Source organism: Rhodoferax sp. LS1R11 (assembly GCF_056521395.1).
The window spans coordinates 55,643-112,954 of record NZ_JBWMAW010000003.1 but is presented as its reverse complement, the minus strand read 5'-3'; the positions used below and the strand labels follow the sequence as shown (position 1 = coordinate 112,954).

Annotated in this window: 53 protein-coding genes and 4 tRNA genes (2 of these 57 only partly in view); 34 read left to right on the top strand and 23 right to left on the bottom strand. The window is 60.2% G+C overall.

Annotation, left to right across the window (positions count from 1 at the left end; all coding sequences use genetic code 11):
• Positions 1-1,903, bottom strand: the 5' portion of a protein-coding gene (locus AC097N_RS05235) for an HDOD domain-containing protein (RefSeq protein ID WP_479579689.1). The gene continues 233 nt to the left of window position 1, outside the view; the window shows 1,903 of its 2,136 coding nt (coding positions 1-1,903); it begins with the start codon at positions 1,901-1,903; its stop codon lies off the left edge, out of view.
• Between the two features lie 248 nt (positions 1,904-2,151).
• Here AC097N_RS05235 and AC097N_RS05230 point away from each other — a divergent pair, with 248 nt between their 5' ends.
• Positions 2,152-2,412: an HNH endonuclease signature motif containing protein gene (locus tag AC097N_RS05230; RefSeq protein ID WP_479579688.1), complete on the top strand. Its 261-nt coding sequence runs from the start codon at positions 2,152-2,154 to the stop codon at positions 2,410-2,412.
• Between the two features lie 72 nt (positions 2,413-2,484).
• Here the strand turns inward: AC097N_RS05230 and AC097N_RS05225 are convergent, their stop codons facing one another.
• Complete coding sequence (locus tag AC097N_RS05225) at positions 2,485-3,486, bottom strand: response regulator (RefSeq protein ID WP_479579687.1); 1,002 nt, start codon at positions 3,484-3,486, stop codon at positions 2,485-2,487.
• On the bottom strand, positions 3,476-6,991 hold the full coding sequence (locus AC097N_RS05220; protein ID WP_479579686.1) for a hybrid sensor histidine kinase/response regulator: 3,516 nt from the start codon (positions 6,989-6,991) through the stop codon (positions 3,476-3,478). The genes AC097N_RS05225 and AC097N_RS05220 overlap by 11 nt, the downstream gene beginning before the upstream one ends.
• A gap of 83 nt (positions 6,992-7,074) precedes the next feature.
• Between AC097N_RS05220 and ureA the strand changes: the two genes are divergently transcribed.
• From ureA to AC097N_RS05175, 9 genes are all read left to right on the top strand, one after another.
• Positions 7,075-7,377, top strand: coding sequence for an urease subunit gamma (gene ureA, locus AC097N_RS05215; protein ID WP_296501420.1), 303 nt, complete (start codon positions 7,075-7,077; stop codon positions 7,375-7,377).
• A gap of 35 nt (positions 7,378-7,412) precedes the next feature.
• A complete protein-coding gene (locus AC097N_RS05210; protein WP_479579685.1) occupies positions 7,413-7,598 on the top strand; it encodes a hypothetical protein in 186 nt (61 codons plus the stop codon).
• Positions 7,599-7,605: 7 nt separating this feature from the next.
• Positions 7,606-7,911, top strand: coding sequence for an urease subunit beta (locus AC097N_RS05205; RefSeq protein WP_479579684.1), 306 nt, complete (start codon positions 7,606-7,608; stop codon positions 7,909-7,911).
• Positions 7,911-9,629, top strand: a complete 1,719-nt coding sequence (gene ureC, locus AC097N_RS05200) for an urease subunit alpha (protein WP_479579683.1) — start codon at positions 7,911-7,913, stop codon at positions 9,627-9,629. The genes AC097N_RS05205 and ureC overlap by 1 nt, the downstream gene beginning before the upstream one ends.
• On the top strand, positions 9,629-10,249 hold the full coding sequence (gene ureE / locus AC097N_RS05195; protein ID WP_479579682.1) for an urease accessory protein UreE: 621 nt from the start codon (positions 9,629-9,631) through the stop codon (positions 10,247-10,249). Before ureC ends, ureE begins: the two co-directional genes overlap by 1 nt.
• The gene (locus AC097N_RS05190; protein ID WP_479579681.1) at positions 10,249-10,926 is read left to right on the top strand and encodes an urease accessory protein UreF; all 678 of its coding nucleotides are present in this window, start codon (positions 10,249-10,251) and stop codon (positions 10,924-10,926) included. Before ureE ends, AC097N_RS05190 begins: the two co-directional genes overlap by 1 nt.
• Entirely contained in the window at positions 10,923-11,579 is a 657-nt protein-coding gene (gene ureG, locus AC097N_RS05185; RefSeq protein WP_479579680.1) for an urease accessory protein UreG, read from the top strand. The genes AC097N_RS05190 and ureG overlap by 4 nt, the downstream gene beginning before the upstream one ends.
• A 12-nt stretch (positions 11,580-11,591) precedes the next feature.
• Positions 11,592-11,679 (top strand) — tRNA-Ser (locus AC097N_RS05180).
• 172 nt (positions 11,680-11,851) lie between these two features.
• Positions 11,852-15,271: a DUF748 domain-containing protein gene (locus tag AC097N_RS05175; RefSeq protein ID WP_479579679.1), complete on the top strand. Its 3,420-nt coding sequence runs from the start codon at positions 11,852-11,854 to the stop codon at positions 15,269-15,271.
• Between the two features lie 21 nt (positions 15,272-15,292).
• Here AC097N_RS05175 and hemW read toward each other — a convergent pair whose 3' ends face one another.
• Genes hemW through AC097N_RS05150 form a run of 5 tightly spaced genes read right to left on the bottom strand, consistent with a single transcriptional unit; the run spans position 15,293 to position 19,865 of the window.
• Positions 15,293-16,531: a radical SAM family heme chaperone HemW gene (gene hemW, locus AC097N_RS05170; protein WP_479579678.1), complete on the bottom strand. Its 1,239-nt coding sequence runs from the start codon at positions 16,529-16,531 to the stop codon at positions 15,293-15,295.
• Positions 16,528-17,136: an RdgB/HAM1 family non-canonical purine NTP pyrophosphatase gene (gene rdgB, locus AC097N_RS05165; protein ID WP_479579677.1), complete on the bottom strand. Its 609-nt coding sequence runs from the start codon at positions 17,134-17,136 to the stop codon at positions 16,528-16,530. The genes hemW and rdgB overlap by 4 nt, the downstream gene beginning before the upstream one ends.
• 42 nt (positions 17,137-17,178) lie before the next feature.
• Entirely contained in the window at positions 17,179-17,907 is a 729-nt protein-coding gene (rph, locus tag AC097N_RS05160; protein ID WP_479579676.1) for a ribonuclease PH, read from the bottom strand.
• A gap of 39 nt (positions 17,908-17,946) precedes the next feature.
• Positions 17,947-18,861 (bottom strand): PP2C family protein-serine/threonine phosphatase, encoded by a 915-nt coding sequence (locus tag AC097N_RS05155; protein ID WP_479579675.1) that lies wholly within the window; start codon positions 18,859-18,861, stop codon positions 17,947-17,949.
• On the bottom strand, positions 18,858-19,865 hold the full coding sequence (locus AC097N_RS05150; RefSeq protein WP_479579674.1) for a serine/threonine protein kinase: 1,008 nt from the start codon (positions 19,863-19,865) through the stop codon (positions 18,858-18,860). Before AC097N_RS05150 ends, AC097N_RS05155 begins: the two co-directional genes overlap by 4 nt.
• A gap of 77 nt (positions 19,866-19,942) precedes the next feature.
• Between AC097N_RS05150 and AC097N_RS05145 the strand changes: the two genes are divergently transcribed.
• The 4 genes from AC097N_RS05145 (at position 19,943) to AC097N_RS05130 (ending at position 24,120) form a co-directional block, all read left to right on the top strand.
• Entirely contained in the window at positions 19,943-20,860 is a 918-nt protein-coding gene (locus tag AC097N_RS05145) for a YicC/YloC family endoribonuclease (RefSeq protein WP_479579673.1), read from the top strand.
• A 36-nt stretch (positions 20,861-20,896) separates the two neighbouring features.
• Positions 20,897-21,517, top strand: coding sequence for a guanylate kinase (gene gmk, locus AC097N_RS05140; RefSeq protein WP_479579672.1), 621 nt, complete (start codon positions 20,897-20,899; stop codon positions 21,515-21,517).
• A 28-nt stretch (positions 21,518-21,545) separates the two neighbouring features.
• Complete coding sequence (gene rpoZ / locus AC097N_RS05135) at positions 21,546-21,749, top strand: DNA-directed RNA polymerase subunit omega (RefSeq protein ID WP_479579671.1); 204 nt, start codon at positions 21,546-21,548, stop codon at positions 21,747-21,749.
• 130 nt (positions 21,750-21,879) lie between these two features.
• A complete protein-coding gene (locus AC097N_RS05130) occupies positions 21,880-24,120 on the top strand; it encodes a RelA/SpoT family protein (RefSeq protein WP_479579670.1) in 2,241 nt (746 codons plus the stop codon).
• A gap of 1 nt (position 24,121) precedes the next feature.
• Here AC097N_RS05130 and greB read toward each other — a convergent pair whose 3' ends face one another.
• The 4 genes from greB to hrcA all read right to left on the bottom strand — a co-directional run bounded on the left by greB (position 24,122) and on the right by hrcA (position 25,989).
• On the bottom strand, positions 24,122-24,682 hold the full coding sequence (greB, locus tag AC097N_RS05125; RefSeq protein WP_479579669.1) for a transcription elongation factor GreB: 561 nt from the start codon (positions 24,680-24,682) through the stop codon (positions 24,122-24,124).
• A gap of 96 nt (positions 24,683-24,778) precedes the next feature.
• Positions 24,779-24,855 (bottom strand) — tRNA-Arg (locus tag AC097N_RS05120).
• A 28-nt stretch (positions 24,856-24,883) separates the two neighbouring features.
• Positions 24,884-24,960 (bottom strand) — tRNA-Ile (locus AC097N_RS05115).
• 24 nt (positions 24,961-24,984) lie between these two features.
• Positions 24,985-25,989 carry a heat-inducible transcriptional repressor HrcA gene (gene hrcA / locus AC097N_RS05110; protein WP_479579668.1) on the bottom strand — a complete coding sequence of 335 codons (1,005 nt, stop codon included), beginning with the start codon at positions 25,987-25,989 and terminating at the stop codon, positions 24,985-24,987.
• 28 nt (positions 25,990-26,017) lie between these two features.
• On the opposite strand from hrcA, the gene AC097N_RS05105 reads away from it, so the two are divergent.
• Genes AC097N_RS05105 through rapZ form a run of 3 tightly spaced genes read left to right on the top strand, consistent with a single transcriptional unit; the run spans position 26,018 to position 29,461 of the window.
• The gene (locus tag AC097N_RS05105; RefSeq protein ID WP_479579667.1) at positions 26,018-26,914 is read left to right on the top strand and encodes an NAD kinase; all 897 of its coding nucleotides are present in this window, start codon (positions 26,018-26,020) and stop codon (positions 26,912-26,914) included.
• Between the two features lie 2 nt (positions 26,915-26,916).
• Complete coding sequence (gene recN, locus AC097N_RS05100; RefSeq protein ID WP_479579666.1) at positions 26,917-28,566, top strand: DNA repair protein RecN; 1,650 nt, start codon at positions 26,917-26,919, stop codon at positions 28,564-28,566.
• Positions 28,567-28,585: 19 nt separating this feature from the next.
• Positions 28,586-29,461 (top strand): RNase adapter RapZ, encoded by an 876-nt coding sequence (gene rapZ, locus AC097N_RS05095; RefSeq protein ID WP_479580092.1) that lies wholly within the window; start codon positions 28,586-28,588, stop codon positions 29,459-29,461.
• A gap of 10 nt (positions 29,462-29,471) precedes the next feature.
• On the opposite strand, the gene mutY is transcribed toward rapZ, so the two are convergent.
• Genes mutY through mutM form a run of 3 tightly spaced genes read right to left on the bottom strand, consistent with a single transcriptional unit; the run spans position 29,472 to position 33,350 of the window.
• Positions 29,472-30,506 carry an A/G-specific adenine glycosylase gene (mutY, locus tag AC097N_RS05090; protein ID WP_479579665.1) on the bottom strand — a complete coding sequence of 345 codons (1,035 nt, stop codon included), beginning with the start codon at positions 30,504-30,506 and terminating at the stop codon, positions 29,472-29,474.
• A gap of 20 nt (positions 30,507-30,526) precedes the next feature.
• Positions 30,527-32,485 (bottom strand): dynamin family protein, encoded by a 1,959-nt coding sequence (locus AC097N_RS05085; protein ID WP_479579664.1) that lies wholly within the window; start codon positions 32,483-32,485, stop codon positions 30,527-30,529.
• Between the two features lie 49 nt (positions 32,486-32,534).
• Complete coding sequence (gene mutM / locus AC097N_RS05080; RefSeq protein ID WP_479579663.1) at positions 32,535-33,350, bottom strand: bifunctional DNA-formamidopyrimidine glycosylase/DNA-(apurinic or apyrimidinic site) lyase; 816 nt, start codon at positions 33,348-33,350, stop codon at positions 32,535-32,537.
• A gap of 20 nt (positions 33,351-33,370) precedes the next feature.
• Here mutM and AC097N_RS05075 point away from each other — a divergent pair, with 20 nt between their 5' ends.
• The 7 genes from AC097N_RS05075 (at position 33,371) to pth (ending at position 39,136) form a co-directional block, all read left to right on the top strand.
• A complete protein-coding gene (locus tag AC097N_RS05075) occupies positions 33,371-35,125 on the top strand; it encodes a tetratricopeptide repeat protein (RefSeq protein WP_479579662.1) in 1,755 nt (584 codons plus the stop codon).
• Entirely contained in the window at positions 35,011-35,634 is a 624-nt protein-coding gene (locus AC097N_RS05070) for a lipoprotein insertase outer membrane protein LolB (RefSeq protein ID WP_479579661.1), read from the top strand. The genes AC097N_RS05075 and AC097N_RS05070 overlap by 115 nt, the downstream gene beginning before the upstream one ends.
• Before the next feature lie 26 nt (positions 35,635-35,660).
• Positions 35,661-36,524 carry a 4-(cytidine 5'-diphospho)-2-C-methyl-D-erythritol kinase gene (ispE, locus tag AC097N_RS05065; protein ID WP_479579660.1) on the top strand — a complete coding sequence of 288 codons (864 nt, stop codon included), beginning with the start codon at positions 35,661-35,663 and terminating at the stop codon, positions 36,522-36,524.
• Positions 36,525-36,538: 14 nt separating this feature from the next.
• Positions 36,539-36,615 (top strand) — tRNA-Gln (locus AC097N_RS05060).
• A 68-nt stretch (positions 36,616-36,683) separates the two neighbouring features.
• Entirely contained in the window at positions 36,684-37,661 is a 978-nt protein-coding gene (locus AC097N_RS05055) for a ribose-phosphate pyrophosphokinase (RefSeq protein ID WP_479579659.1), read from the top strand.
• A gap of 99 nt (positions 37,662-37,760) precedes the next feature.
• The gene (locus AC097N_RS05050) at positions 37,761-38,438 is read left to right on the top strand and encodes a 50S ribosomal protein L25/general stress protein Ctc (protein ID WP_479579658.1); all 678 of its coding nucleotides are present in this window, start codon (positions 37,761-37,763) and stop codon (positions 38,436-38,438) included.
• An 83-nt stretch (positions 38,439-38,521) separates the two neighbouring features.
• Positions 38,522-39,136, top strand: coding sequence for an aminoacyl-tRNA hydrolase (gene pth, locus AC097N_RS05045; RefSeq protein ID WP_479579657.1), 615 nt, complete (start codon positions 38,522-38,524; stop codon positions 39,134-39,136).
• Between the two features lie 153 nt (positions 39,137-39,289).
• On the opposite strand, the gene AC097N_RS05040 is transcribed toward pth, so the two are convergent.
• Positions 39,290-39,559: a YfhL family 4Fe-4S dicluster ferredoxin gene (locus tag AC097N_RS05040; RefSeq protein ID WP_479579656.1), complete on the bottom strand. Its 270-nt coding sequence runs from the start codon at positions 39,557-39,559 to the stop codon at positions 39,290-39,292.
• Between the two features lie 101 nt (positions 39,560-39,660).
• Between AC097N_RS05040 and AC097N_RS05035 the strand changes: the two genes are divergently transcribed.
• Positions 39,661-41,076, top strand: a complete 1,416-nt coding sequence (locus tag AC097N_RS05035; protein ID WP_479579655.1) for an amidase — start codon at positions 39,661-39,663, stop codon at positions 41,074-41,076.
• Positions 41,077-41,100: 24 nt separating this feature from the next.
• Here the strand turns inward: AC097N_RS05035 and AC097N_RS05030 are convergent, their stop codons facing one another.
• The 6 genes from AC097N_RS05030 to AC097N_RS05005 form a co-directional block, all read right to left on the bottom strand.
• Entirely contained in the window at positions 41,101-41,799 is a 699-nt protein-coding gene (locus AC097N_RS05030; RefSeq protein WP_479579654.1) for a histidine phosphatase family protein, read from the bottom strand.
• Positions 41,800-41,811: 12 nt separating this feature from the next.
• On the bottom strand, positions 41,812-42,270 hold the full coding sequence (locus tag AC097N_RS05025; RefSeq protein WP_479579653.1) for a universal stress protein: 459 nt from the start codon (positions 42,268-42,270) through the stop codon (positions 41,812-41,814).
• A 128-nt stretch (positions 42,271-42,398) separates the two neighbouring features.
• Positions 42,399-42,899, bottom strand: a complete 501-nt coding sequence (gene coaD, locus AC097N_RS05020) for a pantetheine-phosphate adenylyltransferase (RefSeq protein WP_479579652.1) — start codon at positions 42,897-42,899, stop codon at positions 42,399-42,401.
• Positions 42,900-42,933: 34 nt separating this feature from the next.
• Positions 42,934-43,548 carry a 16S rRNA (guanine(966)-N(2))-methyltransferase RsmD gene (rsmD, locus tag AC097N_RS05015; protein ID WP_479579651.1) on the bottom strand — a complete coding sequence of 205 codons (615 nt, stop codon included), beginning with the start codon at positions 43,546-43,548 and terminating at the stop codon, positions 42,934-42,936.
• Positions 43,549-43,587: 39 nt separating this feature from the next.
• On the bottom strand, positions 43,588-44,967 hold the full coding sequence (locus tag AC097N_RS05010; RefSeq protein WP_479579650.1) for a M16 family metallopeptidase: 1,380 nt from the start codon (positions 44,965-44,967) through the stop codon (positions 43,588-43,590).
• A gap of 21 nt (positions 44,968-44,988) precedes the next feature.
• A complete protein-coding gene (locus AC097N_RS05005; protein ID WP_479579649.1) occupies positions 44,989-46,425 on the bottom strand; it encodes a M16 family metallopeptidase in 1,437 nt (478 codons plus the stop codon).
• A gap of 41 nt (positions 46,426-46,466) precedes the next feature.
• Here AC097N_RS05005 and ftsY point away from each other — a divergent pair, with 41 nt between their 5' ends.
• The 7 genes from ftsY (at position 46,467) to AC097N_RS04970 (ending at position 55,864) form a co-directional block, all read left to right on the top strand.
• A complete protein-coding gene (gene ftsY / locus AC097N_RS05000; RefSeq protein WP_479579648.1) occupies positions 46,467-47,579 on the top strand; it encodes a signal recognition particle-docking protein FtsY in 1,113 nt (370 codons plus the stop codon).
• Positions 47,576-48,781 carry an ABC transporter substrate-binding protein gene (locus tag AC097N_RS04995; protein WP_479579647.1) on the top strand — a complete coding sequence of 402 codons (1,206 nt, stop codon included), beginning with the start codon at positions 47,576-47,578 and terminating at the stop codon, positions 48,779-48,781. The genes ftsY and AC097N_RS04995 overlap by 4 nt, the downstream gene beginning before the upstream one ends.
• 41 nt (positions 48,782-48,822) lie before the next feature.
• A complete protein-coding gene (locus AC097N_RS04990) occupies positions 48,823-49,854 on the top strand; it encodes a GGDEF domain-containing protein (RefSeq protein ID WP_479579646.1) in 1,032 nt (343 codons plus the stop codon).
• A 42-nt stretch (positions 49,855-49,896) separates the two neighbouring features.
• Complete coding sequence (locus AC097N_RS04985; RefSeq protein ID WP_479579645.1) at positions 49,897-50,583, top strand: alpha/beta hydrolase; 687 nt, start codon at positions 49,897-49,899, stop codon at positions 50,581-50,583.
• The gene (locus tag AC097N_RS04980) at positions 50,573-51,880 is read left to right on the top strand and encodes an Hsp70 family protein (protein ID WP_479579644.1); all 1,308 of its coding nucleotides are present in this window, start codon (positions 50,573-50,575) and stop codon (positions 51,878-51,880) included. The genes AC097N_RS04985 and AC097N_RS04980 overlap by 11 nt, the downstream gene beginning before the upstream one ends.
• A 62-nt stretch (positions 51,881-51,942) precedes the next feature.
• Positions 51,943-53,586: an ABC transporter permease gene (locus tag AC097N_RS04975; RefSeq protein ID WP_479579643.1), complete on the top strand. Its 1,644-nt coding sequence runs from the start codon at positions 51,943-51,945 to the stop codon at positions 53,584-53,586.
• A gap of 40 nt (positions 53,587-53,626) precedes the next feature.
• A complete protein-coding gene (locus tag AC097N_RS04970; RefSeq protein WP_479579642.1) occupies positions 53,627-55,864 on the top strand; it encodes a sensor domain-containing protein in 2,238 nt (745 codons plus the stop codon).
• Between the two features lie 18 nt (positions 55,865-55,882).
• Here AC097N_RS04970 and AC097N_RS04965 read toward each other — a convergent pair whose 3' ends face one another.
• Entirely contained in the window at positions 55,883-56,476 is a 594-nt protein-coding gene (locus AC097N_RS04965; protein WP_479579641.1) for a DUF2059 domain-containing protein, read from the bottom strand.
• 110 nt (positions 56,477-56,586) lie between these two features.
• On the opposite strand from AC097N_RS04965, the gene AC097N_RS04960 reads away from it, so the two are divergent.
• Entirely contained in the window at positions 56,587-57,216 is a 630-nt protein-coding gene (locus tag AC097N_RS04960; RefSeq protein WP_479579640.1) for an ATP-binding cassette domain-containing protein, read from the top strand.
• Positions 57,217-57,239: 23 nt separating this feature from the next.
• Positions 57,240-57,312: the start of a CDP-alcohol phosphatidyltransferase family protein gene (locus AC097N_RS04955; RefSeq protein ID WP_479579639.1), read on the top strand. Its footprint extends 533 nt past the window's final position; 73 of the gene's 606 nt are visible here — the first part of the coding sequence; the start codon lies at positions 57,240-57,242; its stop codon lies off the right edge, out of view.

Below are 57,312 nucleotides of genomic sequence, written 5' to 3'. Positions count from 1 at the left end.
ACGCGGGCATGCCTGAACCGTTGTCCTTGATACGCAACTCAAAGTAGTCACTCCCGTTGCGACGCACACGCCCCCCATTGGTGATCTCGATCAGACCACCTTTGGGCATCGCTTCTATGGCGTTTTTCAGCAAATTCACCAGAATTTGTTTGAGCGTGTCGACAGACCCGTCGATCTCGCAGACTTGCTCGGTCAGGCGGGTAGCAATCTGCACGGTCGGCGGCAGGAATCGGCTTTCCCGGAACAGCCGAACCAAGTCATTGACCACCTGATTGACCTCGGTCTTGTGCTCTTGAACTCTGGGTGCCGCCCCGGCAAACTCCCGCATGATGTTGCCGACCCGGTCAATCTCTTCGTTCAGGATGGACAATTCCCCAAAGACCGGCTCTTGCCGGTTCAACTTGTCATCCAGCACGCTGAGGTAGTTCTTGATGATCGACAATGGATTGTTCACTTCGTGCACAACACGGCGTGAACTGTCCAGAAAGTCTTGTTTAACACCGGCAATGCGCCGGTCGATTTCGCCCCGTTCGCGGGAGGCTGCATCCAGCGCCAATGCAGCCTGCGCACCGAACAACTGCAAGAATTTCTCGCGCCGTTTCAGATCCTCCACTTGCCATGTGGGCACCGCACCCACCATCACACCCAAGCGGCGGGGCCCGCTGGCCAGAGGTACGCAGACCAGGCAGTCCACGCCAAAAATACGCAACAACTGCTCTTCCGGAAGACTGAGCCTGGCCGAGTCACGGCTGAGAAAAATCAGGTTTCCTTGCTGCGCACAGTCAACAAGACCACCGCCGCTTGCCAGGCGGACGGAGAACTCGGACAGCCGTTGCCATTGCTCACCCACCGAAACACCTACCAAAGCGTCCCCGCTTCCGTTGAGCAATAAAACGATCGTGTTTTCCAGGTTGCAAAGAATGCGCACGTTTTGCCGGATCACCTCGAGCAGCTGTGTGTCACTTTTCTGCCGCGTAAAGGATTGCGCCAACTCGGCCATCAGGGCCATGTTACGGACTTCGTCAGTCAAGCGCTGTTGAAGTGGGTCAACCGCTGGTGCAGGCACCCGAGCTATCGCGGCCTTCACGGGAACCGCATCGACACCCGAGAGGTCAATGCCCAAATAAGCGGCCGACTTCTTGACCTGAGCTGCTGCACCCTGGCTGATAAACAGCAAATCTTCGTCCGAGATTTGACACAGAGAACCGGCATCCTGAATCATCGGCATCTCAGAATCCTGATTGGCCAGCCAATTGGCCAGATGCACGATACGGATCAAGGGATGAGCAGCTTCGACCCGAGCAGTCACCTCGTGGTGATAGAGAATGCTGTCTGCCATGAAAGAGTCGAGATTCCAGCGCTCAATCAACCAGGCGCCCGCTTCGGTGTGCGATATCTGCAGGGTTTGCTGCTCCACTTCGCATAGGTCGGCACTGTCCAGAGCCTGGAAATTGACACTGTATTCGTTGGGCGCTGCCGCCAGCAAGGCCAATCGTCCCACGTCATGCAAGAGCCCTGCGAGGTAGGCCTCTTCCACATGCGGGTAATTCATTTTCTTGGAAATTTCCCTCGCAATCACGGCGGTGGTCAAGGAATGCTTCCAGAACGTTCGCAAGTCGCTGGCGCCGGAATGCGGGAAGCCGTTGAAGGTCTGGAGCACCGACTCGCTGATCACCAGGGTTTTGATCAAGTCCGACCCCAGGGTACTCAAAGCCTGCAAGAGGCCCACCTTGCGTCCGCCGCGGTAATAGGCTGAACTGTTGGCAACGCCGAGCACCTTGGTGGTCATGCCCACATCATTGGCGATCAGCTTGGCCAGTTCGGCCATGCCTGCGCCGTCGTCCTGACACAGCTCAAGCAGTTTGAGCAAGATTTGCGGCATTGCCGGAAGACGAGCCAACAACAGTCTATTCCGGATATCTTGATCAGATTGAGACATTTTTCAGGGTGTTTCTGCCATCAGATGGCCCGACATTGAAATCGCAACGACGAATTTTTTTGAATATAACATCTGAATACACTTTTTCGAGCTTTAATCTTTTCCTGAAGAAATTCAAGTCACTGCGTGTCGCCCAGGCGCCAGCCCTTTTGTGCACTGCGCGTTCAGCTACAAAAATTGAAGCAATGGCCGCACCCCATCACCAACGTACCATGAGCTCACTCGCCCTTTCCAGAGACAAGATTTACAGAACAGTTGCCCGCCAACTCCACGGAGTGGTTCCTTGCTGGGTCTGTGGCGAACATGTGCTGCCCGAAGCCGCCACGCTGGAGCACATCAAGCCTCGCAGCGAAGGCGGCAACAGCCACGCCGACAACCTGGCCGTCAGCCACGATTTCTGCAACAACCAGCGCCATGCCACGGGGCAGGTGCCCGCGTCAGCCACATCGCCAGGGCAAGTGAAGCGAACGTAAAAGGTTCGAGCCATTGTGCTTAATGCTATTAAATACATAGCTGCCTGCGCACGTTGCACGGGGGCTGCAGGCCTAAAACGCTTGTAAATACCCCTCAAACTGCGGATGCAGCTGCCGGATGCGGCTCATGGCCATGCCGGCGGCAGCGGTGCGGGTCTCCACCCCCAGCTTGGCGAAGACGCGTTCCAGGTGCTTCTTCACCGTCATGGGGCTGGAGCCCAGAATGTCGCCAATGTCGCGGTTGATCTTGCCCTTGACCACCCAGTACAGCACCTCGGCCTCTTTGGGGGTGAGCTTGAAGCTCAGGGCGATGGCCTCGATCACGCTCTCGTCCGACACCTCTTGCATGATGATGAGCCAGTCGCCCCCGCCCTCGCTGTCGCCAATCTGCTGGTGCAGGCGAAAGGTCAGGCGCTTGGGGCCGACTTCAATGCTCAGGCGTGGTGGCTCGGTCAGCACTTCTTTTTCAGCCACGTGGCGGCGCAGCCATTTGCACACGGCCTCGGGCGTGACTGGCGCCTCGGTGCCGTAGTAGCGCAGCAACAGCTCGCGCGCCAGCGGCGTTTGCCACATGAGCTTGCCATCACTCACACGCACCGTGATGCTGGCAAACCCAAAGGCGTCCAGCGCATTGCGGGCCTGGCGCCGCTCCCGGGCGCCCTGCAGGTGCACCTGCATGCGGGCCAGCACTTCTTTGGGTCGGATGGGTTTGGTGACGTAGTCCACCCCGCCCGCCTCCAGCGCGGCCACCAGGTATTCCGTCTCGGTCAGGCCGGTCATGAAGATAATGGGAATGTGCGCGGTTTGCGGCGAGGCCTTGAGGCGGCGGGCCACTTCAAAACCGTCCATGCCAGGCATCATGGCGTCGAGCAGCACGATGTCGGGCAGCACTTGCGCGGCGCGCTGCAAAGCGGCTTCGCCGTGGGTGGCCACCAACACGGTGTAGCCGGATTCATCAAGTGCGTCATGCAACACCGAGAGGTTGTCGGGCACGTCGTCCACGATCAGCACCACGTCGCTGTTGGCGCGGTCCAGGGTATGGTCAAGGGAGGCGTCGGGGGGGTTAACTTTCATCGCTCACTTCATTCAATTGCTGACCCATGGCCTCAAACTGGAACTGCCGGGCAAGGCCCCGCAACTCCGCCACAAAGGGCGCACAGGGCGGCTGGTCGGCCTCGATCTCGTCGAGCTGGTTCATGATGCCGCGGTAGTAGCCCAGGCTCAAGACGTCGCGCAAGGCATTCAGATGGTGCGGCGCGGGGTAAACGCGCCCGGCCTTTGGAACCACAACGGCAAGGGCTTCTGCCGGTGGCGTGACGCTGTCCAGCCAGGTCAGGGACAGGCGCAAGCCCAACCAGTCCAGCAGCTCAGAGTGGCGCACGGGTTTCAAAATAAAATCTTCTGTGGGAATGCCCAGGTCATTGTCAAGTCCCTTGTCAAACGCATTGGCGGACACGATGGCAATCTGCGCCCCCGCTGGCGGGCTGGCAGAACCCCGTGCGCGCAGACGGCGAATCGTCTCCCAGCCGTCAATGCCGGGCATGGCCAGGTCCATGAAGATGACATCGGGCTGGTAGCCCGCGGTGAGCAGGTCCAGGCAATCGTGACCGCTGGCAGCGGTGCGCAGTTCAAAGCCCAGGGGCTGCAGCACGTTGACGAGCAAGTCGCGGTCCGCCTCCTCGTTGTCCACCACCAGCACCCGCTTGCGCGGCCCCAGGTACCCATGACGTGGCTTTCGCACAGCCAGCCTGAGTGGCGGGGTGCCCGCTGAAGCACTCACCGCGCCCGCCGTGACGTGCACCTCGGGCAAAAACAGTTTCACCTTGAACGCCGAACCAACGCCCGGCGTGCTGGCCACCGTGAGTTCGCCGCCCATCAAGTCGGTCAGCATCTTGGCAATGGTCAAACCCAGGCCGGAACCCGGCGCCGTGGCGCCCGCCGTGTTGGCGCGTGTAAAGGGCTCAAAAATGCGTTCATGCTCCTGGGCCGACAGGCCCGGCCCCGTGTCTTCAATTTCAATGGCCGCCATCTCTCTGGCATAGCGAATGCGAAACGTCACCTGCCCCTGCGCCGTGAACTTGATGGCGTTGCCCAGCAGGTTGATCAAGATCTGGCGCACCCGCTTTTCATCGGCCCGCACCACGACCGGCAGCACACCCGCTTCTTCATAGTGAAAGGCCAGGCCTTTGGCCTGTGCCTCCAGCTCGAACATGCTGGCCAGGTCTTGCACAAACTCGGCAAAGTACATGGATTTGACGTTGAGGGTGAGCTTGCCGCTCTCAATGCGCGCAATGTCCAGCGTGCCTTCAATGAGGGACAGCAGATGCTCGCCGCCGCGCTTGATGACGCTCACCGCCTGCTTGCGGTGCGCGGGAATGGAGGCGTCTTCCCCCATCAGCTGCGCGTAACCCAGAATGCTGTTGAGCGGGGTGCGCAGCTCATGGCTGATGGTGCTGATATAGCGGCTCTTGGCCTGGTTGGCCTGGTCGGCGGCGTAACGGGCCTGCTCGGCCACCACCTTGGCGTTTTGCAGGGCTTCGTCGGTCTGACGGTGCAGCTCGATTTCGCGCATCAGCAAATTGGTTTGGCGGTTCGACTCTTCCTGCGCCACCTGACGGCTCTTGTGCGCCAGCACCACCCACCACGCGACCAGACCCGCAATCACCATCAGCGCCAGATAGGCTTTGAGAAAGCCCGACCGCAGCGCCGCGTGGGGCGCTTCCTGCACATCAAGGTCCGTCACAGCCAGCGCCAGCGCACGCAACTCCTGGTGGTACAGCAGGCCAAACACGCTGGCCAGCAGGGGCACGATGACCAACATCAGCAACAGAAAGTAACCCAGGCCCGTGTCCAGATAAGGCCACACCCGCCGGGGTAGCAGCCAGCGCAAGGTGGCTGACCACTGGTGTGAGAGGCTGGCGTGCGGTTTGCACAGGTCCCCGCAACGCGCATCCAGCGTGCAGCACAGGGAGCAGATGGGGCCCTGGTAGGCGGGGCAATGGGCCATGTCGGGCCCCTCGTACTCGCGCTCGCAGATGATGCAGCGTTTGAGTTGGTAGCGCGGGTGGGGCGGGCCTTTTTGAAGAGGCGGCTCACCCAGGGTCACGTCGCTTTGGCGTGCAATGTAATAGCGGCCTTGGGTCGCCCAGGCAATCAGCGGTGCCGTGACAAAGGCCGTACCGAGCGCGATCAGGGCCGAAAAAGCCTGCGCCAGGGGACCGAACAGCCCAAGGTGCGCGGTGACCGACAGGATCGACGCCAGCGCCATGGCCCCCACGCCCACGGGGTTGATGTCATACAGATGCGCCCGTTTGAACTCGATGCCCGGTGGCGACAGGCCCAAAGGCTTGTTGATGACCAGGTCCGCCACCACCGCCATCATCCAGGCGATGGCAATGTTGGAGTACAGCCCGAGCACATCGCCCAGCGCCTGAAACACGTTCATCTCCATCAACATGAACGCAATCAGGGTGTTGAACACCACCCACACCACGCGACCCGGGTGACTGTGCGTGAGGCGCGAGAAGAAGTTGGACCAGGCCAGCGACCCGGCGTAGGCGTTGGTCACGTTGATCTTGAGCTGCGAGATCACCACAAACAAGGCGGTGGCCGCCACGGCCCAGCCATAGTTGGGAAACACATACTCATAGGCTGCCAGGTACATCTGGTTCGGGTCCACCGCCCGGTCCACCGGCACCGAGTGGCTGATGGCCAAATAGGCCAACAGTGCGCCACCCAGCATCTTGACCACGCCCAACACCACCCAGCCCGGTCCGCCGACCAACACACTGAGCCACCAGCGGCGCTTGTTGGCGGCCGTCTGCACAGGCATGAAGCGCAGGTAATCGGCCTGCTCGCCCATTTGGGTCATCAAGGCCACGCCCACGGTCAGTGCTGCACCAAACAAGGGCAGACTGAAGCCGGAGGTCGACCCCTTCTCACCAACGTAGTGCACCACGCCGGCAAACGCACCCGGATCGCGCAACAGCACGTAAGCAAAAGGGACGACCAGCATAAGCAACCACAAGGGCTGGGTCCACACCTGCAGGCGGCTGATGGTCGAGACACCGTGGGTCACCAGCGGAATCACCACCAGCGCACAAATCAGATAGCCCCAACTGGGGGGAATACCCAAGGCCAGCTCCAGCGCATACGCCATGACGGCCGCCTCCAGCGCAAAGAAGATGAAGGTGAACGAGGCATAGATGAGCGACGTCAGCGTGGAGCCGATGTAGCCAAACCCCGCACCACGCGTGAGCAGGTCCATGTCCACGCCATAGCGGGCCGCGTAGATGCTGATCGGCAGACCGGCCAGAAAGATGATCAAGCCCGTGGCCAGAATCGCCCAGAACGCGTTGGTAAAACCATACTGCACCAGCAAGGTGGCGCCCACCGCTTCCAGAATCAGGAACGAGGCCGCGCCAAACGCGGTGTTCGCCACGCGCCACTCGGACCACTTGCGAAAGCGCTGCGGCGTGAAGCGCAAGGCGTAGTCTTCCATCGTCTCACTGGCGACCCAGCCGTTGTAGTCACGCCGAACCAGCGTGATGCGCTGGAGCGCTTCCGGCGGGGCAGCCAAGGGGGGTTCTGGGAGGGCGTCTGGGGTCACACCGTTGTGGTGCAGTTTTCATGCCACGGCACGGGTATTGCATACTGGCGGGCATGGAACTTACCCCTCGCGAAAAAGACAAGCTCTTGATTTTCACCGCCGGTTTGCTGGCCGAAAGGCGCAAAGCACGTGGCCTGAAACTCAACTACCCCGAGGCCCTGGCCCTCATCAGCGCCGCCGTGATGGAAGGCGCGCGTGACGGCAAAACCGTGGCCCAACTCATGAGCCTGGGCCGCACCATCCTGACCCGCGCCGACGTGATGGACGGCATTGCCGAAATGATCCCCGACATCCAGGTCGAAGCCACTTTCCCCGACGGCACCAAGCTGGTCACCGTGCACCAGCCGATTGTTTGAGCGACCCCATTCACCCCCGACGAGTCACCCTGCACATGAACACCAAAAATACTCTGAAATTGATAGCTACTACCGCAATCAGCACGGAGGCTAGCACCGTATTTGCCCATGATGGGCACGGACTGTTCAATGCCCACTGGCACACCACGGACGTCTGGGGTTTTGTGGCCTTGGGCGGCATGATGGTGGTGGCGATTTGGTTGTCGCGCGGCGGCAAGTGAGGCGACCATGACCCCTGGCGAAATCATCACCGACGGACCTGATCACCTCCTCAACCCCGGCCGTCGCACCGTGACCCTGGTGGTGCAAAACACAGCCGACCGCCCGATTCAGGTCGGCTCGCATTACCACTTTGCCGAAACCAATGGCGCGCTCGGCTTTGACCGCACGGCCGCCCACGGCATGCGCCTGAACATCGCCTCGGGCGCGGCGGTGCGCTTCGAGCCGGGGCAGCAACGCACGGTAGAACTGGTGGACTACGCAGGCGACCGGGTGGTGTTTGGTTTTCGTGGTTTGACGCAAGGGATTCTGTAATGGCAACGATTGGACGACGCGCTTACGCCGAAATTTTTGGCCCCACCGTGGGCAACCGGGTGCGCCTGGCCGACACCGATTTGTTGATTGAAGTTGAACAAGACCTCACGCTGGGTGCTGGTGGCTACGGCGAAGAAGTCAAGTTTGGCGGCGGCAAGACCATCCGCGATGGCATGGCGCAATCGCAAAGAACACGTCTTGAGGGTGCCGTGGATTGCGTGATGACCAACGCCCTCATCCTGGACCACACCGGCATCGTCAAGGCCGACATCGGCCTCAAGGGCGGGCGCATTGTGGCCATCGGTAAGGCAGGCAATCCGGACGTGCAGCCGGGCGTGGACATCATCATCGGCCCTGGCACCGAGGTCATCAGCTGCGAGGGCAACATCGTCACCGCAGGCGGTATCGACTCCCACATTCACTTCATCTGCCCGCAACAGATTGAAGAAGCGCTGGCCAGCGGTGTAACCACCATGCTGGGCGGCGGCACCGGCCCCGCCACCGGCACCTTTGCCACCACCTGCACACCGGGGCCGTGGAACACGGAGCGCATGCTGCAGGCCGCAGACGCTTTTCCGATGAACCTGGGTTTTCTGGGCAAAGGCAATGCGTCCCTGCCCGGCGCGCTGCACGAGCAGATCAACGCGGGCGTGATCGGCCTCAAGCTGCACGAAGACTGGGGCACCACCCCCGCGGCCATCAGCAACTGCCTGGACGTGGCCGAAGAAACCGACACCCAGGTAGCCATTCACTCCGACACCCTGAATGAATCCGGCTTTGTCGAAAACACCATTGCGGCCACCAAAGGGCGTTCGCTTTGCGCCTTTCATACCGAAGGCGCGGGCGGCGGCCACGCCCCTGACATCTTGCGCGTGGTGGGCGAGGCCAACTTCCTGCCCTCCTCCACCAACCCCACCATGCCCTACACGGTGAACACGCTCGATGAGCATGTGGACATGCTCATGGTCTGCCACCACCTGGACGCCGGCATTGCCGAAGACCTGGCGTTTGCCGAGAGCCGCATCCGCAAGGAAACCATTGCCGCCGAAGACGTGCTGCACGACCTGGGCGCCATCAGCATGATGAGCAGCGACAGCCAGGCCATGGGCCGCGTGGGCGAGGTGATTCTGCGCACCTGGCAAACGGCGCACAAGATGAAGCAGCAACGTGGCAGCCTTCCCGAAGACAACACGCGCAACGACAACTTCCGCGCCAAGCGCTATATCGCCAAGTACACCATCAACCCGGCCATCGCCCACGGCATCAGCCACGAGGTGGGCAGCATCGAGGTCGGCAAATGGGCCGATCTGGTGGTGTGGAAGCCCGCTTTCTTTGGCGTCAAACCCGCCTTGATTTTGAAAGGCGGCTTCATCGCCATGGCCGCCATGGGCGACCCGAATGCCTCCATCCCCACCCCGCAGCCGGTGCACTACCGGCCGATGTTTGGCGCGTACGGTGGCGCACTGACCAGAGGCTCTCTCACGTTTGTGTCGCAAGCCGGGCTGAACGCGGGCATCAAGGAGCGCTTTGGCCTGGCCAAGACGCTGAGCGCCGTCAAGAACATCCGCTCAATCCGCAAGCAGCACATGGTGCACAACAGCTACCTGCCCAAAATGGAGATTGATGCCCAGACCTACACCGTGCGTGCCGACGGCCAGTTGCTGACGTGCGAACCCGCAGTAAGCTTGCCGATGTCGCAACGCTATTTCCTATTCTGATGCTCCAAATTTCCAAACTCATGCCGCAAGGCGCCGGACTCGCCCCGGTACTGATCAAACGTGCCGCCACCGTCGAACTTGACTGGGATGTGCGCCAGAAAAGCCGCTTTGACGCCACCGACTCGCAGGGTCGCGCGCTGGGTGTCTTTCTGCCGCGTGGCACGCTGGTGCGCGGAGGCGATGTGCTGGTAGCCGAAGACGGCTCGCTGATTCTGGTGAGGGCAGCCCCCCAGCCCGTACTGGTCATCACCACGTGCACCGAGCACGGCAGCGCCTTCGACCTGACCCGCGCCGCCTACCACCTGGGCAACCGCCATGTGCCCATCGAACTCAAGCCCGACCATCTCAAAATCGAGCCCGACCATGTGCTGGCCGACATGCTGCGCGCCATGCACCTGACGGTCGTCGAGGCCACCGAAGCGTTTGAACCCGAAGGCGGCGCCTATGCCAGCACCGGCCACAGCCACGCGGGTGGCGACCATGGGCATGAGCACAGCCATGCGCCTGCGGCGTCCAAGCCCCGGCCAGTCAGCATTCCCATTGCCGCCGTCGCGGCCCCCCACGTTCGTGGCCCCGGTTGCGGTCACGACCACGGGCACGGGCACGGCCATTCCCATTGATGCGTGACAGCAGTTTGATGCAGCTGATGTGGCTGGCCTCACCGGCCCTGCCCATCGGCGGATTTTCATACTCAGAATGCCTTGAAGCCGCCGTGGACAGTGCGCAGGTAGCTACAGAATCAGGAGCATCCACCTGGCTGGTTGACCAGCTCCACCTGAGCCTGTCACGCGGTGACCTGGCGGTGGTCGTCCAAGCCATAGAGGCCTGGCGACGTGATGACCCCCCTCGCATTGCCGAACTCAATGCCTGGGTGCTGCAAACCCGCGAAAGCAGCGAGTTGCGCGCGCAAGCCGAGCAAATGGGCCGCTCCCTGCTGGAATGGCTGCGCAACCACACCACCGCCAAAGCCGAGCAGATTGCCACGCTGGCCGCTTGCCAGCCCACCTACCCCCTGGCCTTTGCCCTGGCCGCGTCCGCCACGCAAGCCGACGTGCGGGACTGCCTGCTGACCTATGCCTTTGGCTGGGCCGAGAACATGGTGCAGGCGGCCATCAAATCCGTTCCCCTGGGCCAAAGCGCCGGGCAACGCATTTTGTCGGCCCTCACCGCGAACATCCCCGCCGCCATCGACCACGCCCTGACGCTGACCGACGACGGGCGCCAGGCTTTTTCCCCCATGCTGGCCATCCTGAGCGCCCAGCATGAAGTTCAATACTCACGACTGTTCCGATCATGACCCTGCACCACATTGCCAACCGTACCAAAAAACTGCCCCCCTTGCGTGTCGGCATCGGCGGGCCTGTGGGCTCCGGCAAAACCACCCTGCTGGAAATGCTGTGCAAAAGCATGCGCGACCAATACGACCTGGTCGCCATCACCAACGACATCTACACCAAGGAAGACCAGCGCCTGCTCACAGTCAGCGGCGCGCTGCCTGCCGAGCGCATCATGGGTGTCGAGACCGGCGGCTGTCCGCATACTGCCATCCGCGAAGACTGCTCCATCAACCTGGAAGCCATCGACCGCATGCTGGTCGAGCACCCCAATGCCGACATCGTGTTCATCGAGAGCGGCGGTGACAACCTGGCCGCCACCTTCAGCCCAGAACTCAGCGACCTCACCATTTACGTGATTGATGTGGCGGCAGGCGAAAAAATCCCGCGCAAAGGCGGCCCCGGCATCACCAAGAGCGACCTGTTCGTGATCAACAAAACCGACCTCGCCCCCTACGTGGGCGCCAATCTGGACGTGATGGAGGCCGACACCATCCGCATGCGCACCACGGCCAAGGGCCTCAAGCCGTTTGTCATGACCAATTTGAAGACCAATTCAGGCCTGACCGACGTGATTTCCTTCATCGAAACCAAAGGCATGCTGCAAGCCAGTTAGAATATGCGGCTTGGAAGCGTGGCAGAGTGGTCGATTGCACCGGTCTTGAAAACCGGCAACCCGAAAGGGTTCGTGAGTTCGAATCTCACCGCTTCCGCCAAAACCCTGTATTGACAGGGTTTTTTTTCGTCTGTTCACAACCCTTTCGCACATAAATGGGAAAGGGCGCTTTTTGGCCTCTTCCCAAGACGGCATACTTTCACCAGCGCTCGGATGTCGGCCCTCCAGGGCAAAAAACCATCACCGGGCAACCAACAAATGGGAGACAGACTTTGCAATCGACAAGTATTCGGTGGAAACGGTGGGCAATGGGGGCAGCGGCTGTTTTTGTCGCGTATTCGGGGGCGGGGTTCGGGTTGGTGCCGCTGTTGATCAAGCATCAGGTTCCCCAATTCGGGCAAACCGACATGGCGCGACAGGCGACCATCGGCGATGTCCGCTTCAATCCCTTTACCCTGCGCCTGGAAGCGCAAAACCTGCGTCTGGCCGAGGCCGACGGCGCCCCCCTGTTCACGATTGGCAAACTGGTGGTCGAGCTGCGGTGGAAGTCCCTCGTTCAGCGGGCGTGGTCCTTTGCAGAGATCCGAATCACAGCGCCCAGCGCAAGTCTGACGATCTCGCCGCAGGGCAAGTTCAATATGGCCGATCTGCTGGACACACTCAACCGCCGACCACATGAGCCCTCCACCGATGCCGGTCTGCCGCGCCTGATCATCGATCGTTTTGCGTTGGAACAGGGCAAAGTGGACGTGCGCGACCGCCAGGCTGGTTATGCCAACAGTTTTTCTCCGATCGATTTTGCGCTGACCCATTTCAGCACCTTGCCGGAGGCCGATGGGGTCTACACCTTCACTGCCAATTCTGAGCGCGGCGGCCAGCTGCGCTGGCAGGGTGACGCATCGGTCAACCCGATTCAAGGCCATGGCGAACTGACGCTTGAAAACGTCTCCCTGCCCGAGTTGGGGGCCTATCTCAAGCCCTACACCCATGCCAACCTGGTTGCCGGGAAGCTCGCCGCCACATTCCCCTACCGCTTTGCCTACCAAGATGGCAAATTTAACGCGAGCCTATCTGGCGCCAAACTGTCCCTGGACGACCTGGCACTGGCGCGCAGGGACGCCAAGGACGCCTTTGCCACGCTGACGCGCCTGGATGTGAATGACATCAATGCCGATTTGTCGCGCCGCGAAGCAACCGTGGGCGAAATACACGGTGGTGGCGGCAAGCTGGCAGTCAGGCGCAACGCCAAGGGCGAACTCGATCTGGCAACACTCCTGGTGAGCGCTGCGGCGCCCGCAGCACCCCTGGCAGCCCAAGCAGCAGGCCCTGCGCCTGTCGTCAACCATTGGAAGCTCGGCGTCAAGCAAGTGGCCCTGAATGAAATGGCCATCAGCGCAGTCGATGAAACGGTCAGCCCGCCGCTCAAGCTGAGCGCAGACAAAGTTCAGCTGCGCCTTCAACTGAACGCCGGGCAGATTGGCTCCGATTTGAATCTCAAGGCGACCGACGCCGCATTCTCGCTGGCCAATCTGGCGCTCACGAGCGGTGCGCAGACGCCTTTCAGGCTCACACAACTGGGCTTTAGCGACGGCGTTTTCGATCTGGCCGCGCGACAGGCCCGTCTTGGCAGGATCTATGCCGAAGGCGGCTACCTGCAGCTCACGCGCGACCGCAAGGGGCAGCTTACTCTCCTGGAGCGCCTGCCCCGGTTCAGTGCAAGCGCACAACCACTTGCGACACCGGCGGTATCAGCTGGTGCGCCGTGGTCCGCCGTGGCCAAACGCGTGGAATTGAGCCAATTTGGGGCGAAGATCGAGGATCAGGGCTTGGGAGTCAAGCTTCATTTGCAGGACGTCGACGCCAAACTCGAAGGTGTGAGCAGCAACCTCTCCACACCCGTGATGTTCAAAGCCGCCCTGAAAGTGCGCGAAGGCGGACAACTGTCGGCTCAAGGCAAGGTGCGGCCAGCCAGCGGCGCGCTGGACGCCGATGTGCAGGTCAGGCAACTGGCGCTGGCACCCTGGCAGCCACTGCTGAGCCAGTACGTGAAGCTGAAAATCAACGGGGGTAGCATTTCTGCGCAGGGGAAGGTCACCACGGGCACGGGCCAGCCGAAAAGCCCCAGCCTGCGCTATGTTGGCGGGCTTGACCTGGCCGGCCTTGCATTGAACGAAACCCATGGCGAGCGGTTCCTGTCATGGCGAAACGTGGGCGCCGTCAAGCTGACCGCGAGCCTCTCCCCCAACCTGCTGGACATCCCGGAGCTGCGTATTGTTGAGCCCAATGCCACCTTGGTCATTGAGGACGACCGCAGCTTCAATGCGATGCGTTTGCTGGTGCAAGCACCGCAGCCCACGCCAACGCAGACGCTGGAGGATCCCTTTCCCGTGCGCATCCAGCGCTTGCGCGTGCAGAATGCCAAACTCGATTTCACCGATTTCAGCCTGAGGCCGCAATTCAGGGCCAAGATTTATGAATTGGCGGGCGCCGTCAACGGCCTCTCGTCGGACCGCCACTCGCGCAGCCGAGTCGAGCTTGACGGCCGGGTTGATGAGTTCGGGCTGGCGCGTATCCGCGGCGAGCTCAACCCTTTCGCACCGCGCGACAACACGGACGTCAACGTGGTGTTCAAAAATGTCGACATGGTGTCAACCACGCCGTATGCCATGAAGTTCGCAGGCTACAAGATTGCCGAAGGCAAGATTTCTCTCGATCTTCAATACAAAGTGCGCAATAGCCAACTCGAAGGCGCCAACCAGATCGTCATCGACAAGCTGACGCTGGGCGAGCGGGTCGACAGCCCTGATGCGCTCAAGTTGCCGCTTGAACTGGCGATCGCCCTGCTCAAGGACAGCGATGGCCGCATCGACCTCGGCCTGCCGGTCTCCGGCGACATGAACGACCTGCAGTTCAGCTACGGCGCCTTGGTCTGGAAAACCATCGGCAATGTGCTGACCAAGATCATCACCTCGCCGTTCCGTGCACTCGGCAGTCTGCTGGGCATCAGCGGCGAGAAGCTGGAGTCCATCGATTTCGACCCGGGCAGCGCACAGCTGTTGCCGCCGGAACGTGAAAAGCTGATGCAGGTGGCCAAGCTGCTGTCCAAGCGCACGCAACTGAAACTGTCGGTACCGGGGGGCTACAGCGAGGCCGCCGATGGAGATGCGCTGAAGGCGCGTGCGGTGCGAGTTGAAGTTGCCCGGCGCGCCGGTATCCCGCTTGACGTTGCAGAAGACCCAGGTACGCTGAACTTGAGCGACCGCGCGGTGCGCAGCGCCTTGCGGGGCCTGTACGCCGAACGCTTTGGTGCCAACGAACTCGAAAAACAAAAAAAGGCGGCAGAGAGCACCACCGTAGCACCCACCCGTGATCCGGCGCTTGCTGACATCAAGACCCAGGCGGTTCAGGAGAAACTGCCAATGTGGCAGCGCGTCGGCAAGCTGATTCAAGGCGAACCACAAGTCGCCGATGCCAGCGCCTTCTACCGCCAGTTGCAGGAGCGGCTGAACCAGCATGAGCCGCTGGCAGCCGACACGTTGACCCGACTCGGCGAGCAGCGCGCAAGCGCCATTCTGCTGGCCCTTCAGGAAGATGGCGTTGATATGGCCAGTGCCATCACCACGGCACCGGAGCAAGCCAGCGCAGATCCCGGCAAGGCGGCTTCAGTCAAGCTGGGGATCGCGCCGAAGTAACAACCCCCGGCGACAACCGGGTCAGGCTTCAGGCGGCAGGAACAAAGACTGCAAGTCGTTCAGGAAATCGTAGCCTCGCATACTGGGTTTGATGCGCGCAAAGTCGCGCTCCAGCAAGCCTTTGCGCTCGCCCTCCTCCAGCGCTTTTTGGATGGCAGTGATGGGCAGGCCGGTGCGTTCGGTGAACTGCGGCAGGCTGAAGCCGTCCTTCAAACGCAGGGCGTTCAGCATGAACTCAAACGGCAGGTCTGCACGGCTGACCTCCTCGTCCACGGCCAGGCAATGGCCTGCCAGGGCCTTGTCCATGTACAGCCGGGGCTCGCGAAAGCGGACCTGGCGCACCACCCGGTGGGCAAAACTGAGCTTGCTGTGCGCACCCGCACCCAACCCCAGGTAGTCGCCAAACTGCCAGTAGTTGAGGTTGTGAAAGCAGCGATGTCCCTGCGCAGCGTAGGCCGACACCTCGTACCGGTGCAAACCGGCCTCCCCCGTCATGTCGGTGATGAGGTCCAGCATCTCATAGGCCGTGTCTTCCTCCGGAATGACGGGCGGGAACTTGGCGAAATAGGTGTTGGGCTCGATCGTGAGGTGATAGATCGAAATATGCGGGGGCGCGAGCGACAGCGCCGTGGCCATGTCTTTTTTCAGGTCGGCCAGCGACTGACCCGGCAGCGCATACATGATGTCCAGGTTGAAGGTGTCAAAGGCGTGCGCCGCCTCCTCCACCGCGGCCAGGGCTTGCGCCCGGTCATGCACGCGACCCAACGCCTGGAGGTAATCGTCGTTGAAGCTTTGCACCCCCACCGACAGGCGCGTGACGCCCGCCGAGCGGAAGGCCCTGAAACGGTTTTTCTCGAAGGTCCCCGGATTGGCTTCCAGCGTGATCTCGCAATCGGCCTCCAGCCTGACCCGCGCCCGGATGCCGCCCAGCAATTGGTCAATGGCCTGGGGGGAAAACAGGCTGGGCGTGCCACCGCCGATGAAAATACTGTGCACCGTGCGGCCCCAAATCAGCGGCAGCGCGGCTTCCAGATCGGCCATCAGGGCGTCGATATAGCGCTGCTCGGGCAAGTCTGAGGCGCGCATCTCATGGGAATTGAAGTCGCAATACGGACACTTTTTGATGCACCAGGGCAGATGAATGTACAGCGACAGCGGTGGCAACGCCGCCAACTGCAGCGTGCCCGGGCGCATGTAATGCTGAATGTCGCGGGGCGTCGCCGCAGCGGATTCGGAGACAACAGGCGTGATGGGAATCATGGCGACGGCAACCAGCGCTCGCGCATCAATTCGACCATGGCCCGCGCCGCCCTGCCGCGATGGCTATTGGCGTTTTTGACCTCCACTGGAAGCTGGGCAAAGGTCTGACCAAACTCGGGGATGAACATCACCGGGTCAAACCCGAAGCCATTGCGGCCTAAAGGCTCCCGGGTGATCTCGCCCACCACGCGCCCCACCGCGATCAGGGGCTCGGGGTCTTGCAGGGAACGCACGGCCACCAGCGTGCTCACCAGCGCCGCGCGCCTGTGGTCCAGGGCACGCATCTGCTCCAGCAGGGCGCGCACATTGTTGTCATCGCCCTTCTCATACCCAAACTGCGTGGCGTAGTAGGCGGTATCGACGCCCGGTAAACCACCAAAGGCATCCACGCACAAACCGGCATCGTCGGCCAGCGCCGGCAAACCGCTGTGCTCTGCAGCATGGCGGGCCTTCGCCAGCGCGTTTTCCACAAAGGTGTGAAACGGCTCTGCCGCCTCAGGAATGCCCAGATCACCCTGCGCGATCAGCTCCAACCCGAGCGGCTCAAACATGGCGCGCAGTTCGGCCAGCTTGCCCTTGTTGTTGGATGCCAAGACAATTTTCATGAAATATGGCCGTAGCCCCCGTAAAACCTGAGCAAGAAGCTATTAATTTGATAGCGATTGTTTTTGCATGGCGACCAAATCGCCGATGCCTTTTTCAGCCAGCGTGAGCAAGGCATCCATCTCCTGGCGCGAAAAGGCGGCGCCCTCGGCCGTGCCCTGCACTTCCACAAAATGGCCCGCTCCGGTCATCACCACATTCATGTCGGTGTCGCAAGCCGAATCTTCGGTGTATTCCAGGTCCAGCAAGGGGGTGCCCTGCACGATGCCCACCGAGATAGCCGCCACATGGTCCTTGATGGGCGACTGCGTCAGCTTGCCCTGTGCCAGCAAGTAGTTGACGGCATCCTGCGCCGCCACAAAGGCCCCGGTGATGGCCGCCGTGCGGGTGCCGCCATCGGCCTGCAAGACATCGCAATCCAGATGGATGGTGCGCTCGCCCAGCAGTGTCAAGTCAAACACCGCGCGCATCGAACGGCCAATGAGGCGTTGAATCTCCTGGGTACGACCACTCTGCTTGCCGCGCGCGGCCTCGCGGTCGCTTCGGGTGTGCGTGGCGCGGGGCAGCATGCCGTACTCGGCCGTCACCCATCCTTCACCGCTGCCTCGTTTGTGGCCCGGCACTTTTTCTTCGACTGAGGCGGTACACAGTACCTTGGTATTGCCAAACTCGATCAACACGGAACCTTCGGCGTGGATGGTGTAGGCCCGTGTGATGCGCACGAGACGCAGTTCGTGTGCGGCGCGGGCGCCCATTCTCAAAAACTCACTCATGATGAAATCCCAAAAATGAAAAGGGGCCACCAGGCCGTATCAGCCTTTTTTGGCGGCAGTACGCCGGATGGCTTCGTTGATCTCAGCGATCGACCGTTCAATGGCCTCGTCGTCCAGATCCACCGGCGTCGAGTCGGCCCAGCTGGACTGAACGGTGGACTGGAAAGCACCGGGAATCAGCGTCTCGGTCGAGATCGTTTCGAGTAGGGACTCCACCGCGTCCGGCGTTTCCCATTCCAGCGCGATACAAGTGACGTTGTCACTGGTCGCACCGGCCTTGAGGAGCGCCTTCTCCACGAGATGGGGAACCGCCTCATTGACCGGTTTGAGGCTCAGGTAGTAGGCAATCTCGACCTCACTCAAGCTGCCCCACAGCCCGTCCGAGCAAAGCATCAACTTGTCACCCTGATGAAGCAGGACAGGGCCGGTGATGTCAAACACCGGCTTGGCCGGTGACCCCAGGCAGGTAAACAGCACGTTGCGGTTGATACGCTCGGCCAGCTTCGGGGCGTCAACCGCTTCCTGGTGCCGCTCAATGAACGAGTGGTCCCGGGTGCGCACCAACAACTCACCATGTCGTACCAGGTAAAGCCTCGAATCACCACAATGAATCCAGGTCACCGCGCCGTCTTGCACCACCGCCGCCACGATGGTGGTTCGGGGCGTGTCCAGCATGCCTTTTTCAATGGCGTAGCGCACGATTTGGCGGTGCGCCGCCATGATCGCAGCCTCCAGAAATGCGGGAACGTTCTGGACTTTTGATTTGGCCGCTTTTTGAAACATCCCTGAAATCACCTGAACCGCCAGTTGAGCCGCGACTTCTCCTTCCGGATGCCCCCCCATGCCATCCGCAAGAAGGAAGATGCCGGAACCAATGGTGTAGCAATACCCCATTCGGTCTTCATTTTTTTCCCGCCCACCCATGCGACTCATTTGGAAAACGGAGAATTTCATGGCGATTTCCCGCCAACGCCAGCCGCTTTTTGGACGTTCTTTTTGGTGTCAGACACCATGGTGTCGAACTGAAGACGCACTTTTTCGCTGACACTCAATTTGGTATAGCGGCGCTCGCCCTCCCGGCTGAGCTCTCTTTGAAGGGCAAACACGGACTGCGGCCTGGAGAGAGGGTCAAGCGACATGCACCACTCAACGACCTCAATCAGATTGTCGGAATACACACCACGCAAACGCGCCATGGCGGTCGCAATACGGTCGTTGTCGAGGCGCTGCGGAGCCTCATTGGGGGGGTACCCCAACATGCAGGCATACATGCAGGCACCAATGGCGTAAATGTCGGTCCACGGCCCCATGGATGCATCACGACGGTACATTTCAGGTGCCGCAAATCCTGGCGTGTACATCGGACGAATGAAGTTGCCCTCTTTGCTCAAGACTTCACGTGCAGCGCCAAAGTCAATCAACACGGATTTGTTGTCGTCCGTGATGAAAATATTGGCAGGCTTGATGTCCAGATGCAGCATTTTGTGCTGGTGAACAATCCGCAAACCGCGCAAAATTTCGTCAAAAAGGGAGCGGATCGTGGATTCCCGAAACACTTTGGCTTGCTTGAGATCACGTGCCGTGATGATGAAATCCTGCAGGGACCCGCCCTCCAGATAATTCATCACCATGTAGACCGTCTCGTTTTCCCGGAAGAAATTCATCACGCTCACCACCGAGGGGTGGGAAATCTGGGCCAAAGAGCGGCCTTCTTCAAAGAAGCTTTTGAGCCCAAGCCGGTACAGAGAGAGCTTTTCAGGCTGAACCTGCGGCATCAACTCACCCGGCGCACGAGTAGCCAGCGACGACGGCAGGTATTCCTTGACGGCCACCTGCAACCCCTCCAGATCGATTGCCAGATAGACCACACCAAACCCGCCAGCCGCAACTTTACGGACAACGCGGTAACCACCTATGACGGTGTCGGGGGGTAACGGTGCGGGTTTGACCTTTGACATAATTTTTAAATCTGCTCTCATCAGGCCTGCCTGAACCGGGTTATTCTCAGGCACATTTCATTGATCAAAGAGTCGCAATGCCAGTTTACAGCATGACTGGCTATGCCAGTGCCCAGCACAGCACAGCCAATTCCCCTTCCGAGACAGATTCAAAAAACACGCCCGCCAGCCAACTCGGGCTGGAAATCCGTTCGGTCAACAGCCGTTTTCTGGACCTGTCATTTCGTCTGCCCGAGGAACTTCGCCAATTCGAGCCAGCACTGCGCGAGCTCGTCGTCGGACGCCTCAAACGAGGCAAAGTGGAGGTGCGTGCAGCCATCGAAACCAGCACCCAGAACACCGTTACCGACCCGTCCCCCCGACTGCTGCAGCGCCTCAATGCCGTGCAGGACAGCGTCAAAGCCTGGCTACCGGATGCCAGGTCATTGAGCGTGGCCGATGTCATCCGCCTGTCAGCCGGCGACCACTCCACGGCTCGGGACTGGCGTGACAACATCCTGCCACTGGCCGAGCAAGCCGTCAAAGAACTGCTGTCCTCACGTCAGCGCGAAGGTGCCCGCCTGGCCACCATGCTGCTGGAACGCATTGACCAGTTGCGTGCACTGGCCGGTCAAGCGGTGCCCCTGGTTCCCCAATTGGTTGCCCAACAGCGCCAGCGCTTTCTGGACCGCTGGAAAGAAGCGATGGCCCTGACCGAGGGCGCCACCTTGCCCGAAGCCGCGCAAGACCGCGCATTGGCTGAGGCAACCGCTTTTGCCATTCGCATCGATGTAGCCGAGGAAATCACTCGCCTCAGCTCCCACCTTGATGAACTTGAGCGCCTGATCAAAAAAGGCGGCGAAATCGGCAAGCGCCTCGACTTCCTGATTCAGGAATTGCACCGCGAAGCCAACACCATGGGGTCGAAATCAGCCGCACTTGAATTAACCCACATCTCGGTCGATATGAAAGTCCTTATTGAGCAAATGCGTGAACAGGTGCAGAACATAGAATAGCGCGACCCTGTCATTCATCGGCCAATGCCGTCTCTTATGGACTATCCCGGAAATTTGTTTGTTGTTGCGGCCCCCAGTGGGGCTGGCAAATCCAGCTTGGTAAAAGCACTGCTGGAACTGGATTCTCACGTGCAGCCTTCGGTATCGCACACCACCCGTGCGCCACGCGGTCAGGAAAAACATGGCCGCGAGTACTTCTTTGCGTCTGAGCAGGAGTTCGACGCCATGGTTCAGGCCAATGCGTTCGTCGAATGGGCCAATGTGCACAACTACCGTTACGGCACGTCCAAAAAGGCCATTGAGGAGCGCATGGCACAAGGCGCCGATGTCATCCTCGAAATCGATTTTCAGGGCGCCATCCAGATCAAGAAGATGTTTGCCAACGCCATCACCATCTTCATCCTGCCGCCCAGCTGGGAGGAATTGCGCTCCCGTCTGGAGCGCCGGGGTGAAGACTCGGCTGAAGTCATCGAATTGCGGCTCAAAAACGCAGCTATCGAGGTAGCGCAAGTGAATCAATTCGACTTCGTTATAATCAATGAGTTGTTTGACCGGGCGCTCTTTGATCTCAAGGCAATCGTTCATTCTCAACGTCTCAAGTTCTCGGCTCAGCGCCGTGCCAGAGCTGAAACGTTCAAAGCTTTGCACATTCCCTAGTGCACCCCTTGGTTTTTCGGAGAATTTCATGGCCCGTATTACTGTTGAAGACTGCCTGGCGCAGATTCCCAATCGCTTCCAGCTGGTACTGGCCGCGACTTACCGTGCACGCATGCTAAGCCAGGGTCATGCACCCAAAGTGGAAAGCAAGAATAAGCCGGCAGTGACCGCACTGCGCGAAATTGCTGCAGGCAAAGTGGGCATTGAAATGTTGAAAAAAGTTCCTTTGTAAACTTTCTCTGCGCCCCATAAAAAGCACCGTTCACGGTGCTTTTTTGTTGCTGAGCGCCAAACGGCGATCTCCACGCTATATTTGAGGGGTGAGTACCGTCATCAAGCCCTTCAATAGCAAAACATCAATCTTGGGTGTAATTCAACACGAACACACAGCGCCCAGTCCTGCAGCAGCGAATGCCGCCGCCGCCAGTTTTGCAAGCCTGATTGCCATCCTCGACTACCTCTCGCCACTTGATCTGGAAAAAGTCCGGCTCGCCTACCGGTTTGCCGATGAAGCCCACTTGGGCCAGATGCGCAACAGTGGTGAGCCTTACATCACCCACCCCATAGCTGTTGCCGCTCAGTGCGCAGAATGGAAATTGGACGCGCAAGCCCTGATGGCGGCGCTTCTGCATGATGCCATGGAAGACTGCGGCATCACCAAAATCGAACTGATCGAGCGCTTTGGCTCGCCAGTGGCGGAACTCGTTGATGGGCTGACAAAACTCGACAAACTGCATTTCAATACACGGGAAGAAAATCAGGCCGAGTCGTTTCGAAAAATGCTCTTGGCCATGGCCCGTGACGTGCGAGTCATCCTGATCAAGCTGGCGGACAGGACACATAACATGCGCACCCTGTCGGATGCACCACGTGAAAAATGGGCACGGATCGCCTCTGAAACGCTCGACATCTATGCGCCAATCGCACACCGACTGGGTTTGAACCAGACTTACCGAGAACTTCAGAACCTGTCTTTTTGCCATTTGCGGCCTTGGCGCTATGCCATTCTGTCCAAAGCTGTTGCCAAGGCCCGCAGCCGCCGCCGGGATCTTATCCAGAAAGTTCAGCGAGAAGTTGAGGCCGCTTTTGTCAGCAGTGGCATGAAAGTGCGAATTGCGGGCAGAGAAAAAACCTTGTACTCCATCTACAAAAAGATGGATGAAAAGCATCTGAGTTTTGCCGAGGTGACAGACATTTATGGCTTTCGGGTGCTGGTGCCCAGCGTGATTGATTGCTACACGGCACTCGGCACCTTGCATCAGCTCTACAAGCCTGTTCCTGGCAAGTTCAAGGATCACATCGCCATTGGCAAGCTCAATGGTTATCAGTCTCTGCATACGACACTGGTAGGCCCGTCGGGTGTCAATGTGGAATTTCAGGTCCGTACTGAAGCGATGCATGTGGTCGCCGAGTCGGGCGTAGCCGCACACTGGTTGTACAAGGTTAATAATCCTTCAGAGACAACCAATGGAGACAGGCTCGGGTCGAAATGGTTGCAGTCACTTCTGGATATCCAGGATGAAACCCGTGATGCTGCTGAATTTTGGGATCACGTCAAAGTTGACCTGTTTCCTGACGCCGTCTATGTCTTCACCCCCAAGAGTCAAATCTTGGCGTTGCCACGTGGGGCAACAGTCGTCGACTTTGCCTATGCGATTCACAGCAACGTCGGGGACCGCACGATGGGTGCCAAGATCAATGGCGAACATGTGCCGCTGCGAACTGAGCTGAAAAACGGCGATGTGATTGAAATCATCACAGCGCCCTTGTCCTCACCCAACCCGGCTTGGTTGGGCTTTGTCCGCACCGCTCGCGCCCGCTCGAAAATTCGCCATCACCTCAAAACACTGGGCCTGGCAGATTCCGAAGACTTAGGTGAAAAAATGTTGACCCAGGCATTGCGCGCCGAAGGCATTGAGAAATTGCCTGACGATACGCCCGCAAATCAATTCATCTGGGAAAAACTGTTGCGTTTCAGTGGCAACAAAAGCAGATCGGAGTTGCTGGCCGATATTGGCTTGGGTAAGCGCATTGCCGGAATCGTCGCAAAACGCATGCTGAACCTGCTGGCAGACAGCGGCGAAAAGCCTGATGCCGTGCTGATTACTCGCGAACGGTTCTCTGCAAATGAGACGGTGTCGCAAGGCAGCGTCGTACTCGACGGCAGTGAAAACGCATCCGTTCGCTTCGCCACGTGCTGCAGGCCAATTCCCGGGGATGCCATCGTGGGCTATTTGGGTAGGGGCGAGGGCTTGATCGTGCATGCCGACGACTGCGCCATTGCCAAAAAGCTGAAACACAAAGACAGCGAACGATTCATTGGTGTCGAATGGTCAGATGAACCTGTTCGCGCTTTTGAGACAGAGGTGCTGGTCACCGTCACCAATGGCAAAGGCGTTTTGGCGCGGGTGGCAGCGGCACTTGCAACGGCAGAAGCAGACATCACCCACATTGACATGGAAGACGAAGCCGCACAGCAGGATGCTACAGACTTGCGTTTTATCATTGCCGTGCGCGACCAGACACAACTTGAAACAGCGCTGCGTAATCTGAGAAGAACACCCTCAGTACTCAAAGCCCAGCGGGCAAAGACAACGCGTTAATTTAGTTTAAATCTGGCTCAGGGTACTGAACATGAAGTACTTCGATTTCCACCACTCCAGCAGGCGTAAGCAACTGCAGCACATCCCCGGTTCGCGCTCTCAATAGCGTTCGGGCAATGGGCGACACCCAAGTCACTTGAGCATGTGAACTCTCTGCCTCATCAATTCCCAGGATAGTCACAGTCCGCGTCGCCCCCGTGTCTTCCATGTAGGTCACCGTCGCACCAAAAAATATCTGGTCGCTGCCATGATGAACTGCTGGATTGATGACCTCCATCTTCTCCACACGCTTGGTCAGAAAGTAGATTCGCCGATCAATCTCACGCAACCGCTTTTTCCCGTAGATGTAGTCTCCATTCTCCGATCGGTCGCCATTGCTGGCAGCCCAATGAACGATATCGACAATTTTGGGGCGCTCGTTGTCAATCAAGTCCAACAGCTCGTGGCGAATGCGCGCATAACCTTGAGGTGTGATGTAATTTTTCGCCCCAGCCGGCAACGATGGCAGCTGCAGCTCATCTTCATCTGCATCATCAGACTCTTTGGTGAAAGCCTTGTTCATGGCGACTCCAAAACTCAACGCTTGAGAAACCTTCTTGAAAGCAGAAGGCAAATAAGAAAAGGGCCTGTAACTTTACAGTTACAGGCCCTCACTTTTTGGTGCGGCTGGCAGGAATTGAACCCACGACCCCTTGGTTCGTAGCCAAGTACTCTATCCAACTGAGCTACAGCCGCTGAGAGATAAATTATAGCACTAAATAACTGGTGGGCCGTCACAGACTTGAACTGTGGACCAAAGGATTATGAGTCCTCTGCTCTAACCAACTGAGCTAACGGCCCGACCGAACCGCTGATTGTAAAGGCCTACTTGTGGTGACTCAGTGCGTTGCTGACTAATTTCGATGTGATATCCACAATCTGGATCATCCGGTCATAGGCCATGCGCGTCGGGCCAATGACTCCGAGGGTACCCACCACTTGACCATCCACCTCATACGGTGCACTGACGATCGACAAATCCTCGAATGGCACGACCTGGCTTTCGCCGCCAATAAAAATACGCACGCCCTCAGCCTGTCCAGCCACATCCAGCAAACGCATCAGCTGGGCCTTTTGTTCAAACAATTCAAATGCGCGTCGCAAGTGCCCCATGTCGTTCGAAAAATCGGTGACCGCCAAAAGATTCCTCTCACCTGAAATCACCACTTCATCCTGCGTCTCGGAAATGGCATCGGAACTCACGACCACCGCAGCCTGCATCAGACTGGCAATTTCGGAGCGAAGTGACTCAACCTCATTTTTCAACCGTTCACGAACCTGTTCGATCGCCAAGCCGACATAGTTGCTATTGAGGTAGTTGGCCGCCTCCACCAATTGGGATTGAGAGTAATCTGCCTCGGTAAAAATAACGCGGTTCTGCACGTCCCCTTCCGGCGACACGATGATGACCAGCAACCGTCGCTCTGAGAGTCTTAAAAACTCAATATGGCGAAATACCGACGAGCGGCGCGGCGCAATGACCACGCCGACAAACTGGGACAGACTGGAGAGCAGATTGGCAGCATTCGAAATCACTTTTTGCGGCTGATCCGGCGCCAGACTGTGCGATGCGAACTGCCCCTGATGCACCGTCAGCATCGTGTCGACAAACAGGCGGTAGCCGCGGGCCGTCGGGATTCGTCCGGCTGAGGTGTGCGGACTGGCAATCAGCCCCAACTCCTCAAGATCAGACATGACATTGCGGATGGTGGCGGGCGACAAGTCCAGCCCGGAGGCTTTTGACAGCGTGCGCGAACCCACGGGTTGCCCATCGGCGATGTAGCGCTCAACCAGCGCTTTCAATAACAACTTGGCACGATCATCCAGCATGAAGGCATTTTAGTGATGTAATTTGCGAATGAAATCTAAATTCCGGCATGTAGCACTGATTGGCAAATATCACGCGGTGTCTTCGGGTGCCGGCGGGGCTTCATCGCGTAGTGCGCTGGAAGACATCGCCCATTTTTTGCACGCCCGGGGTTGTGAGGTGTTTTTTGAACATGACACGGCGCACAACATGGGCATTGCGGGCTACCCGGTGTTGAGCGTAGCGGACATCGGTGCGCAATGCGATCTTGGGCTGGTGGTGGGTGGCGACGGCACGATGCTGGGCATAGGTCGCCAGTTGGCACATTTTGGTGTTCCGTTGATCGGCATCAACCAGGGACGACTGGGCTTTATGACGGACATCCCGTTTGACAACTTCAAGGCAACGCTTGCCCCGATGTTGCTGGGTGAATATGAAGAGGACCATCGCAGCCTCATCCACGCCAAAGTGATCCGTGACGGGCACTGCGTGTTCGACGCCCTCGCCATGAACGATGTTGTGGTGAACCGTGGTGCGACATCCGGCATGGTGGAGTTACGGGTGGAGGTGGATGGGCACTTTGTGGCCAACCAGCGGGCAGACGGGTTGATCATCGCCACCCCCACGGGCTCTACCGCCTATTCACTTTCCGCAGGCGGTCCACTGTTACACCCGTCCATACCGGGTTGGGTGCTGGTGCCTATTGCACCACATACTTTATCAAATCGGCCGATTGTCCTCGCCAATGCTGCGGAGATAGCTATCAAAGTAGTAGCAGGAAGAGATGCCAGCGCCAGTTTCGACACGCAGTCGCTGGCATCCTTGCTGCACGGTGACCGCATCGTAGTGACCCGATCAGAGCATCATGTGCGTTTTTTGCATCCCAAAGGGTGGTCTTACTTTGACACACTGCGCCAGAAACTGCATTGGAATGAAGGAGTAGCCTGACCGTGAGCTTGAAACGTATTGTCTTGCGTGATTTCGTGATCGTCAGTGAGCTAGACCTCGATCTGGCCAGCGGATTCACCGTCCTGACCGGGGAAACCGGTGCCGGCAAATCGATCCTGATCGACGCCTTGCAATTGGTGACAGGCGGACGAGCCGATGTGGGCGTGATCCGTGAAGGCGCCAATCGCACGGACGTCAGTGCCGAATTCGAATCGACCGCAGCGCTGAAGGCCTGGCTGGACACCACAGGATTTGATGCGGGCGACAGTCTGCTGCTGCGACGCACGGTAGACACCCTGGGTAAAAGCCGTGCCTGGATCAATGGCAGCCCCGCCACTGCCACGCAACTGCGTGACATTGGCGAGCAGCTACTGGACATTCATGGCCAACATGCCTGGCAAAGTTTGACTCGCCCGGATTCAGTCAGAGGTCTTTTGGACGCTTATGCCCGGGTGTCAACAACAGCCTTGTCAGCGCTTTGGCAGCGATGGCGGCAAGCCCAAAATGATTTGACGCAAGCCCATGCAGTGCAAGACTCTCTTCAACGAGAGCGGGAACGTCTCGCGTGGCAGATTGGTGAAGTTGAAAAGCTGGCGCCTCAGTCCGACGAGTGGAATGAACTGAACACGGAACATGGCCGTCTGTCCAATGCGCAAGCGTTGATGGACGCAGCTCAGGGGGCCCTTCAAACGCTGGACGATGACGAACCCAATGCACTGGGTACCCTGAACAATGCCTGCCACTTGCTACAACAACAGGAGCACCTGGAGCCGTATTTCAAAGCACTGACAGAGGTTTTGGCATCCAGCCTGGCGCAAGTGGAGGATACGGTGCATTCGCTGCGCGCCTACCTGCGCAAGACGGAGCTCGATCCCCAGCGTCTGGGTGAACTCGACGAACGCATGGCCTTGTGGCTGTCATTGGCCCGGCGTTACAAACGAGCCCCTGCCGAACTACCTGCTTTGTTGGCGTCCTGGAAACTGGACTTGGAAAAACTGGATGCGGCTGCTGATTTGACAGCGCTGGAAGCAGCACAGACAGCAGCGCTGGAAGCCTATATGGTTGAAGCCAAGCTGCTTTCAAAAGCCCGGACAAAAACAGCGCCTCAACTGGCAAAAGCAATCACGCAAGCCATGCAGGGCCTGGGCATGCAGGGAGGTCAATTTGAGGTGTCACTTCAAAAGTCTGCGCAGCCTATGCAAAGCGGTCTGGAGGATGTGAGCTTTCTGGTTGCGGGGCATGCAGGCAGTACGCCCCGTCCTGTCAACAAGGTGGCTTCGGGAGGAGAGTTATCGCGCATGGCGCTGGCCATTGCAGTCACCACCAGTCGTCTTGGCACCGCACAGACGTTGATTTTTGACGAAGTGGATTCCGGGGTTGGCGGTGCCGTGGCCGAAACCGTGGGCCGCCTCATGAAACAGCTGGGGGTCGACCGGCAGGTTCTGGCAGTCACTCACTTGCCCCAGGTTGCGGCCTGTGCCGACCACCATTTGGTGGTGGCCAAACAAATGCAAGGCAATACCACGGTGAGCTCTGTGGTCGGCGTGCAGGGTGAACAACGGGTGGCGGAAGTCGCCCGCATGCTGGGCGGCGAACGTCTCCTGGGCACGACATTGGCCCATGCCAAGGAAATGCTGCAGGCGCGAGAGTAGTGGGATGAATACACACAACATCGATTTACAGATTGTCCTGATTACCGGCATGTCGGGTTCCGGCAAGTCAGTGGCCTTGCACGCGCTTGAAGATGCCGGTTTCTATTGCGTTGACAACCTGCCGCCCGAGCTGCTTCTGCCCTTTGTGGAGGTTGAAAAAGACCACCAGGCCACGCGCGTCGCCATTGCCATGGACGTTCGCAGTGCCAAGTCATTGCCTTTGGTACCAGAACAGCTTGAAACCCTTCGAAAACAGGGCGTCAGCGTCACCTCCCTGTTTCTGGATGCCACGACTGGAACACTCGTGCGCCGCTATTCAGAAACCAGGCGCAAGCACCCGCTGTCCCAATTGACCATCGACCACCCAGCGCGGGACCAGCGCCACGCCTTGGTGGACGCGATTGAATTGGAGCGGGAGCTTCTCGCAGACCTTCGTGAGCAAGCCCACGTCATCGACACCAGCATCATCCGGCCCTCGCAATTGCAAGGCTACGTCAAATCTTTAATCTCGGCCTCCAATGAACAACTGACCCTGGTATTCGAATCATTTGCCTTCAAGCGTGGTGTTCCCGGTGATGCCGATTACATGTTCGACGTTCGCATGTTGCCCAATCCGCACTATGAGCCGGAACTACGGCAATTGACCGGGCAAGACGAACCTGTGGCAGCCTTTCTGCGAGAACAGCCCGATGTTGCGCTCATGCTCGAGCACATCCAGAAATTCCTGAATCACTGGCTGGGCGCGCTGGCCAGGGACCACCGAAGTTACGTGACCGTTGCCATAGGCTGCACTGGCGGACAACACCGCTCGGTCTACCTCGTTGAACAGCTGGTAAAACTGTTTGAGAATCAATGGGTCACCCTCAAAAGGCACCGGGAGCTTGATGCCCTCTGACGCCGGTGGCCTACCCCTGAACCAGCAGCTTACGCACGGGAGCAGGCAGACCCAAATCAGGCCAATTCCCGGCAGCAACCCAAGCGCCCGCCAGAGTCGAAAGGGCTGAGCTGGGCAACCTGACCTGCACCGGATGCAGGTGTAAGTCTTTGTGGGTCAACACATGCATGAACGTGGGGGCATCCAGCATCCCAGGCCGGTACTGCTCAGGAATGACCACTTCCAGAGCATCCCGGCTGTCAAACAAGGGAAAGCAGTAAAGGCCAGCCCAAACCCCAGGGGTTGGCCGCTTGCTCAGCCACACCACATCGTCAACCTCATGTGCCGCCCACAGCAGCCAAATGGACTGCGAACTGCGCTTGAGTTTTCTTGTCTTTACCGGATAACGCTCGGGCTTACCTTGCGCCTGCGCCACACAGGAGGACACCACCGGGCAATCCGTGCACCTGGGTTTTTTGGTGGTGCAGACCGTCGCCCCCAGATCCATCACGCCCTGGGTATACCGAGGCATGGCATGGTACAAATCACGCTCAGGCAGCAGGCGCGTTGCCTCATCCCAAAGTTGTCGCTCATTCGCAGCCAACGCCAGATCTGCATCAAAACCCAGCATGCGGGTCAGCACGCGTTTGACATTGCCATCCAAAATAGCGGCACGTTCGCCAAAACACAGTGAGGCAATCGCGGCAGCCGTGGATCGCCCAATGCCAGGCAAGGTCTGCAATAACGGCGCAGTCTGAGGAAAAGCGCCACCAAACTCCGTCATCACCTCTTGAGCACAGGCATGCAGGTTTCGGGCCCGGCTGTAGTACCCCAGACCGCTCCACAAACCGAGCACATCATCAAGCGTAGCACCAGCCAGTGAAGCGACGTTGGGAAAACGTGCCAGAAATCGGGGGTAATACGCCAGAACCGTGGCCACCTGGGTTTGCTGCAGCATGATCTCGGACAGCCAGACGCGGTAGGGATCCCTCGTGTTTTGCCACGGCAAATCGTTTCTTCCGTGCGCTTTCTGCCAACTGACGACCTGGGTGGAAAAATCAGTCATGTCAAGATCATGCTCAGCACTCAAACCCGCTCCGACTCACGAAAAGCATGGATACGGTCGACATCCGATCGTGAATCACTGGCAAAGTAACCCGTCAGTTCATCCAGCTTGGCTTCGAGTTGGCGCAGGGCCAGTCCTTCCGTTTGCAGTTCATCCATTCGCTCATCAAGTCCGCCGGTGGCCAGCTGGATGCGGTCAATCGCTTCCAGGCGGCGATCAAAGTTCTTCCGTCGTTCACGTAGCTGTGCATCGAGTTGAGCACCGGCAGCCTTGCTCCACAACTCAATGTCACCCAACGCAGTTTCGTGAATGACGCGAAGACGCGTGGACAGCGCACGGATCAACCGATCCGTGAATTCAGGCTGCGCCAACCTGAACGCATTGCCAAGACTCAAATATTGCAGATGATTGCGCTCCACCATATCCAGATCATTGCGGTACCTGGCCAAGGGAGGCTCTGCGGGCGCCTGCAATGAGAATCCGTATTCGGCATTCAATTGGCGAAAGGTGGCCGTCAACATGCTCTGTATCTCAGCGCTGATGGATTCCACTGCATGGAAACCATCGCGCAGACGATCAAAAGTTGCGCCATAGGCGCGGCGTACGCCCAGTTTGAGACCTTTTTGCTGCAGCATCTCCGTCAACTTCGCCATTTCTTTTTTGAGCACGGACGGCCCAAGCAAATTGAACACCTCGCGCAGCAACTTCATATTCACCGAGCGCACGGCATGAATTTTTGCGCCTCCCAGGTCAAAATCGACCTGCTCCTGCGAGATGCGGGAACGCATGTTCTTGATGACTTGCGCGTTCTTGCCCTGCAGACCCTTGAGTTCCATGGTCTGCTCCGTCAGATCGCGTTGACGGATGTTGATCACTCGCCCGGTCTCAGCCCGCAAATCCGAAATTCCGACGAGAACGGCACCGCTCAAAATCTTCTGTCGTTGCCCCATGATGCTGCGACTCAGGGCCTCCTCCAGAGCCGCCAGACAACTGCGCTCAAGCAACTCCATGTCGCCCGTGACCTTGCCCACCAGGCCTTTTTGCGCCGACACGGGAATGACCTGGCGCTTGGGCACCCCCAAAATTTCAGCCGTTGACGCTCGCTGGCGTTCGATCTGGTGCTGAATCTGGGCCGGGGTACTCAGCGCATCCCACAGGGTATCGATCTTGTTCAAAATCACCAGGCGGGTGTTGACATCGTCGGATTCACCCATCAGATGCTCTCGCCAGAGAGACAGGTCCGACTTGGAAACACCGGTATCCGCACCCAGGATAAAGACCACCGCATGCGCTTGCGGAATCAGGCTGACAGTCAGCTCAGGCTCAGCGCCGATGGCGTTGATACCAGGGGTATCCAGAATGACAAGCCCTTGTTTGAGCAAGGGATGCGCGATATTGATCAACGCATGGCGCCACTTTGGGATTTCCACCAACCCGTGTGCATCGACGATCGGCTTGTCTTCCTCCTGCCAGAAACCCAGCGCTCGTGCCTCATCCTGAGTTACGCGACGTATTTCAGCCACTTTTTCAAGTGCAGCCGAGAGTTGCTGCGGATCATCGACATCGAGGTCAATGCGCGTCCACTTCTCGGGGACCATGCGCCACTCCATCAACGCCTGGGGCTGCAGCCGTGTTTCGATCGGCAGCAAGCGCAAACAAGGGGGCACATCGGCATCAAAGCCCATCTCGGTCGGGCACATCGTGGTGCGCCCTGCACTGGCGGGCATGATCCGCCGACCATAACCGGCAAAGAAAATGGCGTTGATCAACTCAGACTTGCCGCGCGAGAATTCCCCCACAAAAGCAACCATCACTTTGTCGGATCGCACCTGGACCTCCAGGCGCCGCAGACGCTCTTGCACAGCGGCATCCAGCAGATCGTGATCTTTCATCCACTCTGCCAGCAGCTTGAGCCGAAGCGCAAACTCACGCCGCCACGTGCCGTGTTGATCAAACTTGTCGTTAAATGAAGTACCCAATTTTCCTCCGAGGCGTCTTTTAATATAGCACCGAGCTACCTCGGAAGATTCAAGCTTTTTGGCAAACGGGGCAGTAAAAAGTCGAGCGCTGTCCCTGCCGCAGGGATTTGATAAGGGTCGCACACACCCGGCAGGGATGGGCGTCCCGTCCGTACACCATGGCTTCAAGCTGAAAGTAACCAGTTTCGCCGTTGGCACTGGAGAAGTCCCGCAGCGTACTCCCCCCTTTGGCTACGGCCCGGGCCAGAACATCCCGAATGGCAGCGTGAAGTTTGGCCGCTCTTGGTCCGCTCAACTTTGCGGCGCTGACGGTGGGCCGAATACCCGCCATGAACAGCGCCTCGGAAGCGTAAATATTACCTACACCGACCACCACATCACCGGCCAGCAACACCTGCTTGATTGCAGCTTTTCGGCGCTGCAGGCCGGCATGAAACAGTGAGACATCGAAATCATCCGACAAAGGCTCCATACCCAGTTTGCCCAGCAGCTTGTGCGCGATGGGGGCATTCTCATCAGCGGCATAAACCACCGCACCAAACCGCCGGGGATCATTCAATCGCAAGGTCCCCTGGCTGGTCACCATTTCAAAATGATCATGCACCCCGGCTTGAGGCAACTGTCTGGAAAAGCTCAAACTGCCGGACATGCCCAGATGCACCAGCAACATTCCCCGATCAAGATCAATCAACAAATACTTGCCACGCCGACGCACAGAGCGAACGGTACGCCCTTCGAGTTGGACCGGAGAACAACCCAAAGGCCACCGCAGGGGTTTGCCCATTGTCACGGCGAGTACGCGGGAACCTGCAATATCACCGGCAAAACTAAGCCGCGTCACTTCGACTTCGGGTAATTCAGGCATGGAAAAATTTTGAGGAGGACATGGATTATTATGGTCCGATGTTGCGTTTTAACCGTTTCCCCCTTCTTCTTGCCCTTGTGACGTCATTGGCCGCCAATGCCCAATCACCCAGTGACAAAGTGGCTGCGCCTGTTGCTTCAGCCATGGACGGTGAACTGTTTTATGAGTTGTTGATCGGAGAGCTCAATTTGCGCGGAGGCGAGCCAGGCACCGGGTTTTCGTTGATTCTGGATGCTGCACGCAAAACCAATGACCCCAAGCTGTACCAGCGTGCTGTCGACATTGCACTCCAGGCTCGCTCGGGCGAATCCGCGCTACAGGGTGCCCGCGCCTGGAAACAGGCCATCCCTGCATCCAAAGAGGCCAACCGTTATGTCCTGCAAATTCTGATCGGCTTGAATCGCATTCCGGAGGTGTTGGAGCCGCTCAAACGCGAAATCGCCCTGACTGACGCCAAGGACCGTAGCGCCGTTGTGTCTAATATCCCCCGCTATTTTGTACGCGCGACCGATAAAAAAGCAGCTGCATCCACGGTGGAGCATGCCCTGACGGACTACCTGACTGCGCCAGGCGTGGGCATTGCGGCCTGGACCACGATCGGACAAATGCGACTCGATGCGGGTGACACGAGTGGCGCCGTGGATGCAGCCCGCAAAGCGCAGACGATGGATCCGAAATCAGCAGGTCCGGCCCTGCTCGCTTTAACCCTGATGGGTTCGAAAGCCCCCCAAGCCGAAGCGATTGTAAAAAAATACCTGGAAGGCAAGCCCTTGCCCGAGGTGCAAATGGAGTACGCCCGCACCTTGCTCGAAGCGCAGCGCTTCACAGAGGCATCAGCTCAAGTGCAAGCCATCACCACCGACAAACCGGATTACGCACAAGCCTGGCTGATACGTGGTGCCCTGGAACTGCAGGACGGCAAACCCTCGGTGGCCGAGCGCTCGTTCAAACGCTACGTTGAACTGGCCACGGCCAAACGCAACGGCTCGCCCCGTGTGGAGTTGAATCGCGGTCTGACGCAAGCCTACCTGTCACTGGCTCAAATTGCGGAGCAGAAAAAAGATTTTGCTGAAGCTGACGCGTGGCTAAAGCGCATTGACAATCCAGACGACGTGCTGAACGCCCAACTGCGTCGCGCCGCCATTTTGGCCAGGCAAGGCAAACTCGAAGAGGCGCGCATACTGGTGCGTGGCCTGCCCCAAAAAACCCCTGCTGAAGCCCGGCTGAAAGTAACCGCCGAGGTGCAATTGCTCCGGGACAGCAAACAATACAAGGCAGCCTACGACCTGCTTGCAGATGCCATAGCACGCAGCCCGGATGACTTTGACCTTGTTTACGATTTGGCCATGGTGGCCGAGAAACTGGGCAACCTCGATGAAATGGAGCGCCTGCTTCGCAATGTCATCGCAGGCAAACCGGATTATCAGCATGCCTACAACGCTTTGGGCTACTCGTTTGCGGAACGCAACACACGCCTGCCCGAAGCCCGGCAATTGATTGTGAAAGCACTGGAGTTCGCACCTGGCGACCCGTTTATCAGTGACAGCCTGGGCTGGGTTGAGTTTCGCAGTGGCAACCTGGTCGAAGCCTTGCGCATTCTCCAGACTGCCTATAAAGCCAAACCAGACGCCGAAATTGCGGCGCATCTGGGCGAAGTTTTATGGTCCATGGGACGAAAGGAACAGGCTGCGGCGATCTGGAAAGAAGGCACACAGCTCAATGCGGACAACGAAACGTTGCTGGAAACGCTCAAGCGCCTGCGTGTGAAGTTGTGATGCGGCGGTTGACATTTTTATGTACCGCCTTGGCAAGTGCTACTTTTTTAATAGCTGGTTGTGCCCTACCAGCAAGGGCACCGGGCACATTTGATTCGAATTCAACGGTGTGGCGTGGCCGCATGTCGGTCCGGGTTGATTCCGATCAGGTGCCCCCCCAGCCTCAATATTTCTCGGCAGCTTTCGAATTGTCCGGCTCTGTTCAAGCTGGCGAACTAGCCCTGTACACCCCCCTGGGCAGTACCGCAGCCTCTCTTGCGTGGTCGCCGCAAACGGCCACCCTGCGCACCAACGATGAAGTACGTCATTTCGAGTCGCTGGACGTCCTGATCAGACAAGCCCTTGGCACCAACATTCCTGTATCTGCGTTGTTTTCCTGGCTGGTCGGTGACGACGTTGCAGTCGCGGGATGGCGCGCCGATCTTTCCCAACACGCCTCAGGACGCATCATCGCGCGCCGGACCCAGCCCGCTCCACTTGCAGAGCTGCGCCTGGTCCTCGACAAGTAATTACGTTTGCGCCCCTCCCTATCACCATGAAGTCGCTTTACGATATTTCCGCGCCAGCCAAGCTCAACCTGTTTTTACACATCACAGGCAGGCGTGACGACGGCTATCACCTGCTCCAGTCCGTCTTCATGTTGATCGACTGGTGCGACACCCTTCACTTCGATCTGCGGACTGACGGCCAGGTCAGCCGCGAAGACCTCACCACATCACTGCCTGCAGATGACTTGATTACCCGGGCAGCGCGCTCGTTGAAGTCAGCCACAGACAGCCCGCACGGCGTTCATATAGGTGTTCACAAAAATATTCCTGCGCAAGCGGGCATGGGCGGCGGTTCGTCCGACGCTGCGTCCACACTGCTGGCGCTCAATCGACTTTGGAAAACCCACCTTTCTCTTGAGCAGCTCAAAGAAATTGGCTTGAAACTCGGTGCAGATGTGCCTTTTTTCCTGGGCGGTCACAATGCCTGGGTCGAAGGCATTGGGGAGAAAATGACACCCGTTGATCTTCCGCGAGGACAGTTTTTGGTGGTGAAACCTTCTGAAGGTCTGGACACCAAGTTGATTTTTTCAGACGCAGGTTTAAAAAGGGACACGGAAACTGCTATAATTGCAGGCTTCGCTGCAGATGCTTTTGACTTTGGTCAGAATGACTTGCAGAGTGTGGCAGAAAGACTTTGCCCCAGTGTGACGCAGGCCATTCAGTGGCTGGGCACTCAGGGGCTTAAGGGTCGAATGACAGGCTCTGGAAGCGCAGTATTTGCTCAAGTGTTGCAGCAGTTTGATCTGCAAGATGTGCCAGACACATTTCAGGTCAGGTTTTGCAACAGTTTGGATTTTCATCCCCTCGTGGGTTGGGCATCCAGCGACAGGTTATCGGTTGACAGTTTGTAGCTGTCAACCCGTGTAGGGGAGTCGCCAAGTTGGTTAAGGCACTGGATTTTGATTCCAGCATGCGAAGGTTCGAGTCCTTCTTCCCCTGCCAAATATTTAGTTGTACGCTTCACAAGCTGAGCGTACAGGCGCAAACGATACTCAATCGCTGGGATACTCATGCAGGCTGCTCAAACCCCTGATTTCATGGTTTTTACGGGCAATGCCAATCCTGCGATGGCCGCAGACATTGCTCGCCATTTGAATATTTCCCTCGGTGCAGCAACTGTCGGTCGCTTCTCTGATGGCGAAGTGACAGTCGAAATCAATCAAAACGTTCGTGCCCGTGATGTGTTTGTGGTTCAGTCCACCTGCGCTCCCACCAACGAAAACCTGATGGAGCTGCTCATCATGGTGGACGCACTCAAACGTGCTTCCGCCGAGCGCATCAGTGCCGTCATTCCCTACTTTGGTTATGCGCGTCAAGACCGTCGTCCGCGTTCCAGCCGGGTACCGATCACCGCCAAGGTGGTGGCCAACATGCTGCAAGCCGTTGGTGTCGCCCGAGTCTTGACCATGGATCTGCATGCAGACCAGATTCAGGGCTTCTTTGACATCCCGGTTGACAATATTTACGCATCACCTGTTTTGCTGGGTGATTTGCGCCAAAAGAACTACGAAGACCTGATTGTGGTGTCGCCTGACGTGGGCGGTGTGGTGCGTGCCCGCGCATTGGCCAAACAGCTTGGCTGTGACCTGGCCATCATCGACAAACGCCGACCCAAAGCCAACGTGAGCGAAGTGATGCACGTGATCGGCGAAATAGAAGGCCGCAATTGCGTGATCATGGACGACATGATCGACACCGCCGGCACGCTGGTCAAAGCGGCTGAAGTCTTGAAAGAGCGCGGTGCAAAAAAGGTTTACGCCTACTGCACGCACCCCATTTTCTCGGGTCCTGCCATTGAGCGAATCACCAACGGCGATGCACTGGATGAGGTCGTGGTGACCAACACCATTCCCTTGAGCCAAGCGGCATCAGCCTGCAAAAAAATTCGGCAACTGACTGTGGCACCACTGATCGCCGAGACGATTCAGCGCATTGCCAAGGGTGAGTCCGTCATGAGTTTGTTCTCGGATCAAGAAAACCTTTTCTGATCTGGGCAAAAGTGGACTCCCGCACCGATATTGTGGTGCGAGGAGTCTTTTTTTAATCGGAGTCACACTGGTCGCGGTGGACTCTCACAGGAGTTGAATATGAAATTTGTCGCTTTTGAGCGCTCCAAGCTGGGTACGGGTGCGAGCCGCCGTCTCCGCATCACCGGTCGCACGCCCGGTATCGTTTATGGTGGCGCAGTTGAGCCATTGCAAATCGAAATTGACCACAATGCTCTGTGGCATGCCCTGAAGAAGGAAGCCTTCCACGCCACCGTTCTGGACATGGAACTTGACGGCAAAGACAGCAAAGTACTGCTGCGTGACGTTCAAATGCACCCTTTCAAGCAATTGATCCTGCACATTGACTTCCAGCGCGTAGATGCCACCACCAAATTGCACTTGAAAGTGCCATTGCACTACAGCGGTGATGAGAATTCGCCTGCCATCAAGACCGACGGTTGTATCGCCAACCACGTCGTGACTGAACTTGATGTGCTGTGCTTGCCTGGCGACCTGCCAGAATTCATCGCCGTTGATTTGAGCGGCCTGAAAAAGAACGCCTCACTGCACTTGGCTGACATCACACTGCCAAAAGGCGTGACCGCTGTCTCCCGCGGTGGCAACAAGAACCCGGTCCTCGTGTCCGTGGTGGCTGTTGCTGGTGCTGAAGTTCCTGCTGCTGACGCTGCTGCTCCTGCAGCCGCTGGCAAAGGTGGCAAGGGCGCTCCTGCTGCCAAAGCCCCTGCTGCGAAAGCTCCTGCCGCCAAGAAGAAGTAATCTCTCTCAGATTGCTCTCTCACAGCGCAAAAATGGCCCACTTCGGTGGGCCATTTTTTTGCACTTACCCCGATAATTTGCGCATGATCAAACTCTTTGTGGGGCTGGGCAATCCCGGACCAGAATACGAATCGACACGTCATAACGCCGGATTCTGGTGGATTGACGAACTCGCCCGCGAGCTGAAAATATCGCTTGTCATGGACAAAAGTTACCACGGCCTCGTGGCGCGGACCACCGTCAACGGGCAGACCGTCTGGCTCCTCGAACCCCAGACCTTCATGAACCTCTGCGGCAAGTCAGTTGCTTCGCTGGCGCGCTTTTTCAAGATTCAGCCGGAGGAAATTCTGGTCATCCATGACGAACTTGACATCGTGCCCGGCGAAGCCAAACTCAAGCTCGGTGGCAGCCATGCTGGCCACAACGGCTTGCGCGATATTCACGCCCAACTCGGAACCGACAATTACTGGCGTTTGCGTCTGGGCGTTGGCCACCCGGGTGTCAAATCAGAAGTCATCCATTGGGTGCTCAAAAAACCCTCACTCGACCACCGGATTGCCATCGATCAAAGCATTGATCGCTCGCTCAAGGCGCTGCCGCACTTTCTGGCGGGCGAGATGGACAAGGCCACCATGCTGGTGCACACCAGCAAGCCCCCGCGTCCCAAACTTCCCAAGCCCGAAAATACAGCGCAGTAAGTACCACTGTCCGTGTTGTTGAACCACATCGCCAAGATGCTTCAAACCGATCAATCGCTATATTTTTTATAGCTGCTTACGCACTATCTACCTGGGCTACAGCTCAAAACACCTGTAAATTCGGCAATACCTGCAACCAGCGAGACGGGACGCTCAGGGAGCGACCGGATTGTTGGCCTCGGCCTGCAGACGCCGGTATTTTTGCCACAAAGTTTCCTGGTCTTCAATGAACTTCGGGTTGACGGGAATACAGGACACGGGGCAAACTTGAACACATTGCGGCTCATCGAAGTGGCCGACGCATTCGGTGCATTTGTGGGGGTCGATCTCGTAGATCTCGGAGCCAAGATAAATGGCCTCGTTGGGGCACTCGGGCTCACACACATCGCAGTTGATGCAGTCGTCGGTGATGATCAAAGCCATGGCTTACCATCCGCAACAGTGACAAAAGTATTCGGGCTAAACAACATGGTACGAATTATCGGCGTTTCGGTATAGCCCGGGGCAAACACCCTATTTACAGCATGACTACTCATTGCGCCTCCCTGCATAGCCTCGACACCCGGACGCTGATCACCGCTTATCGCCGGCGGGATCTCTCGCCGGTCGAGGTCATGCAATCGGTTCTGGACCACATCGCCCAGTGGGAGCCCCACATCCATGCCAGCTACCTGCTGCGCGCCGAGCTGGCCCTGGACGGCGCCCGGGCGTCCGAGGCACGCTGGCGACGCGGGGAACCCTGTGGCCTGCTTGACGGTATTCCCGTCACCATCAAGGAAAACATCGCCACCCTGGGCGACCCGATGCCGTTGGGGACCCTCGCTACAGACCTGAGCCCCGCCATGGCAGATGCGCCACCGGCTGCCCGCCTGCGGGCAGCCGGCGCCGTCATGGTTTGCAAAACCACCATGCCGGACTACGGCATGCTGTCCAGCGGCTTGTCCAGCTTTCACCCCCTCTCGCGCAACCCCTGGGATGTGCGCAAAACCCCCGGAGGCTCCAGCGCGGGCGGCGGGGCCGCGGCCGCTGCGGGCTACGGCCCGTTGCACATCGGTACGGACATCGGTGGTTCATTGCGCCTGCCGGCGGGCTGGTGCGGCATTTTCAGCCTCAAACCCAGCCTGGGCCGTGTGCCGATTGACCCGCCCTACACCGGCCGTGCGGCAGGCCCCATGACGCGCACCGTGAGCGATGCGGCGCTCATGATGCAGGTGCTGGCACAAGCGGATCCCCGCGACAGCATGAGCTTGCCCGCGCACACCATTGACTGGAACGAATTTGACCAAGGCGCGGGCGTGTTGCGTGGCCTCCGGATAGGCTTGATGATGGATGCCGGTTGTGGCCTGCCGGTCGAACCCGAAGTTCGTGCCGCGGTCGAGCGTGCGGCCTGGTTGCTTGAACGCGCAGGCGCCCTCGTGGAACCCATGGCGGCGTTCATGACCCCGGCCATGCTGGAAGGCATGGACCACGCCTGGCGCATGCGCTCGCACATCGACTTGTCAGCCCTGTCAGCGGAGAAAAAAGCCACCGTGCTGCCCTACATTCAGCAATGGGCAGACAGTGCAGCCAGCATGACCGGTCCGCAAACCTTTCAGGCATTCAGCCAGTTTCATGCCACCCGCGTGGCGTGCGTGAGGGCCTGCCAGGCATTTGACTTTGTCATCTCGCCCACCTCGCCCATGCCGGCGTTTGATGCCGAACTCCCATCCCCCACGAACGATCCGCTGCGGCCACTGGAACACATCGGCTTCACGGTGCCATTCAATATGTCAGAACAACCGGCGGCGTCCATCAACTGTGGCTACACGTCCAGCGGCTTGCCGATTGGCCTGCAGATTGCGGGACAGCGTTTTGATGATTTAGGCGTGTTGCGGGTGGCCAGGGCCTTTGAGTTGCTGCGGGACCCACAACGACCTTGGCCAACACCCCCTGTTGGCTGAAAAACAGAGGCCGCAAAAACAGAACTAGCGCCCCTCGGGCTTCTCCAGCGCGAGCGCCTCCCGCTGGGCGAGCCTGATTTGATCGTAGGTGGGCTGCGCAGGCATCCCCCCCAAATGCTGGGTATCAGCCCACGTGATGATGCGCGGGGTGTCGCCGTCCATGCGAACCCGGTTCAGCCCGGCGTTGGGGATGACGCTCTGGCGTGGACCGGACAGCGGCAACTGATGGGCCGTGCGATAAATCATGTCCAGCACACCACCGTGCGTCACCACCAACAGCGTCTGCTGCGGATGGGCCTGCGCCAAACGTCGCAGGGACGCCATCACGCGGGCATGAAACTGCCGGGTGCTCTCGCCACCATCAAACGCAAAATCAGGGTGAAACTTGATCCACTGGGCCCAAGCCTCGGGGTGCTGCACTTGGATATCAGGTGCCCGCATGCCATCGACCGCACCAAAGTTTTGCTCCCGCAAGGCGGGCTTCAACACCAGATCGCCCGCAAACGAATGCAGGCGTTGCTGGCTGATGGGCAAAGCCGTTTGCTGCGTGCGCGTCAGGTCGCTGCTGAGCAGCAGATGCGCCCCCTCGCCCGCCAGCCTCAGACCCAGACGCCTCGCCTGCTCATGCCCCACAGCATTGAGAGGTGTGTCCACCTGCCCCTGAAAACGCAGTTCTCGGTTTGCGTCAGTTTCACCATGGCGGATGAGGATGAACTCGGTCATGACCTGTGCGGGTCACTCCCCGATGTCGTCGTCCATCGGTTCTTCAGCCGCCTTGACAATCATCACCGGCACGCCTGACGCATGCAGTACCTCGTTGGACACCGAACCCAGGAGCGCACTGCGCAAGCTGCTCATGCCGCTGGCCCCCATGACCACCAGATCGCATTCAAAGCGCTCCAGAATATCAATCAAGGTGTGCGCAGGGTCGCCGGATGCCACTTCGCATTCATAAGGAATCGCCGCCTCTTTCAGCAAGACCTCGGCCGCTTCCAGCGTGTGGGCACCGGCGGCGGCACTCACTTGCTCGATCACCTGCGGGTCATGCGCCACCACCAGCTCATACAGGGTGGCAGGCTCCTGGACATTGGCCAGCACCACGCTCGTGTCAAGACCGGCTTGCGCCATGCGAATGGCGAAGCGGACCGCCTCCAGAGAAACCGCAGAACCATCCACGGGCAGTAGTATTTTCATTTTGTGCTCCAACTTGAATGTGACATCGAACACATCAAGCGTAGGGCACCTGCACCGCGTACCGCTTGAGGTAAGTCAATATACGCCTGTCTTGGCGGGCGCGGCCTGATGTGAGGGCTCTGCCCGGCTCACGGCTTAGCCACGGTTCGCACTTTGGCCATCAGGCGCTCGTTCACCACGGGGGAAACAAACTTGTCCACTTCGCCCCCCAGCGTGGCAATTTCCCGCACAAAGGTGCTGGAGACGAACTGGTATTTGTCACTGGGCGTCAAAAACACCGTTTCCACGTGGGGCATCAGGCTGCGATTCATGCCTGCCAACTGGAACTCGTAGTCAAAGTCGGTCACGGCGCGCAGGCCGCGCACCATGGCCTTGGCGCCTTGCGCCACGACAAAGTCCCGCAGCAGACCCGAAAAACTGGCGACTTCCACCTGCGGGTAATCCTTGACGGCTTCGCGGGCCATGTCCATGCGCTCGTCCAGCGAAAACAGGGCTTTTTTGTGGTGACCCGCGGCCACCGCCACGATGACGTGGCCAAACAGTTGCGTCGCCCGGCGCACGATGTCTTCATGACCCAGCGTCATCGGGTCGAAAGTGCCGGGGTAAACGGCGATCACGTTGTTGGCCATGGTGTGTCTGCAGGTCGGTTGAGGGAGAAGCGGGCTAGCCCGCGCGCTTGAGCAAATGGGCGTGCACGGCGCCCGCCTTCAGGTGGCGGTGAACGGTCAGGCCGGCACTCTCCAATTGGGCATCCGTCCACAGCGTGGGCGCTTCCAGGTAGACAAACCCATCCAGCGTGACCGCACGACCGGCTGCCAGCACAGCGCCTTCAAACAACGCCGAGTCAAACGGCGGGTCAACCAACACGAGGTCCATGCTGGCCGCGTCCATGTGCTTGATGGCAGCGATGCCGTCGCCGCGCACAATTTGGGTGGCACTGGCCTGGAGCTGGGTCTGCACGCGCTTGAGTTGCGCGACCAGGGCCGGGTCCTGCTCGACCAGCGTCACCTCTTTGGCACCGCGCGAGGCGGCTTCAAAGCCCAGGGCCCCGGTGCCGGCAAAGGCATCGATGCAGCGCCAGCCGGTCAGGTCCTGGCCCAGCCAGTTGAACAGGGTTTCGCGCACCCGGTCCGGAGTGGGGCGCAGTCCGGGGCGGTCGGCCACGGCGAGTTTGGTGCGTTTCCACTGGCCGCCGATGATGCGAACCTCATGGGCTAGCGGGGGGCTGTGACGGGGGACGCGGGGTTTGCGGGGGGCTTCAGATTTTTTTGATTTCATTGTCAAAGCTTAACGGAGAAAAAGGACTGGCGGGAGCGCTCACTTGGCGGCGTCGGTGGCACCCAGGATAACGGTCACCAGCCGGTCCGGGTGTACCACGCGGGCAAAGGCCCGCTGGATGTCTTTGACCGTGACCTTCTCCACGCGCTGCGTCCAGGTGTCCAGGTAAGTGAGTGGCAGTTTGTTCCACGCGATGTTGGCGACGTTGTCGAGCAGCTTGCGGTTGCTGTCCACCCGCAGCGCAAAGCCGCCAATCAAGTTGTCTTTGGCCGCCTGCAACTCGGCCTCGGTGGGGCCGTTGGCGACAAAATCGGCTAGCACGTCGCCTGACACCTTCACCGCCTGGTCAGCCTGGTCGGGCCGGGTTTGCAGACCCACGGTGAACGCGCCCGCGTGCAGACCCGGCGAAAAATAGCTGTACACGCTGTAGCTCAAGCCACGTTTTTCACGCACTTCGGTGGTCAGGCGCGAGACAAAGCCGCCCCCGCCCAAAATATAGTTGCCCACGGTGAAGGCGAAGAAGTCCGGGTCATCGCGCTTGTAGCCAGGCTGCCCGATCAGCACCTGCGCCTGCGCCGAGTCAAACGCGATGCGCTGCTCGACGGGCTTGTCCAGCGGCACGACGTCGGCCACGACGGGCAAGGCGGGGCAGGCGGCGGGCGTTGAACCCGCTGGCGACAGGCGCGCAAACAGCTGGGTCACCAGGTCATCGGCCTGGGCCCGGTTGACGGCGCCTACCAGGGTCACCTTGGCGCGGCACGGCTGAATGAGCGCGCCATACACCGCCTTCATGTCGTCCACACCGATGCGGGCCAGGGTGTCTTGCGTCATTTCAAAGCCGTAGGGGTGGGCGCCGTACACCGCCTGGCTGAACGCGCGCCCGGCCAGGGTGGCGGGGCGGGTATTGGCCTCTTTGAGGGCAGCATTCAGGGTTTCGCGTTCCCGCAGCCAGATGGCCTGCGGGAAGGCGGGCTCGCCGAGTTGGCGGGCCGCCAGGTGCACGGCTTTGCCCAGCAGGTCCGGGTAGGTCAGCGAGCGCAATGAAAAACTCAGGCGGTCCGCGCTGGCGCTGGCGCCAAACGAGGCACCGAGGTCGGCCCAGGCCTCACCCAAGACGTTTTCATCCAATGCGGGCTCGGTGCCGCCTGCACTCTGGCGGGCCAACACGCCCTTGCCCGCCATGCCAGCGGTCACGCTGGCCAGCCCGGCTTGACCAGGAGGGTCACGGCGACTGCCGGCGTCAAAGTCAATCTGCAGGTCCAGCATGGGAATGACCGGGCTGGAGGCCAAAAATACCTGCACGCCCGAGGTCTGCGTCCACTGCTCGATGGGAATGCCCGCCACCGCATAATTTATAGAAAAAAGGCCTGTAGCCCCCGTCAATAGTGCGCAAGCAGCTATATTTTTAATAGTATTCATGGCGTCTTTTCGTAGGCGTATTCAATGCCGGGCGCCCGGTGGGGGCGTGCGTGGTTTGCGGGTTTTGTCCAGCGGCTGGGGCTGCAGCGCCGCCACGGTGAGCTGATCGTCGCCAAAGTATTGGGCCGCCACCGCCTTGACCTGCTCGGCCGTCACGGCCCGCAGCCGGGCAATCAGGCGCTCGTCCGCGTCCAGCGGCAAGCCCTGCACCCAGTCACTGCCCAACTCACGGGCCTGGTTGAACACCGAGTCGAGCTTGTAGACCTCACCGGCCACCCACTGCGTCTTCACGCGGTTGAGTTCGGCCTCGGTCACGCCCTCGCGGGCGACGCGGGCCACCTGCTCGCGCAGGGCGGCCTCGACTTGCTGCACGGTCTTGCCTTGCGCCGGAATGCCCTCCAGCATGAACAACTGGGGGCCGCGCCCCATCAGGCCATTGTGGGCCCCGGCACTGTCGGCCACCCGGTTGTCGCCCTGCGTCAGCGCGCGGTCCAGGCGAGCGCCGCTGTAGCCGTCCAGCACGGCGGAGAGCACGGTCAGCGCCACGGCATCGTTGTCGGCCGGGGTTGGCGGGGTGGCATCCAGCGACTGCAAGGCAGGCACCTTGAACGCCATGGAGAGATAAGCCTGCTCGGCAGGCGCCTTGAAATCCAGGCGCCGGATGCCGGCCTGCACCGGCTCCTCGCGCGGCTTGCGCACCGGCACCGGCCGCGCGGGCAAGGCACCGTAATAGCGCTCGGCCAGGCGGCGCACCTGCGCCACATCGACGTCACCCGCCACCACCACGGCCGCATTGGCGGGTACATACCAGCGCCGGTAAAAGTCCCGCGCATCATTGGGCGTCAAGGCCTGCAGGTCGCTCATCCAGCCCACCACCGGGCGCCGGTAGGGGGAGGCGACAAAAACAGCCGCCGCCTGCGCTTCATTCATCAGGGCCCGGGGGTTGTCTTCGGTGCGCATGCGGCGCTCTTCCTTGACCACCTCCAGCTCTTTGGCAAATTCTTCATCCGCCCACTGGTTGTGCATGAAGCGGTCGGCTTCGAGCTTCATCACGTCTTCCAGGCGATTCGAGGGAATCTGCTGGTAATAGCCCGTGTAGTCCTTGCTGGTGAAGGCGTTCTCGCGCCCGCCCAGCGCGGCCACCCGGCGCGAGAACTCGCCTGGTTTCACCGTGGCTGTGCCCTTGAACATCATGTGTTCCAGCACATGGGCCACGCCCGAGGTGCCATCCACCTCGTCCATCGACCCCACCCGCACCCACAGCATGTGAACCGCTGTGGGCGCGCGCCGGTCGGGTTTGACGATGACCGTCAGGCCGTTGGCGAGGGTGAACTGTTCGATCTGGGGGACTGTCTGGGCGTGGACGTTCAGGGTGAACAGCGAGCCCAGCAAGAGGGGGGGAAGTGTGAAAAGGCGGGTGAGGAAACGGGTGATGGGACGGGCGTGGGGAGGTGTCATGGGTCGTTTCATAGAATGGTGTGATTCTAAGAACCCACCCAATGTTCAGTTTTTTCAAAAAAAAACCCCCAGCCCCCCTCCCGACGACGTCTCCAGAGGCCACGCCAGCGGCTTTGACGCCTGCCGAACTGCCCTCTGCAACGCCAGTTGCCACGCCCTTCACGCCGCCTGCTGAGGCCATCAGGCCGCCGCCGACTGCGGCACCGACTCCGGCTTCCATCGCCGTGACCGTCCCTGTGGTGACCGCGGCGCCCGAGCGCAAGACCTGGCTCAACAAGCTCACCGCGGGCCTGCGCAAGACCGGTGCCAGCATTGCCACCGTCTTCACCGGCACCCAGATTGACGACGCGCTGTATGAAGACCTGGAGTCCGCCCTGCTGATGGCCGACACCGGCGTCAAGGCCACGCAGCACCTGCTGGACGACCTCAAGCGCCGCGTCAAGGAAGCCAAAGCCACCGACCCGGCCGCCGTCAAGGCGCTGTTGGTCGAGTCCATCACCAGCCTGCTGCTGCCCCTGGAAAAGTCGCTGGTCATCGGGCAGCACAAACCCACCGTCATCATGGTGGCGGGCGTCAATGGCGCGGGCAAAACCACCTCCATTGGCAAGCTCACACGCCATCTGTCCGCCCAGGGCGCCAGCGTCTTGCTGGCCGCGGCCGACACCTTCCGGGCAGCGGCCCGCGAGCAACTCAGTGTGTGGGCCGAGCGCACCACGGTCGACATCATCAGCCAGGAAGGCGGCGACCCCGCTGCCGTGAGCTTCGATGCCGTCGCCGCTGGCAAGGCGCGCGGACGTGACGTGGTGCTGGTGGATACCGCCGGGCGCCTGCCAACGCAGCTGCACCTGATGGAAGAGCTGAAAAAAATCAGGCGTGTGGTGCAAAAGGCCGACGCCACGGCACCGCATGAAGTGCTGCTGGTGATTGACGGCAACACCGGGCAAAACGCGCTCACCCAGGTCAAAGCCTTTGACGATGCCTTGCAGCTCACCGGCCTGATCATCACCAAGCTCGACGGCACGGCCAAAGGCGGCGTGCTGGCGGCCATCGCGCGCGAGCGGCCCGTCCCCGTGTACTTCATTGGCGTGGGCGAAAAACTCGAAGACCTTGAAACCTTCAACGCGCGTGAATTTGCGCAGGCACTGTTGTCATGACCCTCTCACTTTCCCGCCGCCAGGCCATCGCCCTCATGGGCACAGCGCTGAGCACCCCCTTGTGGGCCCAGGGCCGCACCGACTGGTCTGCCACGCTGGCCCGTGCCCGTGGCCAAACCGTGTATTTCAATGCCTGGGCGGGCAGCGAGAACATCAACGCCTATTTGCAGTGGGCCGGGGCCGAGGTGCAAAAACGCCATGGCGTGAAACTCGAACACGTGAAAATCACCGACACCGGCGACGTTGTGAAACGCGTGCGCAATGAAAAAGCGGCTGGCAAATTGGCCGATGGCTCGGTGGACCTGGTCTGGATCAACGGCGAGAACTTTTTGGCGATGAAGCGCGAGGCCCTTTTGTTTGGCCCGTTTGCCGAGAGTTTGCCCAACTTTGCGTATGTGGACGTGCAGGGCAAGCCCACCACCCGCCTCGACTTCTCCGAACCAGTGGAAGGCCTGGAAGCACCCTGGGGCATGGCCCAACTCACTTTTTTTGCCGACACCCAGCGGGTGCCCAAGCCACCACGCAGCATGGCCGAATTGCTGGCGTTTGCCAAAGCCAACCCCGGCCGCGTGAGTTACCCGCGCCTGCCGGACTTTCATGGCGCCACCTTTGTCAAACAGGCGCTGCTGGAAGTCAACGCCGACCGCAGCGCCATTTACAAACCCGCAACACCCGAGGCGCTGACCAAAGCCACCGTCCCCTTGTGGGCCTACCTGGATGCGCTGCACCCGCACCTCTGGCGCGCCGGACGGCAGTTTCCGCAAACGGCTGCCGCCGTGCGCCAGATGATGGCGGACGGCGAGCTGCTGCTGGCCTTCACCTTCAACCCCAATGAAGCTGCGAACGAAATAGCCGCCAGCCGCCTGCCCACCAGCGTAGATAGCTATCAATTCAATAGCGGAACAATTGGCAACACGCACTTCGTGGCAATTCCGTTCAACGCCCGGGCCAAGGAAGGCGCCCAGGTGGTGGCGAACTTTCTGCTCAGCCCCGAGGCGCAGGCGCGCAAGGCCGACATCCATCAATGGGGTGACCCCACCGTGCTGGCCCTGGACAAACTGCCGCCCGCAGAACGCGCCCGCTTTGCCGTCAAGCCCCTGCCCGGCCAGGTAGGAAAAGCCATGCCCACTCTGCCCGAGCCGCACGGCAGCTGGGTGGAACCGCTGGAACGCGAGTGGCTAAAACGTTACGGCCAGTCGTGATTTAGAAGGGCACAAGCTCCGGCAACACGATAAACTGCGCCATGCCGGAAATCCTCCACCAACTTGCCGACCTGACCGCCCTGCGCGACCGCGATGCGCTTGACATCGCCTTGGTGAGGGCTGTCAGCGACTTGCTGACGCCACGAACGGTGGCGATTTTCCGGGTAGTGGGTGAGGCAGACAATGGCCACTGGCTGACGTCGGCCAAACTCGAAACCGGTCAATTGACCCCCACCAGTGACTCCGCCTGGTCCAAGCTGACCTTGTTGCCGCTGCTGGCTGAATTCCCGCTGCGCCAGCAAGCCACGGTTTCAAGGCAGGTCACGCAAACCGACAGTGGCCCCCACGTGACGGTGTTTCCGCTGACCGGCCATGCGGGCGCCGCGGCGGTCCTCGAAATAGCGACCGATGAGCCCATGCCCAAAGACCAGGTTCATCTGGTGAGCGGCGTGCTTCGGCTGTACCAGAATTTTCAGGGTTTGCTGGACTACGGCGAGCGCGATGCGCTGACCGACCTGCTCAACCGCAAAACCTTTGACGGCGCTTTTCTGAAAGCCACCCTTGAACAGGACATGGCGGTGAGCACCGATCCGGATGACCGCCGCTCTTTGACGGGTGCAGGCAGCTACTGGCTGGGCATGATCGATATCGACCACTTCAAACGCGTTAACGACAATTTCGGCCACCTGATCGGCGATGAAGTGCTGTTGCTGCTGGCGCGGCTGATGCGCGCGAGTTTTCGCTTTCATGACCAGCTTTACCGTTTTGGCGGCGAAGAATTTGTGGTGCTCATGCGCTGCAACGGCGAGTCCGAGGCGGTGCGCGCGCTGGAGCGGCTGCGGGCCACCACTGAAAACCATGTTTTCCCCCAAGTGGGCCACATCACCATCAGCATCGGGTTTTCCGAGATCAGGACCGGCGACTCTCCCAGCAGCGCGTTCGAACGCGCCGACAAGGCGGTCTACTACGCCAAGGCCCATGGCCGCAACCAGGTGAGCAGCTACGCCGCCCTGATTGCGAGCGGCGACCTGGTCGACCAGGCGGCCAACGTGGGCGACATGGAACTGTTCTAGGCGCCAGCGCGCGACCCGCCACTGTGGGTACACTTGCGCGCCATGAATACCCTGCTCCCCCACATTCAAATCGAAAGCGCCCCCAACCCGACTGCCGCCGTTATCTGGCTGCATGGCCTGGGCGCTGACGGCAACGACTTTGCCGGCCTGGTGCCCGAACTCGACCTTGCGGCCTGCCCGCCCATTCGCTTCATTTTCCCGCACGCCCCCACGATGCCCGTCACCCTCAACGGGGGCTATGTCATGCCCGCGTGGTACGACATTGTGGGCTCCGATCTGGTCAGCCGCCAGGACGCGATGGGCATCCAGAAGTCGGCCCACGCCATTGCGCTGCTGATCGAGCGCGAAGTGGCCCGCGGCATCCCCAGCGAGCACATTGTGCTGGCCGGTTTCTCGCAAGGCTGCGCCATGGCGCTGCACACCGGCCTGCGCTTTCCGCAGCGGCTGGCCGGCATCATGGCCTTGTCAGGCTACCTGCCATTGGCCGAGACGCTGGCGGCCGAGCGCGCGAGCGCCAACGCCCACACCCCCATCTTCATGGCTCACGGCAACATGGACACCGTGGTCCTACCTGCCCGTGGCGAAGCCTCGCGCGACCTGCTCAGCCAACTGGGCTACCCGGTGCAATGGCACAGCTACCCCATGCCCCACAGCGTGCACCCGCGCGAAGTGGCCGACATCTCGGTCTTTCTGGCCCGCGTATTGGGCCAGGGCAACGATGCAGTTTGAAACACGAACCGGGCAACCCCAAGAACCCGTGCTGGGCATTGACTTCGGCACCTCCAACTCGGCTGCGGCCCTCATAGGCCGCGACGGCCAGCTGTGCGTGATCCCGCTGGACGGCACCAGTGCCGCCATGCCCACCGCCCTGTTCTTTTCCCACGAAACCCACACCACGCTGTACGGCTCGCAGGCCATGCAGGCCTACCTCAGTGGCGTGGAGGGGCGGCTGATGCGCTCCATCAAGAGCCTGCTGGGCAGCAAGCTGATGGACGAGCAAACGATGGTCAACGGCCAAATCGTGAGCTTTTTTGAGATCGTGGTGATGTTCTTCAAGGAACTCAAGGCGCGTTGCGAAGCCCATGTGGGCTACGAGATTCACAGCGTCATGCTGGGCCGCCCCGTGCATTTTGTAGACGACGACCTGGAGCGCGACGACCTGGCCCAGACCACGCTGGGGCGCGCTGCGCAGGCGGCGGGCTTCACCCACATCGACTTCCAGCTGGAGCCGATTGCGGCGGCGTTTGACTTTGAGCAGCGCGTCACCACCGACACCACCGCCCTGGTGGTGGACATTGGCGGCGGCACGTCCGACTTCACCGTCATCCGCCTGCTGCCCGACCAGGCGCCCACGTCGGACCGCTCGGGCGACATTCTGGCCACCACCGGCGTTCATCTGGGCGGTACCGATTTCGACCGCCTGCTCAACCTGAGCCACGTGATGCCCTTGCTGGGCTACAAGCACATCGGGCCCAGCGGGCGCCAGGTGCCCAACAGCGTGTTTTTCGACCTCTGCACCTGGCACCTGATCCACCACGCCTATTCGCGCAAGAACATGCACTTTGCGCGCGAGTTGTGGACGTCTTATGCCGACCAGGCGTTGCATGCTCGCCTGATCCGGGTGCTGGAGGGCCAGGAAGGGCACCGCATCCTGGCCAGCGTGGAGACGGCCAAGATTGCCTGCTCCATCGCCCACGACAGCGCCACGGTGGACATGGGCTTCCTGTTCACCGCCAAAGACGCGCCCGAACAGCGCACCACCCTGGCCCCGGTCATCACGCCGTCCAGCATGGGCGAGGCGTTGACCCCGTCGCTGGACCAGGTGGTGCAGTGTGCTCTGGCTTGCGTGAAGGCGTCCGGTCTGGCTGCCGTGGACGTGGTCTACCTCACGGGCGGTTCGTCGGCACTGCAGCCTTTGATGGACGCGCTGCAAGTGGCGCTGCCCCAGGCGACGCTGGTCAAGGGCAATCTGTTTGGCGGCGTGGCCGCCGGGCTGGCCTACGCCGGTGCGGCGAGTCGCTATTAAATTGATAGCTACTTGCGCACATGACACGGCGGCTACAGGCACTTTTCTTATAAATTGACCGCGTGAAGCCAGGTCCACACCCGCCCCACCACACGCCAGCAGCCCTGGCGTTGCTGGTGGCAGTGGGCGTGCCGCTGGTGTGGAGCTTGTGGGCCGCCGTGGCCGCCGGATGGCATGCCGCCGCCTGGCACGACCTGCTGGACCAGCCCCAAACGGCGCGCGCCCTGGGCATGAGCCTGTGGACCGGGCTGCTGTCGACCCTGCTGGCGGTGGCCGGTGCCGCGGTTATTTTGTCCCGCAGCTTTGGACAAGCCCGGTGGGCACGGCAGGTGCGCCTGCTGGCCCCCTTGCTCGCCCTGCCCCATGCTGCGTTTGCCATTGGGCTGGCCTTTTTGATCGCCCCCAGCGGCTGGCTGCTGCGCGCCTTGTCGCCCTGGGCCACCGGGCTGGACGCGCCGCCGCCCTGGCCCACCACGCAAGACCCCTGGGGGTTGGGCCTGATCGCCGTGCTGGTGTTCAAGGAAATTCCTTTTCTGCTGTGGGCCGCGGCCACCCAGATGCAACGCGCCGACGTCGCCCACACCTGGCGCCGTGAACTGGAGGTCGCCCGCAGCATGGGCTACAGCCCGCGCGTGGCCTGGTGGCGCGTGCTGTGGCCCCAGCTCTGGCCGCGACTGCGCTGGCCCATGCTGGCGGTGCTGGCCTACAGCCTGACCGTGGTGGACATGGCGCTGGTGATCGGCCCGACCTCCCCGCCCACACTGGCCGTGCTCGCTTGGCAGTGGTTGCTGGATGGCGATGTGGCGGTCAACGCCCGTGGCGCCGCTGCGGCCTGGGCGCTGGCGGCGCTGCTGGCGACCGTCGCGGGGGTGTTGTGGCCCTTGCCCCGGCTGTTGCTGTGGCGCACCCGCTGGACCACCGGCACACGAGGCCGCACCGGTCACCATGGCACGGGCCCGGGCGCGTTTGACGCCTTGCTGGGCGTCTACCTGGCGGTGATACTAGCGCTGGCGCTGGGCAGCGTGTCGGGCATCTGGCCCTTTCCTGCCTGGCTGCCACAGGCCTTCACCGGCCAGGCCTGGGCGTCGGTGGGGGGCAGCCTGGGCACGGTGGGCACAACCCTGACCCTGGCCCTGGGCAGCGCCCTGGCCGCGCTGCTGTGGTCGGTGGCCTGGCTAGAGTGGGCACCGCCGCGCTGGGTGGCGCGCCTGCGGCCGGTCATGTACCTGCCGCTGGTCTTGCCGCCGGTGTTGTGGGTGGTGGGCATTCACGGCATGACCTTGCACTGGGGCCTGGACACCACCTGGGCCGGCGTGTGGCTGGCACACACGCTGGCCGTCCTGCCCTATGTGCTGATTGCACTGAGCCCGGCGTACGTGGGGTTTGACCCGCGCTACCGCCAGATCACGGCCTCGCTGGGGCTGGGGCGCGGCGTATTTTTGTGGCGGGTGAAGTGGCCGCTGTTGCGAACCGCCCTGTACGGCGCCCTGGCCGTGGGCTTTGCGGTGAGCGTGCCACAGTACCTGCCCACCCTGTTTGTCGGCGCGGGCCGCTTCGCCACCGTCACCACGGAGGCCGTGACGCTGGCCTCCGGCGCACAACGCTCGCTGGTGGCGGCCTACGCCGCGCTGCAATGGCTGCTGCCGGTGCTGGTGTTTGCCCTGGCAGCGTGGCTGGGCCAGGCTCGCCGTTATGGCGCTCGCTAGGCAATTGCGGGACAATGCACCCTTTCCCCAACACCACTTCATGCCCGTCCCCAAGCCCCCTGCCGAGACCCTGCCTGCGCATGAAGAGACGCTGGAGCAGCTGCGTCTGGCCTTGCGCGATCTGCAGGTGATTCTGGAGAGTGCGGGCGTCGGCATTGCGTTCATCAAGCAGCGCCTCGTTGTCCGCTGCAACCAGCGCTTTGCCGAGATCTATGGTTTTGCCTCGGTGGAAGACGCCATAGACACACCCAGCGGGTCGCTGTACCCGGACCAAACCGCGTTTCATGCCCTGGGCGAAGCCGCCTACCCCGTGATGGCCCAAGGCCTGGCCTACAAGGCCGAGGTACGGATGAAGCACCGTGACGGGTACCATTTCTGGACCAACCTGACCGGCAAACTGGTCAACCCCGCCGACACTGATGCCGGTTCGATCTGGATCGTGGACGACATCAGCGAACAAAAAGAGGCGAAGGAACAGGTCGAGCTGCTGCTGGCCGAGCAGAGCCTGATTCTGAACAACGCGATGGTGGGCATCACCTTCCTGCGCGACCGCAAGATCACCCGCTGCAATGCGGCCTTCGAGCACATTCTGGGGTACGAACCGGGTGAACTGCACGGCAGTTCGTCGCGTCAGTGGTACTTGTCGGAACAGGATTGGCTGGACGCCGCCTACCGCTGGCAAGCCCCCTTTGCCGCCGGCCATGGATTTGAGGGTGAAATGGTCTTGTGCAAGAAAGACGGTTCGGCGCTGACTTGCGAAGTTCGCGCCAAGGCCGTCGACCCCGGTGATCCCGATCGGGGCTCCATCTGGATCACGCTGGACATCACCGCCCGCAAGCAGGCTGAAAACGAGTTGATCCAGGCTCGCGCCCACCTGGAACAACTGGTCGAGCAACGCACCCAGGAACTCAGCCAGACGGTGCTGGCGCTGGAGCAAAAAGCCCTCGAACAAAAAGAGGCCGAAGCCCACATCCAGCGGCTGGCGCATTTTGATGCGCTCACCGGCCTGCCCAACCGCAGCTTGCTGGCAGACCGCTGCCTGCATGACATCTCGTTTGCGCGCCGGCATGGCCAATCGGTGGCCCTGATTTTTCTGGACCTGGACCACTTCAAAAACGTCAATGACTCGCTGGGGCACCGTGTGGGTGATGAGGTGCTGGTGGCCCTGGCAGAGCGCCTGACCCGGACGGTGCGCGAGCAGGACACGGTCTCGCGCCTGGGAGGCGATGAGTTCATCCTGCTGCTGCCCGACACCGATGCCAACGGCGCGGCCAACGTCGCCCAGAAAATACTGCAGGCTGCCTCACTTCCGTTTCAGATCGAGCAACATGAGCTCACCGTGACGCCGTCCATCGGCATTGCGCTCTTTCCCAAAGATGGCGAGGATCTGGACACCCTGTCCAAATGCGCCGATGCCGCGATGTACCGCGCCAAGGAGGACGGTCGCAACCACTACCGCTTTTACACTCCTGACATTCAGGCCCATTCGGACCGTGCGCTGCTCCTGGACAACGCCTTGCGCCGCGCGCTGGAGCGCAACCAGCTTGAACTGCACTACCAGCCCCAAATATCGCTGGAGACCGGACAAACCGTGGGAGTGGAAGCCTTGCTGCGCTGGACCCACCCGGAGTTGGGCAGCGTGCCGCCCGGTGAGTTCATTCCCGTGGCCGAAGGCAACGGCCTGATCATGCCCATTGGCGAGTGGGTGCTTCGCACCGCAGTCAACCAGCTGGCGCAGTGGATCGGGCGGGGCATGGCGCCCATCACCATCGCGGTGAATTTATCGTCGGTGCAGTTTCGCCATGCCGACCTGCCCCAGCTGGTGAGCAGCATTCTGGAAGAAGCCGGGCTGCCCGCGCATTTGCTGGAACTGGAGCTGACCGAAGGCGTGGCGATGACGCACCCGCTGGCGGCGATTGCGGTGATGAATGACCTGCACCAGCGCGGGGTACGCCTGTCGATTGATGACTTTGGCACCGGCTATTCGTCGCTCAGCTACCTCAAGCGCTTTCGGGTTTACAAACTCAAGATCGACCAGTCTTTTGTGCGCGACATCACCGAAGACCCCGATGACAAAGCCATCGTGGGGGCCATCATCAGCATGGCCGACAGCCTGGGCCTGGAAACCATTGCCGAAGGCGTGGAGACCGAGGGCCAGCTGGAGTTTCTGCGCGCCCGCGGCTGCAAGGAGGTGCAGGGCTACTTCTTCAGCCACCCCGTGCCCGCCGCCGCATTGGAAAACTACGTGCGCGAACTGACGCTCAAGGCCGCCCGATGACGGCCGCTTGCTAACGCGTTATTTGCTGGCCGCTTTGGCAGGCGCTGCGGCGCCTTTGGCGGCCGGGGTTGCCACCGGTGCAGGACCCGTGGGGACGCCCAGACGCTTGGCAATGGACTGCTCCAGCGCCTTCACCTTGGGGTCCACCGAGCCCCGCACGTCGGCCACCAGTTTTTCAACCAGCGACTTTTCCATCTCGCCGCCCATCTGCGCGAACTTGCGGTTCACGGGGGACTCAAAAATGGCAATCAGTTGCTTGAGTTCGTCCTCGGTGAATTTCTCGTCCAGCAGCACACCGATGGTGGACGGCGCCAGCTTGATCGCGCTCGTGCGCACCATCGGCACGGTTTCGTCCACGTATTTCTTCACGTCGGCCTGAATCTCCTTGCCCATCGCCTCGCGCTTCTCGGGGGCGATGCGGGTCTGCAGGACCATGCCGGCCTGCTGCATCATCTGCGCCGCAGGGCGTTCAGCCAGCGCACGGGCGGCCTGCTCGATGGCGGGTTGCTGCAGCTGCAAGACCTTGGCAATCAGCTCTTTCTTGGCCGGGGTGGACTCGGCGTGCACGCCAAATGCGGCGGCCATCAGGGCCACGATCAATAACTTCTTCAAAATACGACCTCCTTGATATTCAATTCATGCCTCCCGCCAACCGCGTGCAGCAGTGGAAGACCCCTGATGCATTATCACGCTGCCGTGTGACAAGACCCGACAATAGCCGCATGAGCCTTGACATCACGCTAAACCATCTGTGCACGCCCGGCGCCACGCTGCTGCGCGGGCTGCGCCTGCAGGTCCCCGGCGGCGTCATCCACACCGTGATGGGCGTCAGTGGTTCAGGCAAATCCAGCCTGCTGGCTGCGGTGTGCGGTACCCTGCCTGAGGGACTCACGTTTGAGGGCGACATCTCGCTTGACGGCGCCCGCATCGACCACCTGCCCACCGAACGCCGACAGGTGGGCATTCTGTTTCAGGACGACTTGCTGTTTGCCCACATGACCGTGCGTGAAAACCTGTTGTTTGCTGTGCCGCCCGGACCAAAGACCGCGCGCGCCAGTGCCGTCACGCAAGGCTTGCAGGACCTGGAGCTGCTGGCCTTTGCGGACGCCGACCCGGCCACGCTCTCGGGCGGCCAACGCGCGCGCGTGGCGCTGATGCGTGCGCTGCTGGCACAGCCCCGCGCCTTGTTGCTGGACGAGCCCTTCTCCAAACTGGATGCCGCCCTGCGCGAGCGCACGCGCCGTTTTGTGTTTGATTTGGTCAGAAAACGCCAGATTCCCGTCCTGATGGTGACGCACGACCTCAGCGATGTGGCCGACCCGGCCCACCTCACGCAACTCAACGCCTCCTGAACCTGCCGCCTTACCGTCTACCCATGCTTGACCGCGCCGCCACCGCCCTCATCAAACCCGTCATCACCCGCCTGGCCAAGGTCTTGTGGCGGGCGG

Coding starts and splice junctions, on each gene's coding strand:
- AC097N_RS05230 (WP_479579688.1), top strand. CDS start 2,152: ATGAGCTCACTCGCCCTTTCCAGAGACAAGATTTACAGAACAGTTGCC.
- AC097N_RS05225 (WP_479579687.1), bottom strand. CDS start 3,486: ATGAAAGTTAACCCCCCCGACGCCTCCCTTGACCATACCCTGGACCGC.
- ureA (WP_296501420.1), top strand. CDS start 7,075: ATGGAACTTACCCCTCGCGAAAAAGACAAGCTCTTGATTTTCACCGCC.
- AC097N_RS05210 (WP_479579685.1), top strand. CDS start 7,413: ATGAACACCAAAAATACTCTGAAATTGATAGCTACTACCGCAATCAGC.
- AC097N_RS05205 (WP_479579684.1), top strand. CDS start 7,606: ATGACCCCTGGCGAAATCATCACCGACGGACCTGATCACCTCCTCAAC.
- ureC (WP_479579683.1), top strand. CDS start 7,911: ATGGCAACGATTGGACGACGCGCTTACGCCGAAATTTTTGGCCCCACC.
- ureE (WP_479579682.1), top strand. CDS start 9,629: ATGCTCCAAATTTCCAAACTCATGCCGCAAGGCGCCGGACTCGCCCCG.
- AC097N_RS05190 (WP_479579681.1), top strand. CDS start 10,249: ATGCGTGACAGCAGTTTGATGCAGCTGATGTGGCTGGCCTCACCGGCC.
- ureG (WP_479579680.1), top strand. CDS start 10,923: ATGACCCTGCACCACATTGCCAACCGTACCAAAAAACTGCCCCCCTTG.
- hemW (WP_479579678.1), bottom strand. CDS start 16,531: ATGATTCCCATCACGCCTGTTGTCTCCGAATCCGCTGCGGCGACGCCC.
- rdgB (WP_479579677.1), bottom strand. CDS start 17,136: ATGAAAATTGTCTTGGCATCCAACAACAAGGGCAAGCTGGCCGAACTG.
- rph (WP_479579676.1), bottom strand. CDS start 17,907: ATGAGTGAGTTTTTGAGAATGGGCGCCCGCGCCGCACACGAACTGCGT.
- AC097N_RS05155 (WP_479579675.1), bottom strand. CDS start 18,861: ATGAAATTCTCCGTTTTCCAAATGAGTCGCATGGGTGGGCGGGAAAAA.
- AC097N_RS05150 (WP_479579674.1), bottom strand. CDS start 19,865: ATGTCAAAGGTCAAACCCGCACCGTTACCCCCCGACACCGTCATAGGT.
- AC097N_RS05145 (WP_479579673.1), top strand. CDS start 19,943: ATGCCAGTTTACAGCATGACTGGCTATGCCAGTGCCCAGCACAGCACA.
- gmk (WP_479579672.1), top strand. CDS start 20,897: ATGGACTATCCCGGAAATTTGTTTGTTGTTGCGGCCCCCAGTGGGGCT.
- rpoZ (WP_479579671.1), top strand. CDS start 21,546: ATGGCCCGTATTACTGTTGAAGACTGCCTGGCGCAGATTCCCAATCGC.
- greB (WP_479579669.1), bottom strand. CDS start 24,682: ATGAACAAGGCTTTCACCAAAGAGTCTGATGATGCAGATGAAGATGAG.
- hrcA (WP_479579668.1), bottom strand. CDS start 25,989: ATGCTGGATGATCGTGCCAAGTTGTTATTGAAAGCGCTGGTTGAGCGC.
- AC097N_RS05105 (WP_479579667.1), top strand. CDS start 26,018: ATGAAATCTAAATTCCGGCATGTAGCACTGATTGGCAAATATCACGCG.
- mutY (WP_479579665.1), bottom strand. CDS start 30,506: ATGACTGATTTTTCCACCCAGGTCGTCAGTTGGCAGAAAGCGCACGGA.
- mutM (WP_479579663.1), bottom strand. CDS start 33,350: ATGCCTGAATTACCCGAAGTCGAAGTGACGCGGCTTAGTTTTGCCGGT.
- AC097N_RS05075 (WP_479579662.1), top strand. CDS start 33,371: ATGGATTATTATGGTCCGATGTTGCGTTTTAACCGTTTCCCCCTTCTT.
- AC097N_RS05070 (WP_479579661.1), top strand. CDS start 35,011: ATGGTCCATGGGACGAAAGGAACAGGCTGCGGCGATCTGGAAAGAAGG.
- ispE (WP_479579660.1), top strand. CDS start 35,661: ATGAAGTCGCTTTACGATATTTCCGCGCCAGCCAAGCTCAACCTGTTT.
- AC097N_RS05055 (WP_479579659.1), top strand. CDS start 36,684: ATGCAGGCTGCTCAAACCCCTGATTTCATGGTTTTTACGGGCAATGCC.
- AC097N_RS05050 (WP_479579658.1), top strand. CDS start 37,761: ATGAAATTTGTCGCTTTTGAGCGCTCCAAGCTGGGTACGGGTGCGAGC.
- pth (WP_479579657.1), top strand. CDS start 38,522: ATGATCAAACTCTTTGTGGGGCTGGGCAATCCCGGACCAGAATACGAA.
- AC097N_RS05040 (WP_479579656.1), bottom strand. CDS start 39,559: ATGGCTTTGATCATCACCGACGACTGCATCAACTGCGATGTGTGTGAG.
- AC097N_RS05035 (WP_479579655.1), top strand. CDS start 39,661: ATGACTACTCATTGCGCCTCCCTGCATAGCCTCGACACCCGGACGCTG.
- AC097N_RS05030 (WP_479579654.1), bottom strand. CDS start 41,799: ATGACCGAGTTCATCCTCATCCGCCATGGTGAAACTGACGCAAACCGA.
- AC097N_RS05025 (WP_479579653.1), bottom strand. CDS start 42,270: ATGAAAATACTACTGCCCGTGGATGGTTCTGCGGTTTCTCTGGAGGCG.
- coaD (WP_479579652.1), bottom strand. CDS start 42,899: ATGGCCAACAACGTGATCGCCGTTTACCCCGGCACTTTCGACCCGATG.
- rsmD (WP_479579651.1), bottom strand. CDS start 43,548: ATGAAATCAAAAAAATCTGAAGCCCCCCGCAAACCCCGCGTCCCCCGT.
- AC097N_RS05010 (WP_479579650.1), bottom strand. CDS start 44,967: ATGAATACTATTAAAAATATAGCTGCTTGCGCACTATTGACGGGGGCT.
- AC097N_RS05005 (WP_479579649.1), bottom strand. CDS start 46,425: ATGACACCTCCCCACGCCCGTCCCATCACCCGTTTCCTCACCCGCCTT.
- ftsY (WP_479579648.1), top strand. CDS start 46,467: ATGTTCAGTTTTTTCAAAAAAAAACCCCCAGCCCCCCTCCCGACGACG.
- AC097N_RS04995 (WP_479579647.1), top strand. CDS start 47,576: ATGACCCTCTCACTTTCCCGCCGCCAGGCCATCGCCCTCATGGGCACA.
- AC097N_RS04990 (WP_479579646.1), top strand. CDS start 48,823: ATGCCGGAAATCCTCCACCAACTTGCCGACCTGACCGCCCTGCGCGAC.
- AC097N_RS04985 (WP_479579645.1), top strand. CDS start 49,897: ATGAATACCCTGCTCCCCCACATTCAAATCGAAAGCGCCCCCAACCCG.
- AC097N_RS04980 (WP_479579644.1), top strand. CDS start 50,573: ATGCAGTTTGAAACACGAACCGGGCAACCCCAAGAACCCGTGCTGGGC.
- AC097N_RS04970 (WP_479579642.1), top strand. CDS start 53,627: ATGCCCGTCCCCAAGCCCCCTGCCGAGACCCTGCCTGCGCATGAAGAG.
- AC097N_RS04960 (WP_479579640.1), top strand. CDS start 56,587: ATGAGCCTTGACATCACGCTAAACCATCTGTGCACGCCCGGCGCCACG.